At 62.3% G+C, this 56,591-nt stretch carries 54 protein-coding genes and 4 pseudogenes (2 of these 58 cut by a window edge); 17 read left to right on the plus strand and 41 right to left on the minus strand.

The features are described 5' to 3' along the window. From QNO18_RS23605 to QNO18_RS23625, 5 genes and pseudogenes are all read right to left on the minus strand, one after another. Positions 1-1,082 carry the 5' portion of a TrbI/VirB10 family protein gene (locus QNO18_RS23605; RefSeq protein WP_283179912.1) on the minus strand. It extends 61 nt beyond the left edge of the window, so the window shows 1,082 of its 1,143 coding nt (coding positions 1-1,082); it begins with the start codon at positions 1,080-1,082; its stop codon lies off the left edge, out of view. Then, positions 1,079-2,130 (minus strand): annotated as a pseudogene (locus tag QNO18_RS23610) (TrbG/VirB9 family P-type conjugative transfer protein). Before QNO18_RS23610 ends, QNO18_RS23605 begins: the two are co-directional and overlap by 4 nt. Further along, positions 2,127-2,816: a conjugal transfer protein TrbF gene (trbF, locus tag QNO18_RS23615; RefSeq protein WP_283179913.1), complete on the minus strand. Its 690-nt coding sequence runs from the start codon at positions 2,814-2,816 to the stop codon at positions 2,127-2,129. Before trbF (QNO18_RS23615) ends, QNO18_RS23610 begins: the two are co-directional and overlap by 4 nt. Beyond that, on the minus strand, positions 2,813-4,138 hold the full coding sequence (gene trbL, locus QNO18_RS23620; RefSeq protein ID WP_283179914.1) for a P-type conjugative transfer protein TrbL: 1,326 nt from the start codon (positions 4,136-4,138) through the stop codon (positions 2,813-2,815). Before trbL (QNO18_RS23620) ends, trbF (QNO18_RS23615) begins: the two co-directional genes overlap by 4 nt. A gap of 497 nt (positions 4,139-4,635) precedes the next feature. Next, positions 4,636-5,405, minus strand: a pseudogene (locus QNO18_RS23625) (IS5 family transposase). Positions 5,406-6,303: 898 nt separating this feature from the next. On the opposite strand from QNO18_RS23625, the gene QNO18_RS23630 reads away from it, so the two are divergent. Beyond that, positions 6,304-6,768, plus strand: a complete 465-nt coding sequence (locus tag QNO18_RS23630; RefSeq protein ID WP_283179915.1) for an excisionase family DNA-binding protein — start codon at positions 6,304-6,306, stop codon at positions 6,766-6,768. A 47-nt stretch (positions 6,769-6,815) separates the two neighbouring features. Then, complete coding sequence (locus QNO18_RS23635) at positions 6,816-7,319, plus strand: PIN domain-containing protein (RefSeq protein WP_283179916.1); 504 nt, start codon at positions 6,816-6,818, stop codon at positions 7,317-7,319. 170 nt (positions 7,320-7,489) lie between these two features. On the opposite strand, the gene QNO18_RS23640 is transcribed toward QNO18_RS23635, so the two are convergent. Together QNO18_RS23640 and QNO18_RS23645 are read right to left on the minus strand one after the other, a co-directional pair. Continuing rightward, positions 7,490-8,284, minus strand: coding sequence for an HNH endonuclease signature motif containing protein (locus QNO18_RS23640; protein WP_283179917.1), 795 nt, complete (start codon positions 8,282-8,284; stop codon positions 7,490-7,492). Positions 8,285-8,445: 161 nt separating this feature from the next. Next, positions 8,446-8,790: a hypothetical protein gene (locus QNO18_RS23645; protein WP_283179918.1), complete on the minus strand. Its 345-nt coding sequence runs from the start codon at positions 8,788-8,790 to the stop codon at positions 8,446-8,448. A 56-nt stretch (positions 8,791-8,846) separates the two neighbouring features. On the opposite strand from QNO18_RS23645, the gene QNO18_RS23650 reads away from it, so the two are divergent. Then, positions 8,847-9,059 (plus strand): hypothetical protein, encoded by a 213-nt coding sequence (locus QNO18_RS23650; protein ID WP_283179919.1) that lies wholly within the window; start codon positions 8,847-8,849, stop codon positions 9,057-9,059. A gap of 317 nt (positions 9,060-9,376) precedes the next feature. Here QNO18_RS23650 and QNO18_RS23655 read toward each other — a convergent pair whose 3' ends face one another. Together QNO18_RS23655 and QNO18_RS23660 are read right to left on the minus strand one after the other, a co-directional pair. Further along, positions 9,377-10,210 (minus strand): hypothetical protein, encoded by an 834-nt coding sequence (locus tag QNO18_RS23655; protein WP_283179920.1) that lies wholly within the window; start codon positions 10,208-10,210, stop codon positions 9,377-9,379. Positions 10,211-10,772: 562 nt separating this feature from the next. Continuing rightward, positions 10,773-11,923: pseudogene (locus tag QNO18_RS23660) on the minus strand (IS3 family transposase). 202 nt (positions 11,924-12,125) lie between these two features. Here QNO18_RS23660 and QNO18_RS23665 point away from each other — a divergent pair. The 6 genes from QNO18_RS23665 to QNO18_RS23690 all read left to right on the plus strand — a co-directional run bounded on the left by QNO18_RS23665 (position 12,126) and on the right by QNO18_RS23690 (position 23,466). Continuing rightward, positions 12,126-12,818, plus strand: coding sequence for a hypothetical protein (locus QNO18_RS23665; protein ID WP_283179921.1), 693 nt, complete (start codon positions 12,126-12,128; stop codon positions 12,816-12,818). Positions 12,819-12,853: 35 nt separating this feature from the next. Further along, entirely contained in the window at positions 12,854-14,053 is a 1,200-nt protein-coding gene (locus QNO18_RS23670) for an XRE family transcriptional regulator (RefSeq protein ID WP_283179922.1), read from the plus strand. A gap of 227 nt (positions 14,054-14,280) precedes the next feature. Continuing rightward, positions 14,281-14,568 (plus strand): hypothetical protein, encoded by a 288-nt coding sequence (locus QNO18_RS23675; protein WP_283179923.1) that lies wholly within the window; start codon positions 14,281-14,283, stop codon positions 14,566-14,568. Next, the gene (locus tag QNO18_RS23680; protein WP_283179924.1) at positions 14,561-17,035 is read left to right on the plus strand and encodes an AAA family ATPase; all 2,475 of its coding nucleotides are present in this window, start codon (positions 14,561-14,563) and stop codon (positions 17,033-17,035) included. Before QNO18_RS23675 ends, QNO18_RS23680 begins: the two co-directional genes overlap by 8 nt. Before the next feature lie 358 nt (positions 17,036-17,393). Next, positions 17,394-19,445 carry a hypothetical protein gene (locus QNO18_RS23685; protein WP_283179925.1) on the plus strand — a complete coding sequence of 684 codons (2,052 nt, stop codon included), beginning with the start codon at positions 17,394-17,396 and terminating at the stop codon, positions 19,443-19,445. Next, complete coding sequence (locus QNO18_RS23690) at positions 19,432-23,466, plus strand: hypothetical protein (protein WP_283179926.1); 4,035 nt, start codon at positions 19,432-19,434, stop codon at positions 23,464-23,466. The genes QNO18_RS23685 and QNO18_RS23690 overlap by 14 nt, the downstream gene beginning before the upstream one ends. Here QNO18_RS23690 and QNO18_RS23695 read toward each other — a convergent pair. Both QNO18_RS23695 and QNO18_RS23700 read right to left on the minus strand, forming a co-directional pair. Continuing rightward, on the minus strand, positions 23,463-23,696 hold the full coding sequence (locus QNO18_RS23695) for a hypothetical protein (protein ID WP_283179927.1): 234 nt from the start codon (positions 23,694-23,696) through the stop codon (positions 23,463-23,465). The two genes, QNO18_RS23690 and QNO18_RS23695, sit on opposite strands and share 4 nt — an antisense overlap. A gap of 180 nt (positions 23,697-23,876) precedes the next feature. Continuing rightward, the gene (locus QNO18_RS23700) at positions 23,877-24,776 is read right to left on the minus strand and encodes an AraC family transcriptional regulator (protein WP_283179928.1); all 900 of its coding nucleotides are present in this window, start codon (positions 24,774-24,776) and stop codon (positions 23,877-23,879) included. Between the two features lie 175 nt (positions 24,777-24,951). Between QNO18_RS23700 and QNO18_RS23705 the strand changes: the two genes are divergently transcribed. The 8 genes from QNO18_RS23705 (at position 24,952) to QNO18_RS23740 (ending at position 32,659) form a co-directional block, all read left to right on the plus strand. Further along, positions 24,952-25,989, plus strand: a complete 1,038-nt coding sequence (locus QNO18_RS23705) for an aldo/keto reductase (protein WP_283179929.1) — start codon at positions 24,952-24,954, stop codon at positions 25,987-25,989. Positions 25,990-26,105: 116 nt separating this feature from the next. Continuing rightward, a complete protein-coding gene (locus QNO18_RS23710) occupies positions 26,106-26,663 on the plus strand; it encodes a DJ-1/PfpI family protein (RefSeq protein ID WP_283179930.1) in 558 nt (185 codons plus the stop codon). Positions 26,664-26,688: 25 nt separating this feature from the next. Further along, positions 26,689-27,051 carry a ribbon-helix-helix domain-containing protein gene (locus QNO18_RS23715; RefSeq protein ID WP_283179931.1) on the plus strand — a complete coding sequence of 121 codons (363 nt, stop codon included), beginning with the start codon at positions 26,689-26,691 and terminating at the stop codon, positions 27,049-27,051. Between the two features lie 157 nt (positions 27,052-27,208). Continuing rightward, positions 27,209-28,324: a protein adenylyltransferase Fic gene (locus QNO18_RS23720; protein WP_283179932.1), complete on the plus strand. Its 1,116-nt coding sequence runs from the start codon at positions 27,209-27,211 to the stop codon at positions 28,322-28,324. Between the two features lie 36 nt (positions 28,325-28,360). After that, positions 28,361-29,236: a LysR family transcriptional regulator gene (locus tag QNO18_RS23725; protein ID WP_283179933.1), complete on the plus strand. Its 876-nt coding sequence runs from the start codon at positions 28,361-28,363 to the stop codon at positions 29,234-29,236. 74 nt (positions 29,237-29,310) lie between these two features. Beyond that, on the plus strand, positions 29,311-30,546 hold the full coding sequence (locus QNO18_RS23730) for a D-alanyl-D-alanine carboxypeptidase family protein (protein WP_283179934.1): 1,236 nt from the start codon (positions 29,311-29,313) through the stop codon (positions 30,544-30,546). A gap of 14 nt (positions 30,547-30,560) precedes the next feature. Beyond that, positions 30,561-31,676 (plus strand): D-alanyl-D-alanine carboxypeptidase family protein, encoded by a 1,116-nt coding sequence (locus tag QNO18_RS23735; RefSeq protein ID WP_283179935.1) that lies wholly within the window; start codon positions 30,561-30,563, stop codon positions 31,674-31,676. 68 nt (positions 31,677-31,744) lie between these two features. Continuing rightward, positions 31,745-32,659 carry a LysR family transcriptional regulator gene (locus QNO18_RS23740; RefSeq protein WP_283179936.1) on the plus strand — a complete coding sequence of 305 codons (915 nt, stop codon included), beginning with the start codon at positions 31,745-31,747 and terminating at the stop codon, positions 32,657-32,659. Here the strand turns inward: QNO18_RS23740 and QNO18_RS23745 are convergent. From QNO18_RS23745 to QNO18_RS23890, 30 genes and pseudogenes are all read right to left on the minus strand, one after another. Next, entirely contained in the window at positions 32,643-32,879 is a 237-nt protein-coding gene (locus QNO18_RS23745; protein WP_283179937.1) for a DUF2274 domain-containing protein, read from the minus strand. The two genes, QNO18_RS23740 and QNO18_RS23745, sit on opposite strands and share 17 nt — an antisense overlap. A 2-nt stretch (positions 32,880-32,881) precedes the next feature. Beyond that, positions 32,882-34,006, minus strand: a complete 1,125-nt coding sequence (locus QNO18_RS23750; RefSeq protein WP_283179938.1) for a TrbI/VirB10 family protein — start codon at positions 34,004-34,006, stop codon at positions 32,882-32,884. Continuing rightward, positions 34,003-35,031, minus strand: coding sequence for a P-type conjugative transfer protein TrbG (gene trbG / locus QNO18_RS23755; RefSeq protein WP_283179939.1), 1,029 nt, complete (start codon positions 35,029-35,031; stop codon positions 34,003-34,005). Before trbG ends, QNO18_RS23750 begins: the two co-directional genes overlap by 4 nt. Beyond that, on the minus strand, positions 35,028-35,717 hold the full coding sequence (gene trbF / locus QNO18_RS23760) for a conjugal transfer protein TrbF (RefSeq protein WP_283179940.1): 690 nt from the start codon (positions 35,715-35,717) through the stop codon (positions 35,028-35,030). The genes trbG and trbF (QNO18_RS23760) overlap by 4 nt, the downstream gene beginning before the upstream one ends. Then, entirely contained in the window at positions 35,714-37,069 is a 1,356-nt protein-coding gene (trbL, locus tag QNO18_RS23765) for a P-type conjugative transfer protein TrbL (RefSeq protein ID WP_283179941.1), read from the minus strand. The genes trbF (QNO18_RS23760) and trbL (QNO18_RS23765) overlap by 4 nt, the downstream gene beginning before the upstream one ends. Positions 37,070-37,071: 2 nt before the next feature. Further along, a complete protein-coding gene (trbK-alt, locus tag QNO18_RS23770; RefSeq protein ID WP_283179942.1) occupies positions 37,072-37,374 on the minus strand; it encodes a putative entry exclusion protein TrbK-alt in 303 nt (100 codons plus the stop codon). Between the two features lie 17 nt (positions 37,375-37,391). Beyond that, complete coding sequence (gene trbJ, locus QNO18_RS23775) at positions 37,392-38,144, minus strand: P-type conjugative transfer protein TrbJ (protein WP_283179976.1); 753 nt, start codon at positions 38,142-38,144, stop codon at positions 37,392-37,394. A gap of 26 nt (positions 38,145-38,170) precedes the next feature. After that, positions 38,171-40,680: pseudogene (trbE, locus tag QNO18_RS23780) on the minus strand (conjugal transfer protein TrbE). 9 nt (positions 40,681-40,689) lie between these two features. Then, positions 40,690-40,971: a VirB3 family type IV secretion system protein gene (locus QNO18_RS23785; protein WP_036638406.1), complete on the minus strand. Its 282-nt coding sequence runs from the start codon at positions 40,969-40,971 to the stop codon at positions 40,690-40,692. Further along, positions 40,971-41,306, minus strand: coding sequence for a TrbC/VirB2 family protein (locus tag QNO18_RS23790; protein ID WP_283179943.1), 336 nt, complete (start codon positions 41,304-41,306; stop codon positions 40,971-40,973). Before QNO18_RS23790 ends, QNO18_RS23785 begins: the two co-directional genes overlap by 1 nt. Continuing rightward, positions 41,303-42,301 carry a P-type conjugative transfer ATPase TrbB gene (gene trbB / locus QNO18_RS23795; RefSeq protein WP_283179944.1) on the minus strand — a complete coding sequence of 333 codons (999 nt, stop codon included), beginning with the start codon at positions 42,299-42,301 and terminating at the stop codon, positions 41,303-41,305. The genes QNO18_RS23790 and trbB overlap by 4 nt, the downstream gene beginning before the upstream one ends. 225 nt (positions 42,302-42,526) lie before the next feature. Further along, positions 42,527-43,171 (minus strand): LysE family translocator, encoded by a 645-nt coding sequence (locus QNO18_RS23800; RefSeq protein WP_283179945.1) that lies wholly within the window; start codon positions 43,169-43,171, stop codon positions 42,527-42,529. A gap of 88 nt (positions 43,172-43,259) precedes the next feature. Continuing rightward, the gene (locus QNO18_RS23805) at positions 43,260-43,700 is read right to left on the minus strand and encodes a CopG family transcriptional regulator (RefSeq protein ID WP_283179977.1); all 441 of its coding nucleotides are present in this window, start codon (positions 43,698-43,700) and stop codon (positions 43,260-43,262) included. A gap of 4 nt (positions 43,701-43,704) precedes the next feature. After that, positions 43,705-45,690: a conjugal transfer protein TraG gene (locus tag QNO18_RS23810; protein ID WP_283179946.1), complete on the minus strand. Its 1,986-nt coding sequence runs from the start codon at positions 45,688-45,690 to the stop codon at positions 43,705-43,707. Positions 45,691-45,715: 25 nt separating this feature from the next. Beyond that, positions 45,716-47,455 carry a VirD2 family relaxase/mobilization nuclease gene (locus QNO18_RS23815; protein ID WP_283179947.1) on the minus strand — a complete coding sequence of 580 codons (1,740 nt, stop codon included), beginning with the start codon at positions 47,453-47,455 and terminating at the stop codon, positions 45,716-45,718. 243 nt (positions 47,456-47,698) lie between these two features. Next, positions 47,699-48,463, minus strand: coding sequence for a lytic transglycosylase domain-containing protein (locus QNO18_RS23820; RefSeq protein ID WP_283179948.1), 765 nt, complete (start codon positions 48,461-48,463; stop codon positions 47,699-47,701). Positions 48,464-48,465: 2 nt separating this feature from the next. Next, on the minus strand, positions 48,466-48,801 hold the full coding sequence (locus tag QNO18_RS23825; RefSeq protein ID WP_283179949.1) for a DUF736 domain-containing protein: 336 nt from the start codon (positions 48,799-48,801) through the stop codon (positions 48,466-48,468). Positions 48,802-48,868: 67 nt separating this feature from the next. Then, the gene (locus tag QNO18_RS23830; protein ID WP_283179950.1) at positions 48,869-49,414 is read right to left on the minus strand and encodes a S26 family signal peptidase; all 546 of its coding nucleotides are present in this window, start codon (positions 49,412-49,414) and stop codon (positions 48,869-48,871) included. Continuing rightward, a complete protein-coding gene (locus QNO18_RS23835; RefSeq protein WP_283179951.1) occupies positions 49,411-49,896 on the minus strand; it encodes a DUF2840 domain-containing protein in 486 nt (161 codons plus the stop codon). Before QNO18_RS23835 ends, QNO18_RS23830 begins: the two co-directional genes overlap by 4 nt. Further along, complete coding sequence (locus QNO18_RS23840) at positions 49,893-50,147, minus strand: hypothetical protein (protein ID WP_283179952.1); 255 nt, start codon at positions 50,145-50,147, stop codon at positions 49,893-49,895. The genes QNO18_RS23835 and QNO18_RS23840 overlap by 4 nt, the downstream gene beginning before the upstream one ends. Beyond that, positions 50,144-50,797: a ParA family partition ATPase gene (gene parA, locus QNO18_RS23845; RefSeq protein WP_283179953.1), complete on the minus strand. Its 654-nt coding sequence runs from the start codon at positions 50,795-50,797 to the stop codon at positions 50,144-50,146. The genes QNO18_RS23840 and parA overlap by 4 nt, the downstream gene beginning before the upstream one ends. Continuing rightward, positions 50,794-51,969, minus strand: coding sequence for a replication initiator protein A (locus QNO18_RS23850; RefSeq protein WP_283179954.1), 1,176 nt, complete (start codon positions 51,967-51,969; stop codon positions 50,794-50,796). Before QNO18_RS23850 ends, parA begins: the two co-directional genes overlap by 4 nt. 16 nt (positions 51,970-51,985) lie before the next feature. Further along, positions 51,986-52,267, minus strand: a complete 282-nt coding sequence (locus tag QNO18_RS23855) for a helix-turn-helix domain-containing protein (protein ID WP_283179955.1) — start codon at positions 52,265-52,267, stop codon at positions 51,986-51,988. Between the two features lie 140 nt (positions 52,268-52,407). Continuing rightward, entirely contained in the window at positions 52,408-52,911 is a 504-nt protein-coding gene (locus QNO18_RS23860) for a DUF2285 domain-containing protein (RefSeq protein ID WP_283179956.1), read from the minus strand. Continuing rightward, entirely contained in the window at positions 52,880-53,179 is a 300-nt protein-coding gene (locus QNO18_RS23865; RefSeq protein WP_283179957.1) for a DUF6499 domain-containing protein, read from the minus strand. Before QNO18_RS23865 ends, QNO18_RS23860 begins: the two co-directional genes overlap by 32 nt. A 112-nt stretch (positions 53,180-53,291) precedes the next feature. Then, positions 53,292-53,567 (minus strand): DUF2285 domain-containing protein, encoded by a 276-nt coding sequence (locus QNO18_RS23870; protein WP_283179958.1) that lies wholly within the window; start codon positions 53,565-53,567, stop codon positions 53,292-53,294. Positions 53,568-53,664: 97 nt separating this feature from the next. Further along, positions 53,665-53,913, minus strand: coding sequence for a helix-turn-helix transcriptional regulator (locus QNO18_RS23875; RefSeq protein ID WP_283179959.1), 249 nt, complete (start codon positions 53,911-53,913; stop codon positions 53,665-53,667). 309 nt (positions 53,914-54,222) lie between these two features. Continuing rightward, entirely contained in the window at positions 54,223-54,624 is a 402-nt protein-coding gene (locus tag QNO18_RS23880; protein ID WP_172366194.1) for a single-stranded DNA-binding protein, read from the minus strand. Between the two features lie 699 nt (positions 54,625-55,323). After that, on the minus strand, positions 55,324-55,815 hold the full coding sequence (locus QNO18_RS23885; protein WP_349293944.1) for a hypothetical protein: 492 nt from the start codon (positions 55,813-55,815) through the stop codon (positions 55,324-55,326). A gap of 90 nt (positions 55,816-55,905) precedes the next feature. Next, on the minus strand, positions 55,906-56,591 hold the 3' portion of the coding sequence (locus QNO18_RS23890) for a DUF2493 domain-containing protein (RefSeq protein WP_283179960.1). The gene runs 250 nt beyond the window's last position; only the last 686 of its 936 coding nucleotides appear in the window; the start codon falls outside the window, past its right edge; its stop codon occupies positions 55,906-55,908.

The raw sequence follows: 56,591 nt of genomic DNA on the forward strand, positions 1-56,591 counted from the left end.
GGCCGGATGGTGAGGGTTGGCGCCACCTGTATCTGGCGCTGGACGATCTGCTGGCCGACCTCGCTGATCGTGTCCTGGGCACCGTCGCGGATGGCGCGGACAAGGCGGTCCTCGTCATCAGTGGCGAGCTCAGTGCCGATCGCCAGCAGGGTCGCAAGACCGGCGGCCTTGAAGACAGCGCCCCAGTGATAATCGACACCATCCTCCAACCCGGCATAGCCGGCAGCATCGGCGCCGGGCAGACGTTCCAGCACCAGCGAGGATCCGTCGGGGAAGATCAGGCGGTTCCAGACCAGCAGCACCCGGCGCTGGCCGGTGCCGACGCCGGAATCGTATTCGCCGATGATCCGGGTGCCCTGCGGGATCAGCAGCAGGGATCCGGTCGGGCTGTCATAGACGGGTTCGGTGACCTGGGCGGTGATCTGGCCCGGCAGATCGGAGCGGATGCCGGTGATCAGCGCGGCCGGGATCACCGATCCGGCCTGCAGAATCCAGGGCGAGGCCGGGGCCGCAATACGGTCGACCGCCACGGTCTGGCGATCCACCGGCCCGTTCAGGAAAGCGCTCTGCGGATCCTGCGATCCTGTTACCCCCGACAGGTCGAGTCCGGCAAAACCCGGAGAGGCTGTGCCCGCCGCGCCACCGGCGCCAGGCGTGGCAGGGAAGAACACCCGGCTCAGCCGCGCGGCCTCTTCCTCGGCGCGACGACGTTCTTCGTCGGGATCGACCGCAGACGGTGCCGCGATCATCGGCGGGACCACAGGCTGGCCCCGATTTTGCGCATCGAGGATTGGCCCGCCCAGATCGCCGGGCAGCGGCGGGCCGAGGGTCGGGCCGGTATAATCGCGCGGCAGGGCTGCCAGCCCATCGGCGGTGGCGCGGTTCTCGATAGAATAGAGTTCCTCGCCATCTTCTCCGGCCTGTCGGGTCTGCAGCGCATAGATCAGCGCGCCTCCGATCATGACCAGCGCAATGGCGGTGGTCCCCGCCAGCATGCGCCGCGACAGCCGGGTGACCCGGGCCGGCTCGGCGCGCAGCCGCATCGGCGAGGCGGTCTCGGGTGCAGGTTTGCCGCCGCTCATGACGGCACCTTGCCGCCGGCCGGAGTCTCCGGCGGCGTTCCTGCTGCTGCTCCGGCGGCGGCCTCTTTCGGCTCCACCCGCAGGATCCGCACCACCTGCTGGCGCCTGCCGCTGCCGAGACGCAGTTCGGCCGCGCCGAAGAGCCGGTCGACGATCAGGATATTGCGATGGACGCGGCTATTGCTGATCTGCGGCGCGCCGTCGGGGCCGAGCACGAAGATCGGCGGCATCTCGCCCTGCACGATGCCGCGCGGGAAGACGACATAGACGCGCCTGCCATCGTCGAAGACCGAGACCGGTCGCCAGGGCGGACTGGCGCCCTCGATCTGCAAGCCGTAGCGGTAGTTGCGCGCGGTTTCCGAGGGGATCACCGGCGCGGCGGGCGTCACCTGCCGCCTGCTTCCCGGCTGGGCCGGATAGGACCAGGCCACGGCGGGCATGTAGAGTGCCTCCTGCGCCCTGAGTTCGATCAGATAGCTGCGCCGGTCGGTGCTGACACGAGATTGGTCGCGATATCGGCCCGCGTCGGCTTCACAAGGATATGGACCCGGGCCGCAGCGCCGCGGCCGCTCTCGGTATCGCCGATGATCCAGCGTGCGGTGTCGCCGGCAGCGATCGGGCCGGCGCCGGTCAGGCTCTCGCCCGGCTCCAGCGCGATATCGGTGATCTGCCCCGGTGCGGCATAGACCTGATAGAGCGCCCCTTCCGAAAACGGGTAGATCTGGATGGCGTTGTAATAGCCCTCGCGGCGCGGCTCGACCCTTGCGGCGGCATTGGCATTGCCAACCCGCGCCGCGGCGGTGTCGGCGGCAGCCCCGCCGCGTGCGACGGTCCAGCCCGGCGGAGTATGCAGCGGCTTTGGGGCGCCGTCAGCCGCACCGCTCTGCGCGGTCGGCAGTGCCGGAACATCGGCATCATAGCCGAACTCGGGGACTGCCTTCCTTGCGCAACCGGAGATCAGCGCGGTGCCGATCAGCAGGGCCGTGAGGGAAAGAGAGATGGGACGGCGCGCGATGCGGCGGCTCTCGGCAACAGGGGCGGTGGTCATTGGCTCATCTCCCGCGACCAGCTGATGGCGTTGACATAGATGCCGAGGGGATTGGCCCTGAGCGTTGCGGCATCGCGCGGCGTGCGGATCACGATGGTCAGGATCGCGGTCCAGCGCTCGGTGCTGGAAAGCTGGCCGCTCTCGTAATGCTTCTCGGTCCAGGCCACCCGGAAGCTGTCCGGCGAGGCGCGGATGACCGAGGAGACCTCGATGGCGATCTGGGCGCGCCCGACCTTCGCGAAGGGATCGTTCTCGCGGGCATGATCGTTCAGCGCCGCCGCCCCGCGATCCGTGGTCCAGTCATAGGCCCTGAGCCAGTTCTGGCGGACAATGATCGGATCAGCCGGGATGGCGCGGACCTGCTCAATGAAGCGGCCGAGATGCCAGGCGATCTGCGGATCGGAGGGGCGATAGTCGGCCACGGCCGGAGCGACGGTCTGCGCCTGGCCGAGATCGTCGACCTGCACCACCCAGGGCACCACGGTGCCGCGCGCCGATTGCCAGACCAGCGCGGTGGCAAAACCTGCCGAGAGGATCAGCGAGCCAAACGCCATCAGCCGCCAGTTCTTCGCCTGCACCCGGGCGGAGCCGATGCGTTCGTCCCAGACCTGGGCGGCCTTCTGATAGGGGGTCTCGGGGGCGGGTGTCTTGCCGTAATGGGGGGCTGCCCTTTTGAAGATGCTCATCTGCGATCGCTTTCGGAAAGAGAAACGGAAGCTCCGCCGCCCCGGCTGTCCCCGGCGCGGATGGTATGGGCGGCCATCCCGGCGGAGCGGGTGATGCCGGAACCATGCGACAGGTGCTGCGCCCAGCCGGGGGAGGAGGTCCCACCGCCAGACGACCCGGCAGCGCCACCGGGGCCAGAACCAAGGCTGCCTTGCGTGGTGGTGCCGCCGGTGCCGGTGAACCCGGCCTTCACGCCCGAGGCATGGCTGGCGGTGATGCTGGCGGCGGCTCGGCGCAGCGGAGAGAGGGCGGCACCGCCAGCGGCCTTGCCGATCCCGGCCGCCCCGGCAGCGATACCGGCTGCACCAGACTGGCCTGCCGAGTTCAGGGAATAGGCGGCAGAGGCAGCGCCTGCCGTGGCGGCACCACCGCGAACGGCCGCAGCGCCGCCTTTTGCCGCCATCATCGCGCCGCCGCCGGTCGCGATCAGCGTGGCGGCTCCGGCAAGGCCAGTACCGACGGCGGCGCCCGCGCCAAGCTGCGGCCCGCCGGAGACGAGGCCCGAGGCGATGCCGGGGCCGAAGATGCCGAGACCGAGGAGCGAAAGGGCCGCGAGGACGATGGCCATGGCATCATCGACGGTCGGGGCAAGGCCGCCGAAACCTGCGGTGAACTGGCCAAAGAGGGTCGAGCCGATGCCGATGATCACGGCGAGGACCAGCACCTTGATGCCGGAGGAGACGACATTGCCCAGCACTCGCTCGGCCATGAAGGCAGTTTTGCCGAAGAGGCCGAAGGGGATGAGGACGAAGCCCGCCAGCGTGGTGAGCTTGAACTCGATCAGGGTGACGAAGAGTTGCACGGCGAGGATGAAGAAGGCGAGCAGCACCAGCACCCAGGCGAAGAGAAGACAGGCGATCTGGATGAAGTTCTCGAAGAAGGACACGAACCCCATCAGGTCGGAGATCGACTCCAGCAGCGGTCGTCCGGCATCGAGGCCGGTCTGCGCGACGCGGCCGGGGCGCAGAAGATCGGCGGTCGAGAAGCTTGTGCCTGAGGCCATCAGGCCGAGGCCCGCGAAACTGTCGAAGACGATCTGCGCGAGGCTGTTCCAGTTCCCGATCAGGTAAGCGAAGACGCCGACGAAGAGGGTCTTCTTCACCAGCCGGGCAAGGATGTCGTCATCCGCACCCCAGGACCAGAAGAGCGCGGCCAGCGTCACGTCGATCACGATCAGGGTGGAGGCGATGAAGGCGACCTCGCCGCCGAGCAGGCCGAAGCCGGAGTCGATGTAGCTGGTGAAGATGCCGAGAAAGCTGTCGATGACGCCGGTGCCGCCCATGTGCGTTAGGTCCTAGTTGAAGAAAGGAGTGCTTTGACTTTCAAGCTGTTACTGATCTCGCGGGGGTGAGAGACCCCGCACGCCGTGTGACGCAACATGCGGCGATAAGCGGATGGGTGAGGTGAACCGGGTGCTTCCGGGAAGCCGTAAATCAGCAGAACCCATCAAAGCCGGACAGCCGGGGACTTCCGATCCCGCGACTGGTCCGGCCAGCAAGCCTGCCATGGCGAGGGAAACCGAACCGATGGCGGACGCCTCGTCAGACACTGGAACCTGCCAACTCGGAAGTGGGCGGGTCGGCACGCTGTGCAAACGGCGGGCCGGTGGAGCGTCGGTCCGTGCTATGGGTACATGGACCGAGGGCGCGCGGCGTGCCGCACGCCAGCCTCGGTGTGCATTTGCGTTGCGCCGAGGCCGGATTCCACACGGGGTACAGTCGGCGCCTAAAGCAGGCAAGAGATCGGTAGCGGAACCTAGGGTCAGGACTCGTTGTTGTTTCATAGCCAGAAGATGATGGTTGCGGCGAGGGCGATTGCCGAGAGGAACACCTTTGGGCACCTGTCATATCGCGTTGCGACCCGCCGCCAGTCCTTCAGTCTGCCGAACATGATCTCGATCCGATTTCGGCGCTTGTAGCGGCGTTTGTCATATTTGACGGGCTTGGCTCGGGATTTCCTGCCCGGGATGCACGGCTTTATCCCCTTGTCTTTTAAGGCCTCTCGGAACCAGTCTGCATCGTATCCACGGTCTGCAAGCAGCCAGTCAGCGGGTGGCAGGCCGCTCAGCAACGCGGCGGCCCCAGTGTAGTCACTGACCTGGCCTGCGGTCATGAAGAACCGGATCGGGCGTCCCGTCGTGTCAGCCACGGCGTGCAGTTTGCTGTTCATCCCGCCTTTGGTTCGACCGATTGCGCGCCCCCGTCTGTCGTCTGCGCCCCCTTTTTTATCCGCAGGCTGGAGGCCGTGCGGTGCGCCTTCAAATATGTGGCGTCGATCATCACCGTCGTCGGAACCGCCGCCTCTGCCGCCAGGCCATGCATCATGCGGGCGAACACACCCCGGTCGCTCCACCGCTTCCATCGGTTGTAGAGGGTTTTCGCAGGACCGTATTCCCTGGGGGCATCTCGCCACCGTAACCCATTGCGATTTATAAATATAATACCGCTCAAAACGCGACGGTCATCGACACGCGGCTTTCCATGACTCTTCGGAAAAAACGGCTTAAGACGCGCCATCTGCGCATCCGTCAGCCAGTAAAGGTTGCTCATTCATCAGTCTCCTTGCGGAGCCTGAATCAGACTGAAACCCCAACATCAATGGGTCCTGACCCTAGAGACTGGTAAGCGATATTATTGGCTCTTCCGGGAAAGCCTTGATGACACCATTGCAACATCGGGCAATGCAGAATCATCCGTTCTCTTGGCAGCAGGCCTGCTTCCTGATCGAGTTTGTCTCAGCGGCGGTACGGCATATGCGCCCGCCCAATACCCGGAAATCCGTAAGGAGGGCTGCAAGATCGTCAAGAAGCCCGCGCTCCGGTTACGTGCAGAGCGACGACAAGCCATTGATCACGCCAATGTGACCCTGCCGATTTCCCGCTACGGTTTCCGCGCAAGTGCTTCCGATATGCTTCCGGGATGTTTTGGGCTCAAATGCAAAAGACCTCCCGAAGGAGGCCTAATACACTGATATCTATCAGTAATTCTGGTTGCGGGGACCTGCTCAAATCAGAAGTTGCGGACACAAAAAAGCCGCCCGGATGGGGCGGCTGGTGTGCGCGATGGTGCATCGCAATTTGAGATGGTTGCGGGGGCACGCAACCATCTCAAATTGCGGCTTCTCTCAGCATACCGAGCCATCCTTGAGCATTCGGTGCTCGCGAACTCCAGCGGGCTGCTTCGTAGCGCAGCGTAGCATTGGCCTCATCCCCACCAACCCGCCGCAACAGAATAGTATCACTGGTATCTTTCTCAACAATTCACGTTGTCGTCGTCGATGCCTCAGACCGGCTCCCGCCCCAGTCTCAGCGTGGACCGCCCTGTCCCGATACGAAGCCTCGACCTGTTGCATCAACTTGAAGTCTTCACTGCCACTCTGACACTTTCTTCATTTATTGCATTTATTTCATTTGAACCCATACACTGCGGCGGTGAAGGAGTCCTGCCCATGACCATGCTCGCCCATCGACAGCTTCCTCCCTCCGCACAGGATGCCGCGATTGCGCGTGTGTCCGGCCAGGTTCTGTCCCGCTATGCTCGTCAGAAACGTCCCCTGACCTTGCGCGTCACCGATGCCGAACAAGAGCGCCCGCTCGAACTCCCCGCCGGAGCAGTCGCCCTTCTGATGGACATCCTGGAGGCGATGGCCGCCGGGCGCGGCGTCACCCTGATGCCGGAGAATGCAGAACTTACCACGGTGCAAGCCGCCGAAGTGCTGAACGTCTCACGTCCCTTCCTCATCAAGCTGCTGGACGAAGCCGCGATCCCCCACCGCAAGGTCGGCAAGCATCGTCGCATCCGCATGGAAGACGTGATGGCCTACAAAGCAGCCATCGACCGCGAGCGCGAGGCCGTGCTCGACCAGCTTGTCAGTGAGGCACAAGGACAGGATATTGGCTACCATCGTCCATGAGCCGCTACACCGCTCTGCTGGACGCCAACGTCCTCTAGGATCTGCTGTTGCAGTTGGCCGTCACAGACCTGTTCAGGGCGCGCTGGACGGCCGATATCCATCGTGAATGGATCGAGGCGCTGCTGCGCAACGAACCTTCGCGGGATAGGGCAGCTCTGGAACGTACGCGTGACCTGATGGACCGGGCCACGCGAGTCAGCTTGGTCGAGGGATACCATGCCCTCATACCGGCGCTGACCTTGCCCGATCCTGATGACAGGCACGTGCTGGCCGCTGCCATCATTGGACGCTGCGATGTGATCGTGCCCCAAAACCTCGTCGACTTCCCGGTCGAGGCGCTGACGCCCTTCGGCATCGACGTGCAGCACCCTGACGAATTCCTGGTCAATCACCTGCATCTCGCACCCGGCCTGTTCTGCGGTTCCGTCCGCAAGGTGCGCGCCCGGTTGAAGAACCCGCCCTATAGCGTCGAGGACTATTTCGGCACCCTGACGCAAATCGGGCTGGTCGCCACGGCAGCCGAACTTGGCGGGTTTGCAGAACTACTCTGAGGCAACCCGTCACTGACGCAGAGTCATTCGTCAAAACCGGCCCATAGCTGCCGCCCGGCCTCGGCCGACGCTGCGTGGCCGCATCCCCGGAAGCCGACGTTCGACTGGTGCCGCAGCGAAGCCCCGGCCATGATGGACACTCGACGTTGGGCGAACCCGTTGATGCATAATCACCTTTCCATTCGAGATTGCATTCCTTGCGTATACTTGGTGAAGCTTGAGTATGAGGAGTGCCCATTGGATTTGTTCAGCTTGGCGAGGCGCGTCTTGTCGATCCGGGTCTGCAGATAGGTGCAAAGATCGGCGAAAGCCGACATCGGAAGCAGCTTCCACTGCGCTCCGAATTTATGCTCAATGTTCTTGGATATTGCGCCATAGTTGAACTTGGATGCTCGTGTGGGTTCTTTGGAGGCGAACTCGTTGTAGCGGCTGATCAGGTGCTGAATGTAGCGGCTGGCATTCTGATCGGCACCGATTGTACCCGCCGCGGGATGAACGTGAACAGCTTTGCGAGATGTACTTACATTTATCGTTCTGCCCACGATGGCCCCTGGACTATCAACCACGATACTCCCGCTGTTGTTGGTGATCTCAACCACACGTTTCGCGTTCAGCAGCAGCTTGGCAAATATGCCGTCGCTTGCCTGCTCGAGCCGGCCAAATCGCGTTTCCTGAACCGCCTTCATTTCCTCGAGCACCTCGACCGAGTAGATGTCTGGCTCTGTGTCGATAATCTTGTGGTGCCGTCGGCATAGGAGGAGCAGGTTTTCAAAAGCATGTCTCTCCTGTTCTGTCTGGGATGCTCCATATCTCGGACCGCCTTTGCTTTGCGCCCGGACATGGCAGATTTCGCCTGTGATTGTGCCCTCCGCCTCGACAATCGGTGACGGGCAATCGGGAAACGCGCATGCATTTCCCGATAGAGCAAACAATCTGCGAACTGTCTTTTCCGATGGTCCCGACAATTTCCCTCCTGAGCCCCTATGCGCCGGGCCTAGTCATTTACAGTTGTAATATTGCAGCGCTCGTAATGATCTGGGGCATTCCCAGGAATGAAACCCATCACCGCATATCAAGCCGAGGACTGCAACCGGCTGCGTGCCTCTGGATTGCCGAGGGCGTTTTACTACTCGGGGTGACGCCTCGATGAAATCGGGAAATCGGGGTTCTCGGCGTCATACCAGTCTCGGATCGCTCGAGTGATATTGGATAGTGCGAAGCCACGACTGATCCTGAAATCCAGGCATGCAAACTCCTCGGTGATCGTTGCAGCATCCTCGCCCTGAGGGGTGAACTCATAGCGTCCGTCCTCTTCGCCGTATTCGGCATTCGGGTCGTAATCAGTCACCTGCCATCGGCCGATCAGTTCACCGTCTCTGGTGACCACCTCGCCCGCCGCTAAGTTGAGATCGTAGCCGCTGTCTAACCACTCGTCGTGGCCAATGAAATTTATGGGGAATATCAGGTCCATGCACAGCATGATGCAGGCCACTCCGTTTCACGCAAGCAAAATCATGAGGCGATTACATGGTCCTGAACATCGATACACTGACCCTCGGCCGCATGTGGCGGACAAAAGGCGTCACTCTACATGTCCGCGTCTCGCTCAGTTGCGCCATCCGCACCCGCATCGCCTCCTGGCGGATCGGTCTGGTCGGGCGCGTGATCAATACTCTGCGGGATAGAGATCCGGCGCTAAGGGCGCCGAGTGTCATCGGTGAACGGAAGAGTTGCTTTTGACGTGACCCCGGCTGGGCTGGTGCACGACCCTAGTCCCGCACTCAAGCTGCCAGGATCTGAGCCAGGACACCGGCTCCTCCATGCGCGGCGGGGTAACCCGTCCGCCTCGCAAGCGAGCTAGCCATCGTCGAGTTGGGCATGGTCCGATCAGCATTCCCAGCAACGTGCCGTAGCATAACAAACGACCGTTCGATGGTCTCGTTTAAATCGGACCCTAGCCTGGCGAGGTCAGCCCATTTCGATGATGCCGCTCCCAAACAACCACAGAGCCCTAAAGGCAACGACTGCATGCTGCCTGCTAAAATCAAATGGCTGGCTCACGTAGCCCAGTCTGGCAGGATGTCAGTTCGTATCGGATCTCCTCGGAGGTCCGCTCGATAGACCTCGGGAAAGTAGGACATCGCTTCTGAAATGGTCGGGTCTACGACACTGAGCTGGGGATGCCTCAAAGCCTCTCTCATTTTATCCCAGACTGTTGCGCGTATTTGGCCGAATGCACGAGTTCGCGTCAGCATGTCATTGATAATCTGTGCGCGACGCTGACCGTCTTGAGAGTTCAGGTAGGCGTTTAAGAGTCCTGTGATGTTCTCCTGCTTGTTCAAAAAGTTCGTCCACCTGCCATCTGCCTCTGCCCATATCGAGAACATAACTCGCAGAAGTCGGTCGAAATCGCTGTCTCGTTCACCGGTGACAGGATGAATTCTAGCGGACGACCAGCTTCCCTTGGTCCTGATCAGCTCACCGATCAGGCTTTCTCGCCTCAGTGAGGCCTCTTTGAACACCGCAGGTGTTGCCACGTCCTTCAATAGGGGGTGACGGTCTAATCGATATTCAAGATCGTCGAGGCTGATAAGCCTTCGCTCCATCCCAGCGTCGGTCTGCCAGGCCGCCCAAAGGCATAGTGTTTGGCGTTCCAGTGAGGCTGCCACTGCGATTTCGTCGAGAACAAAAAGATTCCCTCCTGCCTCCTGCGCGATGTCAGCGGTAAATGCACGAGTGACACGATCGAAGGTATACCACGGAACTAACCAAATAAGGTGAACGCCCTGGGAGAGATAGTACTTGCTACGGGCCACCACCTCCGTCGCCAAACTCGGTGCGAGCTGCACCTCGACAGCAAATTTCCCTAGACCGTCGAGGTTGAACCTCACATCTGGCCATCTGCCCCTGCCTCCGCCGTTGGGAGGAAGGTAGCCATCGACTACACCGGATCCTAGCTCATATCGAGGATCTAGGCTGATTAGTTCCAACACCTGATTGCACATGCTCTTGTGGAGAGGTGATTCCTGATTCCCGGCGTAGATTGATGCCCTTACATCGTCCGGATTACGGCCCCCATCTTCGCCCCACGGGCAGGACAGACCACCCCCCTTGTAATGGGCAAAGTGTGGGATGCGCTCAGTAGATGTGGCAGCCTTGACATGCGCCGGTTCATTGCATCCAAGGCAAAATGCCAATGGCTCAGGCCTGGCGTGATTGATCCTGGTTCGAATGTCTTGCCAGTCCTGGCTCTGCAGGCCCGCCTGCCTGACCTCGTCGTAAACACCCAGTCCGAGCACGCGCGCTTTTCTAACTGGCATTTCCTTCCCCTCATCACGGCCTTGAGAGACTTCAGCAAAGGAGCTCAGCCTACTGCAAGGCCTACGTAACTATTCGAAGTGCCAAAAGATGTTTTTGCCCCCTTGTCCGGATAACTGAGGTGCCCCTAGTTTCCTAGACACCTGCCTTGTTCAGAATTTGCTGTCTGGCTTCGAGGTCAACGGGCGACAGCATTCCGTTGTTGGTGTGCTTGCGTTTCGGGTTGTAGAACATCTCGATGTCGTCGAACACGTCCTGCCTTGCGGCTTCGCGGGTCAGGTAGGTGCGGCGCCGGATGCGTTCCCGCTTCAAGAGCTGAAAGAAGCTTTCGGCGACGGCATTGTCGTGGCAGTTGCCGCGGCGGCTCATGCTTGCTTCGAGGTTGTGCTGGCCAAGGAACACCTGCCACTCGCGGCTGGTGAACTGCGAACCCTGGTCTGAGTGGATCATCACCTTGGCCTTGGGTTTGCGCCGCCAAACGGCCGCAAGCAAGGCCTGCAAGGCAAGGTCGGTCGTCATGCGAGGTTGAGCCGACCAGCCGACCACACGCCGCGAGAACAGGTCTATGACCACAGAGAGATATTGCCAGCCCTCATACGTCCTGATGGAGGTGATGTCGGTCAAACAGACCCTGTCGGGCGCATCCACCTCGAATTGCCGATCCAGGATGTTGGATGCGACAACAGGAGGCTTGCCGCCATATCGTCCAGGGCGGCGCTTGTAGCCAACTTGGACCATGATGCCTGCCAAGCCAGCCAGCCGCGCAACCTTGTTCTCGGAAACCTGCTCCCCCTGATCCCGAAGGTCGGCGGCGAGCTTGCGATAGCCATAGACCTTGCCGCTCTCGGACCAGGCCTGCCGGATCAGTTCGGTCTGGCGGACATCGTCCCGCGCATGCAGGCTTAACGGTTCCTTAAGCCATGCTTAGAAGCCGCTGAAATGGACCCGCAGCACCCGACACATGGCCCGGACGCCGAACTCGGCCTGATGCGCCCGGATGAAGGCGTACTTCATTGGGACTCGCGCGCGAAGTACGCTGTTGCTTTTTTTAGGATGTCGCGCTCCTCGGTGACCCGGGCAAGCTCGCGCTTCAGCCGCCGGTTCTCGGCTTCATGGTCGACAGCGGCTGACTTCGCCACTGGCTCCCCGAACAGCTTCAGCCACTTGTACAGTGAATGCGAACTCACCCCCAAACGCCGGGCAACCTCGCGAACCGGGTATCCCCGAACCGTGATCTGCTGCACCGCATCTCGCTTGAACTCGTCGCTGTAGTTGCTCGTCCCCATCGCGGCCTCCTAGCCTCAAGGTTAGGCGGCAAAGCGTCTACAAATCTAGGGGCACCTCACAGCGACGCTAGGCACTGGCGATTCAAGCGCGAGCGTCAACCGCGGGTATTTCCGCTGCCGAATTCAACGTCAAGTGAATAGGGATTGCATTCCGCTGGCGAACGTTTATACATAGTTTGTCATAAATACGAAAGTGCGCATCATGTCGCATCCCTCCCTCATTCCGCTTGATCTGCTGACACGCTCAGTTGACCCCGAGCGGTTGCTGCGCTTCTTTCAGGCGCTCGACGAGGAGATGGCAGCGGCGTCCGCTGATGCAGTCCGGACGATTCCTGCGGCGAACGTGCCGTCCGCGAAGCAGGCGCGAGGCACGTTGCGTCGTCATTTCATGGAGCGGGCGGTCCGCACCGCCGGAGCTCGGACGGATGTTGAAGTCGGCACTAGCTGGACTAAGCCCGCAACTTGGAGCTACCCTACGGTCCGAATCGGTGCTTTCACGTTGGTCCTCGGCTTGGTTTTCAGCCGCTATGTCGGCGCACCGCGCCAACTGCGCACGAGGTCCTCTTACGTCGAAAAGTTGTGCGCCCGCAACGCACCTCTCGATCCCCAAGGTACGCTTTTTGAACCAGCGGCGGATGCCGTTCCTACGCTCATCCCCGACGGTGCCTTCGGCGGTCTGATTGTGTCGGAACACAACGCAGCGACGCCAGAGGTTCCCTCGTTCGTCGGTTTCTGGATTCCATCGAACGATCTCAAGCAGCGCTATCACAACTACTCGCTCCAACAGATCATGAAGTATTTGCACGACAAGATCGCGAGCGCGAAGAAGCCTGCCCGCAAGGTCGTACACCGCAAACTGCCGAAACTTAGAAAAAAGCCCGCACCCAAGAAGTGACGGTAGGGAAGGGTTCGTAATGAACGGGATGCATCATGCCCGGCGTTGAGGGATTCGTGCCAGCGCGGCTGCGTATGGCGCGTAGCGCTCGCGCACTTCTACAGAAAGAATTGGCCGAGTTGGTCGAGCGCGCCCATACGACCATCTCTAAGTGGGAGAGCGAGGATCATGATCAAAAACCTGACCCCGCCGTTCTGCCACGTCTCGCGGAGGCCCTTGGGGTCGAAGTGAGCTGGTTCTTCAAGCCGGTCGACCAAGCGAAAGGCGCTGCTTTCTTCCGCTCTATGAAGTCGGAACTGGGCCGTATGCGAGACAAGGCCGAGGCGAAGCTCGGCTTCGTCGAAGCGATCGACAACGCGCTGAGCGAGCACGTCGAATTGCCGCCGGTCGATGTTCCGGACCTGGTCGGTGATCGCGATTTCCGGACGCTGCGGATCGCGGATATCGAACATTATGCGCGCGCCCTGCGCGAGCATTGGTCGCTCGGCGACGAGCCGATAGAGGACCTTCTACTGGTGATTGAGAATGCCGGCATCGTCGTTGCTCAAGACGAGATTGGTTCGGCTAAGCTCGACGGGGTTTCGCGTTGGGCCGAGAGTGGCCGACCCTATATGCTTCTAGCGCGAGATAAGAACGTTGGTGTGCGCCGCCGGTTCGATGCAGCCCACGAACTCGGGCACGTTGTATTGCATCGCTGGGTCAATCCTCACGATCTGGCTGAGCATTTCACGCTCATCGAAGAGCAAGCCATGGCCTTCGCCGGTGCCTTCTTGCTACCCGAGTCTTCATTCGGCGAGGACGTTTACTCATTGTCGCTGGAGGTGCTGCTCAGCATCAAACCCAAGTGGAAAGTCGCTGTAGCCGCAATGATTAAGCGCCTTGCCGCGATGGAACGTATCACTCCCGAGTACGAGCGGCGGCTCTGGCAGTACTACAGCTATCGACGCTGGCGCGGGTTTGAGCCCCTCGACGGGGAGTTGCCGGTTGAGCAGCCTCAGAACCTTGCTGCGTCAATCGAGATGATCCTTGATGAGGGTATAGTCAGTCGCTCCGACCTCATTCGAGAGATCGGGCTAAGTGCCGCAGATATCGCGAACTTGAGCGGGCTTTCGGAGGATTATCTTTCTCCAGCGCCGCAAAACTTGGTGCGACTGAAACCGTCAGTGCGCGTTACTGGCATGCTTCCGGATGGGGATGCTGAAGTTGTGTCGTTGAGTGATCGGCGCAAGCTTTGACTGGCTTCGCTCTAGTCAATTGCCTCGCACGCCAGATGGCGATGCCGCGTGCAGGATAAGGTTGGCAAGCGATGCAAATCGCTAAGCACTGGAGTCCACTTAATCTATATGTGATTAGATGACATCCTGCGGCCCATAGGTGCCAGTCGACCTCATCTTCCCGCTAGGATGCAGAATTGGCATGGTGGTGTCGTGCTTGATTCGCGAGCGAGCGGCAGGGGGAGCGGTTGGACGAGGACGAGAAAGCAGCACCCGAGGACGCGGTGGCGCTCGACATCATTGCGGCCCTTGCCGCTCCGGAAGTAGTTGTGGCGGATACGCCCGAAGCATTTCTGGCCGGCGTCGCCGCTGCGCTTAAGGCCTCCGATGATGTCGATGCCGATCTGGCCGCGATCCTGTCCGATCACTTCCTGACCGTCACTCCCAGCGACAATGTCATAGCCAGTGCTAAGGCGGCGATCCTGCTGCTAGCTGCTGAGCGCGCGGCCCCGGCCGAGGAGCAGACCGATGGCTGATCCGACGCTGCTTCACTCGCTGACACTCGAAGGCTTTCGCGCCTATCTTCAGCCCAAGACCTTCGACTTCAGTAAGAAGCCCAGCCTCGCGATCTTCGCGCCAAACGGCTTAGGCAAGTCGAGCGTGATCGACGCGCTCGAATTCATCTTCTCCGAACATGGCACGCTCGATCGGCTCGGGCAGCGTGCATTGAACAACCAGGCCGGACCGTCCGCGCTCGTGCATAATGGCGCTCAGGCGGCGGGGATCGCGCCAGTAGTCAAATTCACGACCATCACTGGCAAGATCACCATCGATGGGAGCCGATCGGCGGCCGGTAATCCACGTCCGATCCATGCAGCGGCCAGTGCGATGAAGGCCGGATTCTTCGTGGCGCCGATCATCCGCGGCTACACGCTGCGCACTTTCGTAGAGGAGCATAAGGCGGAAACGCGCTACAGCGATGTGGTGCGCTGGCTGCAGCTCTCGCCGCTGGTCGAGGTACAGAAGAACCTGCGGCTTCTGCGCCGTGAGATCAAGGCAGCCGCCGAGAACACGGCTGAACAGGTTCGTCTGGCCGGGCAGCTGCGGGCCGAAACCGACCAGTTAGTGCAGGCTTGGGACAACGCTGCAGTGCTCGCGTTCATCAATGCGAACGTCATTGCGCGGCTTGATCCCGCGCTGACAATGAAGGTGCTCGATGCCGGCGACGCCGGCTATGTCGACATAGGCAAACGTGTCGCAGCCGAGGAGAAAAGCGTCGGCCTCGCTGGGCTGCGACAGGTCCGCAACTCGGTTATCGCGCTGTGGCAGAAGACCGTGCCCGAGGACGGTGGCGACCCCGAATATGCGGGCGCCATCGCCGCCTTCGACGAGGCGCTGTCGGTGCTGGCCGACGCTAAGGACACCGAAGCTGATGAGCGCGACAAGGCGGCGGGCACGGTCTTCCGGTCGGTATGGAAAGAGGCCGAGAAGCTCTTCGCCGACGATGCCGCGGCTCCGAACGAATGTCCGGTCTGTGCGACGGCTATCGGCTATACCGCTGCCGGAAGCGTGCCTGCGATTCGCGATCTTCTGAAGACCCATCTCGACGATCTACAGAGCTACAACGACGCCAAGACCGCGTTGGACGACGCCGATAAAGCCGCCACCAAGGCGCACAACCAGTTGATCGCGCGGCTTCCCGCGATGATCGATCATCTGCCCGACGATGATCCGGATGGCTTTAAGGCAGCACTTATCGAATATCACGCCGGCGTTGCCGCCTGGCCGACCGCCGCGGCGCCCGCGTCCGCCGCGATCACCGCCGAGCTGGAGGGAAGCCTGACCGGTCTAGATCAGGACATTGCCGCAATCGAGGACAAGCAGGGCGAACATACATGGGTTAAGGTCAAAGCTAGCATCGACCGAATGCTGAAACTCCAGACGGATGTGGCGCTGGCGACGCGCACGACCGAGGAGCTCACCGCGCTGCACGAGGCGCTCGGCACGCAGGCCACGCTCGTCTCGGGCAAGATTCGCGAGAAAATTCAGTCGTTGCTCGACACCCTCCAGGCGCCGATGAACGATATCTACAAGGAAATTCAGGGCGACAAGGCCAGGCCGATCCGGCTCGAACTGCCCGGCGAAGACGATACTAACCAACAGCGCATGCAGTTGGTCATCGATTTCGCCGACAATCGACAGGGCGTCGCGCCCGGAGGCTATCTAAGTGACTCCCAGATTCATTCGGTGGCTCTCGCGCTGCGCCTCGCGGCGATCAAGAAGTTCAACGGCGCCGCCCCGGTGATCGCGCTCGACGACGTCGTCACCTCCTATGACGCCGACCATCGCCGCGCGATCGGCGCGCTGCTCGCCAAGATGTTCACCGACTGCCAGATCATTCTCGTCACCCATGACGAGCGGTTCTTCAATCACCTGAAGGATCAGCTCGCGGCGAAGGACTGGCAGTTCACGCGCATCATCGGGCTGGACCCGGCCTATGGCCCGCGCTTCGCCGACCATAAGGTGACCGATGAGATGATCGCCGATCGCTGGGAAAAGGGCGAATCTGCGGCCAACGAGATGCGGCAGGCAGAGGAGGAATGGCTGCTCGGGATCGCGCGCGGCTTCGGCGTCAACCTCCGCATCCGCCAACTCGAGAAAGCCTATTCCTACGAACGATCCGAATTGGCCTCGGCGATCGGCGGCTTCCTCAGCGACATCAAATTGACGCCGGCCGACGTACCTGGCGTCAACAATCGCTTCATCGCCAGCTTGGTGAAGGGCGATATCGAGAATTTCGGTAGCCATTTTCAGGACGCGCCCTATGGCGACGGTTCGATCGGAGACGAGAAGACGCGCTGGGATGAATTCAGAACGTTCCGGAGACAGTTCGAATGCGTGTGTGGCCGCACGAAGTATCAGAGACCATTCGGCCTCAGCAAGCCAATCTGCGCTCACGATAAATGCGAGACACAATTTGAGTTAAAGCCTCTTGTCGTGTGATGAAGGCGAGGTGGGAGCTCTAGCCTGTCGATGAGGGTTAGCCGGGGACTGGCACCCCATTTCTTCACTAGTGGCAAAGCGAGGGTGCGTGGATCGTGCACGGTCAAATCGAAACTGCGGAACGCCGACCACGTCGCGCGCATGGCCCCTGGAGCGATCTCGCGCTTCACACGATCGGTTGGCGCGCCTTTCAGGACCTTTGCTCGCAAGTTTGCGAAGTGGTACTGGGGCGTCCCGTCGAAATATTCCGTGAGGCGCAGGACGGGGGCAGGACGCGGTATTTCTCATCCCCTCGCCAAATGGTGAGCAAGCCATCGGCACGGTTCAGTGCAAGCACACGTCGGATGCCGGCAAAGGGTTGAAGGCCAGCGACCTCTCCGCCGAACTCGGTAACGTCAAAGAACTCGTCAAGGGCGGTCAGGCAAACACATACGTATTCATGACCAACATGAGCGTGGATGCCCCGGTTGCGGCCGCCATACGCGCCAAATTGCGCGAGTTCGGCGTTCGCAAGCCGCATATCCTGGGCCGCCAATACATCGTTCGGGTCATCAGGAGCAGCTCACGCCTGCGCGCCCTCGTCCCGCAGGTCTACGGCCTGGGGGATTTGACCGCGATCGTCGACGAACGGCTCAGCGAGCAAAGCCGCGCGCTGCTTGCTAGCTGGATTCCGAAACTTCGCACCTATGTTCCGACCCAGGCGCATCGCGACGCCGTCAACGCCATCTCGGACCATGGCGTGGTTCTTCTGCTCGGCAATCCTGCGAGCGGCAAATCGGCCATCGGCGCGATAGTTTCGACGATCGCTTCGGAGAAGCCCGACAACACCGTGCTCGCGCTGACCAGTCCTCGTGATTTCGAAGCTAGCTGGAACCCCAACGATCCCGGACGATTCTTCTGGATTGATGATGCCTTTGGATCGAACGTGCTGCGCGACGACTACGTACAGGATTGGGCGTCGGCGTTTGCTAAGTTGCGCGCTGCCATCAAGCACGGCAACCGCTTCCTGCTGACGTCCCGCAAGCATATTTACGAGGCAGCGAGGCGCCGTCTAGGTCAGCGCAATCTAGCGCAATTCGCCGATGGCAGCGCCGTAGTTGATGTCGGAGAACTGGCCTTCGAAGAGAAGGCCCAGATCCTCTACAACCACATCAATTTCGGCGAGCAAAGCCAGAGCTGGCGTTCGAGTGTCAAGCCGCATCTGGCAGCCGTCGCCGCCGTCAACGCGTTCTTACCAGGAATCGCCGAGCGGCTTGGCGACCCGAACTTTACCAAGGGGCTGGCACCGCGCGAAGGTTCGCTCGTTCGATTCATGGAGGAGCCGACTGAGCACCTTATCGACACGGTCAGCGCGCTGGACGAGAGGCTCCAAGCCGCGCTTTACCTCGTTTACGTCCATCAAACCGGTTTCGATCCCAGCGACCATGATGCGGCAGCAGCGCAGGCGGTTGCAGACTTGACCAGTTTCACCCTGACCAAGATCCAAGATTGCTTCGCCGAACTGAAGGGCTCTTTTCTCAAGCTGTCCGGCGCTAAATGGACATTCGCGCATCCGACCATCGCAGATGCTCTGACAGAGATTCTGCGGCAAAAACCTCATATGATGGCCGCACTCATCCGCGGCGCACCAATCGATACGATCCTCGGCAGCTTCACCTGCGAGGGATCGCCGCTCATTCGCGATGCCTTGGTGATTCCGTCCACGCTGAACGAAGCGCTGGTAACGCGTCTCAGCCACACGCCGGACGAAAATCATCAAAACTGGATGCTGTTTCACTTCCTGTCGTACAGGGCGAGCGACGCGGTTTTCACAAAAGCGATCGAGCAGTTTCCAAGGCTACTTAAACGCTATTGCTGGCAGGCGGATCCCATCGCCAACGACCCTCGGTTTCATACCTTCGCTCGGGCTCATCAATTCGGTCTGCTCCCGGATGGCTTGCGGCGCGATGCCGCCAGTAGCCTCGAATCCGCTGCGCTCTCAGACCTCGATATGTCCTTCTTTGCCGAGAGGGCGATGCTCGCGCTCATATCGCCGCTTCGTCTCGTAGGATTAGGCTTGGCACTGCGAACAAATCTGCTGCCGGCCCTTGAGGAGAAGATTGACGAGATCGCCGCGGGTGCCGACTTGGACGAAGAGACCGACAGCCATTTCAAGAAATTGCTCGGCGCGCTCGATTGCATCGAGGAGATTGGTGTAGAGTTGGATGGCGATGCGCTTAGTTTGGTCGACGACGCGCGGGATCAGGTGAAGCGCGCGATCGACGGACTTGGAGAACGTAAACGGGAGCGCGACGAGGAGACTGAAGACGACACAGACTGGAGCCATATCGTCACTCAGAAGAAAGAAGAGCCGCCCTCGCTCGAAGCTGCGACTAAGAAGCGCTCGGTCTTCGACGATGTTGACAAGTGACGATCAGCAGATGGGACGATCGGATGCCGGGCAAAAAACCTCACTTACCGGCGCTGCCGCAGCGCAGGCAGGCTATGACTACCAGGTCGACGTGTCGATCTTGGCGGCATTACGTCTTCTCCTGATCACCAAGGCGGCCAGCCGGCTCATCCTCGAACCCGCTAATGAAGAAGACCTCGAAGCGGACCTGGCGCCGGACGTGCCCGGGCGTGTTGAGCCGAGCGCCGTGGTGGCGGGTGGCTACAAACTCGTCATCCAAGTCAAGCGGCGGAGCGGAGAACCTTGGTCGATCGACGATTTTCGCGCGTTGCTCAAGCATGGCAAGGCGCGGCGGCCCGCGTTTCAGCATCTCGACAATCCGGCAACGCGCTATCTTCTTGTCACCAGCGCCGATGCGAAAGGCGTGGCCCGCGACCTTCTGGTCAACGACTTTGAAGAAGCCTCCGACGGAAACGCCTTTCCAACGACCCTCAAGTCGACACTGAAGAGCAGCCCTGAAGGTAGGGTGGCGATCTGGGGCAGTCTAACCGAAAAGCAGCTCGCGTCCGATCTGCGCGACCTGATGTCCGACTTGCTGCACGTCCCCAAGGCACGACAAAGCGACCTGCTGCTCGATCTCCGCGGAGAAGCGAAGCGGCGAATGCGCGCCTCGACCCCCGGAATTTGGACGCGCCAGGACTTGCTTGGCACGGTGAGAAAATATGGTGGTTTTCTCGCGAGTTCTTCCAGCCTTGAACTCTTCGTTCCACCGTCCAATTTCGACCAGATGACCAAGCTTCTCGAACAGCGCAGCGCGATCATTATCCGTGGCCCATCGGGTACGGGCAAGACGCAGGCAGCCCTCAAGCTGTGCGAGCTCGCCCGGGACCGTGACGGAACACTGGAGATCGTGACAGTAGGACCCGACGACAGTCCGACCAGCACGCGCAAGTTGGTCGATACCGGCCCCACCTTATACTATGTCGAGGACCCTTGGGGTCAGTATAGCCTGCGCGGCGGGTCCGAGGCCTGGACCACGCAATTGCCACGCCTTCTGGAAAAGGCAAGGCCGGACCACTTATATGTAATCACTTCACGCGACGACATGATGCGCAGCGCCGACGTGGGAACCGGGCTCAATCATTGGTCGATCGAGCTCGATGGCGATCAATATAACGACGGTCCGCTCATCGCGATCCACGACAACCGCATGGACCAGTTGCCGTCCGACCTGCAGGCGAAGGCTTTCGCGTTTCGCGCAGATGCGCTGCAGGCGTTCGAGACCCCTCTCGAGATCGATCTCTATTTCAAGGAATTGCAAGAAGGCCCTGCGGAGGGCGAAGCGGACCACATTTTCTTCCGGCGGCTTCGGGAGACCGCGCACCGGGAAGCGGTGCAGAATGAAGTCGGAAAATATCTTTCAAAAATCTGCAGCGCGGGGCTATCCGCCATCGTCTGGGCATTGCTGGCGGCCCGATCACAGTTCGACCGCGCGCACCTGACAGCGCTTCAACGCACGCTCCGCAGGATCGCGCCATCGCTCGGCGACGAACTTGACAAAGTCGTCGACCGTCTGGTGGCAACCCGTCATCTGCGCCAGCCTGCGCGAATTGTGGCATTCGCCCATCCAAGCGTCAAAGAGGGCTTCGAGGCTTTCCTGCTGGCGAATTGGCCGCGTAGTGAGGGTGCGCTCGAAATGCTCATCGCGGCGCTCACAAAGCTTGGCGGTGGCTACAGCGAGTGGGGGCTGGAAACCGCGGCGAGAGCGTTTCAAGTGACCAAGGAGTTTAGCAAGAGGATCGAGGGTCTCGACCCGCCCTTCGACATCGATCCGGAAGCTCAGGCAGCGATCGACACATGGCTGGACGACAGCTTAATCGACGAAAAGTCTGATTTCTCGCCACTGCTCGAATTGTCGATCGATGTGGGATCGAGCGGGTCGGTGCCGAGCGAGGTGGCGCGCTGGCTTCTCTTGGGCGTGCAGCGTGGCGCGTCAGTCTTCCTCGAGAATTGGAAGCCACCTACCTATTCCGACGCCTGGTACAACCGTATCGCAGCGGATCCCTTGACAGCCCAGGTAGCGGCACGCTTCGTGCGTGACGCTCTGCCGTGGGAGCAAGGCGGCTTTAGTCGCGACTTTCCTAAGAAATTGGATCGCATCGCGCCCGACCTTGCGTTTGCATATTGCGAGGCCGCTAGGAAAATGGTCGGCAATGGTTTCGAATCCAACGCCGAAGCCGTGGCAGTCGGGGCCGTCCGCGATCTCGCGGCCTTTGCGCCGGTTATCGAAGCCGCTCTGGATGATCTCTCAAGCATCCAACGCTATTACGCGCAGGACGGAGCCGAGGAATGGCGAGCGATCAAGGATGGCGAGCGCGATTATGCCGTCGAGGAAGGGCATCTGTCCAATCATGAAGGTGACGGTTACACTTCGGGCGTCTTCGTTGACGCCTATATCGCTCAGCTGCGCCACGACGGACGCTGGCAGGACATCGCCGCCCACCCCCGCGTGGACGAGCTGCTCCAAGCCTGGGCGCGTGATATCGCCACATCTTCCGAACGCCCCGAGAGCGTTGAACTTCGCGAACTGATGTGGCGCAGTCAGGACAAGCCGTCTGAGGATCAGACCTGGTGGGCTGTGCGAGATAATTGGTACCCCGAACTTGCAGTCGACCTACGCTCACGCTTAATGGCCGATCCACCTGAAGGCCAGTTGCGGTTGGAACTAGTCAGAACCGCCGTCCTGTGTGCGCCCGACATACTAATCGAGGTGATCAACGCGCTTAGCAAGAGGCCAGCAGCGCAGTTGCGACTGGTCGTCGACGTGTGGGAAGCCCGCGGACGGCTTGAGGTGAAGGGACGTTCCGCCAAGCTCGCGCAGATTTCCGAAAGGATCTCGCCGGATCTTGGCGAGATTTCTGACGCGCTTGGGTTCAGGAAACGCCCCGCGAAGGGTGTAGGCGCCACCGCGCTCGCCCACATTCTCAGCACGATCGGGTGCCTGTCCGTCTCCACGCTGAAATCGCTCTTCCCGATCATCGTCGCGAGCGGTGGCGATGCCACAGAGGCTGTGAAGCGGTGGCTAATCGTTGCCGACGACAATGATGACGCGCACGCCGCGGCTGAGGCAGCCGTAGTGCTTGGCAGTAAGCCTCTCATGGACCTTGCTTTGAATCACAAGCGCGCAGATGCGCGGTGCGTCGCGCTCATCGCGCTCGCAAAGGCACACGACACACCATTGCCGGACGCGCTCCTGAAACTTTCAAACGATCCTGGCAGCCGGGTCCGCCGTGCTTTGGTCGCAGTCCTCAAGAACCGTCCTCATCCTGATCACCTCGCCGCGTTGCGCTCGCTCATTCACGACACCTGGTCGGACAACGACGCATATCATCATGAGCCCGAGTCGCATCCGATTGCCAGGGGAGCGATAGAGGCGCTTGCCCATTATGATGATCTTCCGGAGGATTTGGGACCTGAGCTTATGGCTCTTGCAGACCGCACGCCTGATCGTGGGGTGAGCCAGGACGCCCTCATTGTGGCAGCCAACGCGTTCGGTGCGGATATACGCATGAAGCTATGGGAAATGGCGTTGATGCCTGCATCCCGCTGGATCCGGCTAGATGCACTCGATGCGTTGGCAGATGCTGATTTTGTCGATCAGGAAATCGTGGCGCAGGTAACGGCGCCCTTACTTCTCAAACTCCCGGCTGTCCTCGCCGTGCCGGCCGCTGTCCTGCTCTGCAATCATGCAACTCCGATGCAAACGGTGAGCGTCTTCGAGCGCGTCGCCAGCTCGAACAACCACCGCACCCTCTTGCTGGTCGGTGCGGCAACGCTCGCGCCCAACCATCCAGTGGAAGCCGATCAGATCCTTGATCTGCTAGAACCCGGTCATCCAGCGCGAGACTTGCTGTCGGCAGCAGCTCCCCTCCCAACGTCCGTGCTGGACGGTCTCGGCAAGGTTCGCCTGCGCCGCGCGGTACGTGAGCGGCTAGGTGATCGACTGATTGATCCGCCGGTAACTGGAACGGCCTCCATTTAGCGCAGCGCCATCGTCTCGCGGGCACCGACATTCGCGTGCCGAGGCTGGCCGAGCCGCAACGTCTCGGCAATCCAGCGCTCAACGGGCTCTTTGCGGCATTCGAACAGCCGGGCTGGGGGCCAGACGGGCTGCTCATCGACGGCATCGTCTAACCCGAACGAACGGCGGCTTAGTTTTCGGCAACTGTGCTCAATGCCATCACCAAGTGAAATAAATTTGTTCGGCTTCACCAGACGGCACCTCGGCGGCGTGGCGCAAGCAGATCGAGGCACTCCTTTAACGTACGGCGGTCACGGGAAGCATCCGCAAATTGCACGGCACGCTGTTTGAATGTCCGCTTGTCCAGCTTTGCTGCAAGAGTCACGCTGCATCGCCGTCCGTCAGCTTTCCGCCCAAGTTGCCCACACGCCTCACACATCAACCCGCGGAATGAAGCTGCTGCGGATCTCCTGCCCGTCCCGTGCCGGCGGCGCCCCGAAGAGGCGGCGATACTCGCGACTGAACTGCGACGGGCTTTCATACCCGATGGCATAGCCGATCCGCGCGACATCGGCGGTGTCGGCGAGTAGCAGGCGACGCGCCTCCTGCAGACGTAACTGCTTCTGGTATTGCACCGGCGTCATCGCCGTCACGGCCTTGAAGTGGCGGTGGAATGTGGCGGGACTCATCCCCGCGACATCGGCCAGGTCCCGCACGTTCAACTGACCCGCAAAGCCCTCGCGGATGCAGGCGACGGCCCGACCGATCCGCGCCATATGGCTGCCAGCCAACCCGATCTGGCGAAGCGCGGGCCCCATCGGTCCGTTCAGCAAGAGCCAGGTGATCTCGCGTCGGATCATCGGCGCAAGGATTTCAATGTCACGCGGCCGGGCGCAGAGGGTCAGCAGGCGGCAGAGCGGATCGACAAGCTCCGGATCAAGGCCATGAACCGCCAGCGCCGCCGCGGCGGGCGCCTCCTCTGCTCCCCCCAACTCCAGCAGCAGGTCGGAGATCGTCGCGGGATCCAGCGCGAGACTGAAGGCCAGATAGGGACGTTCCGGCGTCGCACGGGTGATCTCGGCCCGGATCGGCACATCCATCGACGCGATCAGGCATTTCCCCTCATCATAGCGATAGGCCCGATCGCCGAGCATGCTGGTCTTGGCGCCCTGCACCACAACGCACAGCGAGGGGCGGTAGACAGCGTGGATTGGGCCGGTCGGTGCCGTGACCGAGGTCAGCAGCAGGCCATCGACCGGGGTTTCCCGGCCATGCGCGCGCCATTGGCGGTCAATCAGGTCCTTGAGCGGCAAGAGGTCATTGGTTTCCATGCCCTGCAATCTAGTCGACGGCGTGGCAGGACGCATCCCGAATTCCACCCGAATGAGAGGATCGTGCAAGGATATGCGAGGATCCGCGTCGCCGGGTCGCATGGGACAGCGCTATCTTCACGGTGAGCCGGCGGCGTTGCCCCCGGCCCTGCCCCACGCTGCGAAAGGAATTCCCATGCGGTATCGCACTCTCGGCCCGAGCGGCCTTCTGGTCTCCGAACTCTGCCTCGGCACCATGACCTTTGGCGGATCGGATGGCATGTGGGGCCAGATCGGCCAGTTGCAGCAAGATGAGGCAGACACGCTGGTCAGGGCCGCCTTTGACGCCGGGATCAATTTCATCGACACCGCCAATGTCTATGCAGGCGGAGAGAGCGAGCGGATCCTCGGTCAGGCGATCCGCAACCTCGGCATCCCCCGCGACGATATGGTGATCGCGACCAAGGTGCTGGGTCCGATGGGCGAAGGCCCGAACGCCCGCGGCGCTTCGCGCGCGCATATCATGGCACAGGCAAAGGCCAGCCTGTCGCGGTTGCAGATGGATCATATCGACCTCTACCAGATTCACGGCTTCGATCCGGTGACGCCGATGGCCGAGACGCTGGAGGCGCTCGACACGCTCGTGCGGCAGGGCCATGTGCGTTATGTCGGCCTGTCGAACTGGGCGGCCTGGCAGATCGTTAAGGCCATCGGCATTGCAGAGGCGCGGAAGCTGGCCCCGATCCTGTCCTTGCAGGCCTATTACACGCTCGTCGGTCGCGATCTTGAACGCGAGATCGCGCCGATGTTGCGCGCCGAAAGCCTTGGCCTGATGGTCTGGAGTCCGCTGGCGGGTGGCTTCCTCTCGGGAAAATACAGCGGCGGCACTACCGCCAATGACGGCCGGAGAGCGAGCTTCAACTTCCCACCCGTGGATCTGGCGCGCGGCGATGCCGTCATCGAGGTGATGCGCGACATCGCCTCAGCCAAGGACTGCACGGTGGCGCAAATAGCCCTCGCCTGGCTGCTGCACCAGCCGGTGGTCACCAGCGTGATCGTAGGCGCCAAGCGGATCGAGCAGTTGCAGGACAACATCCGCTCAACCGAGGTTTCGTTGTCGACCGAGGATCTGGCCGCGCTCGACAGCGTGACGAAACTGCCGCCTGAGTATCCGGGCTGGATGCTGGAGCGCCAATCGCAATACCGGGCACCCTTCGCCCCGCAAAAAGGCTGATCCCCGCGCAGCTCTCCGCCGCATCCGTGGCGGGGAGCTTGTAGTATTCCGCTAACACCCGCCCCGCCGCCCCCTGCCCTATCCTGCCCGTACCGTCAGCAAAGGGAGGATGCGAGATGGCGAAGATCCTGATGATCACCGGCGACTTCACCGAGGACTATGAAACCATGGTCCCGTTCCAGACGCTGCTGGCCTGTGGCCACAGCGTCGATGCCGTCTGTCCCGGAAAGAAGGCCGGCGATACGGTCAAGACCGCGATCCATGATTTCGAGGGCGACCAAACCTATTCCGAAAAGCCGGGCCACAACTTCGCGCTGAACGCCGATTTCGACACGGTGGATGCGGCCAGCTATGACGCGCTGGTCGTGCCCGGTGGTCGCGCCCCAGAGTATCTGCGCTTGAATGCCGAGGCTCTGGCTAAGGTCCGCCACTTCTTCGATGCGAACAAACCCGTCGCGGCAATCTGCCACGGTGCGCAGCTACTGGCCGCCGCCGGGGTTCTCAAGGGCCGCACCTGCTCAGCCTATCCGGCCTGCGCCTATGAGGTCACCGCCTCGGGTGGCACTTTCGCGGATATTGCGGTGACAGAGGCCGTGACCGATGGCAATCTGGTGACAGCGCCCGCCTGGCCCGCGCATCCCGCCTGGCTGAAACAGTTCATGGCGATCCTCTGACATCAACGGGAAGGGAGGCCCTGCGATGTGCGAGCTTTTCATCAAGGCCGATGCCGAACAATGGCAAAGCCGCACCCATTCGCTCCGCATCGACGGGGTCGCCACCTCGATCCGCATCGAGAACCATTTCTGGGACACATTGACCGAGATCGGTGCGCGCGACGGGATGACCGTCGCGCAGCTGATCACCCGGCTCTGGCATGAGGCGATGGATGCCGATCACGACCTCGGCAATTTCACCTCGTTCCTGCGGGTCTGCTGCAACCGTTACCACGCCCTGATCGCGGCCGGCGATATCTCGGCCAACCTTTCGGTGCCAATCGCGAGCCATCCGGCCCGCGAGATCCTGGCCCGCGAAACCGCCCGCCGGAACCTGAGGGTGAACTGAGGGCGCGCTTGCTGCGACGGCATCAATCGTCAATACGACAGCGAGCGGGTATCCGGGCGCGATATCGCCACTTGCAAAATCCACAACGCGTCGATAAATTTGAAAGAAATCGACACGATACCCACACCTGTCGATAGCATCGACACATGAACCTCACATGTCGATCAAAGCTCAGGTGATCGACATGAACTTCCGCCCAGACCGCCCTTTCAACGACCTCCCCGCGCTTCCGCCGAAGCAGGACATAGAGACCAAGGCAGTCCTGAAGGCCTGTATCGAGGCGCGCGCGGCATTGGCGGAACTGCGGGTGTCCGGCCAGATCATCCCCAATCAAGCCGTGCTCATCAACTCGATCCCGCTGCTTGAAGCCCAGGCAAGTTCGGAGATCGAGAATATCGTCACAACGACCGACCGCCTGTTCCGCTTTGCCAATGACGTCGGCGGCCAGGCCGACCCTGCGACCAAGGAGGCGCTGCGCTACCGCACGGCCCTGCACCGGGGGTTCAGCATGCTGGAGCAGCGCCCGCTCTCGACAGCCATCGCGGTCGAGGTCTGCTGCACAATCAAGGGGGTTGCGCTCGACATCCGCAACACACCCGGCACCGCCCTGATGAACGACACCACCGGCGCAGTGATCTACACCCCGCCCGAGGGCGAAGACTTGCTGCGCGCCAAGCTCGCCAACTGGGAGCGCTACATCCACGAGGCCGAGGAGATCGACCCACTGATCCGGCTGGCTGTGATGCATTATCAGTTTGAGGCGATCCATCCCTTCATCGACGGCAACGGTCGGACCGGGCGCGTGCTGAACCTGCTCTATCTGGTCGACAAGGGGCTGCTGGACATCCCGGTCCTCTACCTCAGCCGGCACATCATCCAGAACAAGGCCCACTACTATCGGTATCTTCTGGAGGTCACCACCCGGGGTGCCTGGGAGCAATGGCTGCTGTTCATACTCGAGGCCGTCCGCGCGACGGCGGAGTGGACAACGGGTCGGATCAGGGCGATCCGCGACCTTCTGGAACAGACGGCTACACAGCTGCGCCAGAGCCAGCCGAAGATCTATTCACGGGAACTGGTCGAGCTGATCTTTGTGAACCCCTATTGCCGGATCAGCGATCTGGTCGACTCCGGGGTCGCCAAACGGCAGACAGCCGCAGTCTACCTCAAAGCGATGGTCACTGAAGGGCTGCTCGAAGAGGTGAAGATCGGGCGCGAGAACCTCTATATCAATCCTGCATTGCTGGCCTTGCTGTCAGAGCCGCAACGGTAATCCGCCCTGGGCAACCGGCAGACAAGGAGTCCGGACGTGAATATCGACTATCTCAAGGACTTCCTGTGTCTCTCCGAGACCATGAACCTGACTGTCGCCGCAGATCTGCGTGGAACAACACAATCCAATTTCAGCAAAAGGCTCAGAAGCCTGGAGATGTGGCTGGATCATGATCTGATTGATCGAACAAGCCGACCAATTGCCCTCACACCATATGGCGAAGCCTTTGTGATAAAGGCAAAGTCAATTCTAGAGGATCTACACGACTTCAAGAGCAACAGGACCCCGTGGGACTCATCGTCTGGCGGCGTCAAGGTTGCAACGCCCCATGCAGCCACCCATTACGCGCTTCCCAACCTGATGCATATTATCCGAGGTGTTTTGCCAAACATATTCCTGCTGCCGCACCTCCAGAACCAGGCCGAAACCGCAGTGATGCTGAGCCGGACCGAATGCGAATTGGCCATCGCCACCAAACACAAAGGCCTCCCCCTGTCGTCGGAACTTGAGGTCTTTCGCTCTGTAGAGTTCGATAATGACCGACTTGTGATGGTGTTCAATCCGTCCAGCACCACGGTGACCGATCAACTGAACCTATTCGTCCCACACAGAAATACCTATCTTGGCAGGATCTGGAGCGAGAACAAGCCAACCAGCATCCTAAACCCAGAGATAGGCGTGGGACTTGTGGCCGAAGTGCGCGCGCACTGCCTTGGTGGTAATGGCATCGGCATCATACCGCAGAGTTTGGTTGAGGCAGACCTCGAGCTTGGCAGGCTTGCACAAATCGATCTGCCTGCTGACCTCACCTACTCCTACCGCCTTTTCTGCGCCCCGAAGGCATCACCAATGGCCCGCCAGGTCTGGGATTTGGTGAAGACCTTACAGCCCATCATTCCCTCAGCAACTTGACCCAGTCGCCCAATGACTTGGACAGTATCTGATTGATACATCTATGCTTCCTGCAAAAATAAGAGGCAGGAATCATGCAGGTCTATATCTCGGCGAGAGCCGGGCGTTCCCGCTTGGGTATGCTCGGCACCGCCACCGCGCTTGCGCGCGCATCCTTCACGGCGGTCGGAATACTCTTCCCCTGCTCTGCAAGCGCTGAAGAGTTTGCAGCCGCAGTCCGTTCAGCCTGGATCTACGATATTCCGACACAGACGGTGATGATGGACCGGGACGCCGATGTGGCGATGCCGCCCGCGTCCATGACGAAACTGATGACACTATACATCCTGTTCGAAGCGCTCGAAGCAGGACGTGTCCAACTCACCGACCGCTTCAATGTCTCGCCCCACGCGGCCAGCCGGGGCGGGTCAACGATGTTCCTGGACACGCGAGACAGACCTACGATCGAAGAACTGATCCGGGGCATCGTCGTCATGTCAGGTAACGATGCAGCTATCGTGGTCGCGGAAGGCCTAGCCGGAACTGAAGCTGCATTCGCCGGTTTGATGAACGCTACCGCCGAGCGGATCGGCATGGAGAACTCCCAATTCATGAATGCGAGTGGCTGGCCAGAGGCCGGCCATGAAATGACCGCAAGGGATTTGGGAACGCTGGCGGTCAGGATTATTGAGGACTTCCCACAGTATTATCACTACTTTTCAGAGTCCGAGTTCCCATTTGATAGCAGGGCACCTGCCAATAGATTCAACAGAAACCCTATACTTCGCCTGAACATAGGCGGTGATGGCCTCAAAACTGGCCATACCGAGGAAGCTGGGTACGGTTTTGTCGGGTCCGCCATACGAGATGATCGTCGCGTCGTCTTTGCCTTCATGGGAGCGGACGATGCCAACGCAAGAGTACAAATTGCCCGGGACATCGTGATCTGGGCATTTGGGCAGTTCAGAGCAAGGCAAGTACTGCGGAGCGGCGATGTTGTCGCCGAAGCCGAGGTTTGGCTTGGAGAGCGAGCAACCGTCCCTCTCACTGTCGAAAGCGACCTGACAATCCTCATCCCGGCAGGGCAATCAGACAACGTCCAGGCAATGTTATCCTATATCGGCCCGATTTCAGCCCCGATTATCGCGGGGCAAGAAATCGGCAACCTTACCGTGTCGCGCGGCACGATGGAGGCATTAAGTGTCCCAGTCGTGGCAGCGGAAGGCATTCAGGTTGGTGGCTTCGATGTTCGGCTATCAGCCGCTGCGACGATACTGATCAATTCAGCAATTCGTCAGGCGTCGAGGTTACTCACCCCGGAGCAAGAATAATAGAGGAAAATGCCATGCAACAAAGACCCTCACTGATTTCATTCGGCATTCTCCCGTTTATTTTCTTCCTGTTTATTTGCGTTGCTTCAACAGCTACTGTCGCCAGAGCAGACAACTATGCTCATCTTGTCATCGACGCAACCACAGGAAACGTTTTGGAAGCGCAGAATGCTGATGCGTTGAGGCACCCTGCATCGCTTACGAAGATGATGACAGTATACATCGTCTTTGAAGCGATTCGTAACGGCCGCCTGACCTGGGATCAACGGATTCGAGTATCTGAAACCGCAGCAAGCCGCATACCGACAAAACTGTACGCTCCCGCTGGATCTACCATAACTGTCCGAGAGGCTGTCCTCGGAATGATTGTCCTTTCGGCAAACGATGCGGCCACCGCTGTAGCAGAAGAATTCTCAGGGAATGAAGCCGCATTCGGAGAACTGATGACGCGACAGGCACGTCAGCTTGGGATGTCGAGCACCGTATTCACGAACGCTTCGGGCCTCCCAAGTCGCGCACAAGTTACAACGGCGCGGGACATGTCCGTTCTCGCCATTGCGCTACAGAGAGATTTTCCAGAATTTTATCAACTATTTTCGCATACAAGTATGACTTTCGCCGGACGGACTCGTTACGGACACAATCGCCTCATGTCCCGATACGAGGGCATGGATGGAATGAAAACAGGGTACACCAATTGGTCAGGTTTCAACATTGTCAGTGCCGTTTCTAACGGCAACCGGCGGGTTATAGGTGTCGTGATGGGCGGCGCAACCGCTCAGTCGCGCGACAACAGAATGGCTGAATTGCTCGACAGGGCCATCCCAAGAGCATCAAACGCGCCCGGCGGACCTACGCTTCCTAGGCAAATTCTGTCGACCGCCGTGCTCGTTTCTCCGCGTCCTCCAACACGACCTCAACGCTTCGGCGCAAGCGATGCAGCCACGCCACTGACAGCCGTTTTTGTATCTTTGCGCCCCCGCGAGCGACCGGAGAACTTAGCTGTGGACCACGCCGTCAGGATCGCATTGCTGAGCGTCTCCGCTGATGAAGACATCCCATTCCAGATTGTTAGTGCCAGTGAAATCGACGCAGCAGTGTCTCAAGCCCTAGCCTCCATCCCAAACTAGCAAAAAGCGCATATTCCACATCGAGAAGAAGGCATCGCGCATATCGGTCCGCAGGAAGGAAGGATGTCATGAAGGAGACCGTGCAGCACCCAGAGATCGAGTTGCGTCACCTCCGGCATTTCGTTGCGGCAGCGGAGCATGGCAGCTTTCGTAAAGCGGGGGTTGCCCTCGGACTGTCACAATCTGCCATCAGCAGGTGTATAGCTGAACTTGAAGACCAGATCGGAGCCTCGTTGTTCCATCGACACACATGGGGTGTTTCACAGACCTTTGCCGGTGAACGCTTCCTCACCACCGCCCGTAAAACTCTCAGGATTGTTGGCGACGGCGCAAATAACATTGCAGCGGCAGGTCGAGGGGAGAACGGGTGTGTGAAAATTGGAATATACTCGTCCATTGCGTCAGGATTTGTCACCGAGCTGCTGCGCCAATACGGTGATAGGCACAGAGACGTGCAAATCGAGATAATCGACGGTGCTGCCGCTGAGCACGCTGCTGCGATCCGGCGCCTGCACCTGGACGTTGCCTTTCTCGCTGGGGAACGTGATTGGTCCGATTGTGAGCGCGTGCAGTTGTGGTCTGAACAGATTTTCGTGGCACTGCCAGGCGATCATTGCCTTGCGATCCGTACGGCACTGGCTTGGCGTGACCTGGCGGATGAGACTTTTGTTGTGAGCGCAATCGCTCCGGGTGACGAAGTCCGCGCACACCTTATGCGCGAACTGAATGGTCTTGGCGGATGTCCCGACATCGAGGTTCAATCCGTCGGATTCGATAACCTTCTTCCCTTGGTTGCGCTTGGTCGAGGTCTAACACTTGTCTGCGAGGCGATGACGGCCACCCGGTTTCCTGGTGTCAGCTACCGCCCGATCGTGGACGAAGTGATACCCTTCTCCGCCGTTTGGTCGGCCAAGAACGACAACCCGGCATTCAGGCGGCTGCTCAGCCTCGCAAAGATGATGGCTGTCAGACCGACACTTTAGTTGCCGGACCCGAACGCCGCGCTTTGGCGAAGCCGCGATCCGTGGCAATGAATCGCTCCAGCATCGGGACGATCAGCCTTACCGGGTCGACCGGAGGAGCGCCGGGATCGGCCAGCAGTCGGCCATAGTCGACAAGGCTCCGATGCAGATCAGCCGGCAATTCCACTGTCAATTTGACGGGCTTGTCGTCAGACAGCCGCCCGAGTTTCAGCTTGGTCATGATCAACCTCCTGCGGGCTCAAAGACAAGATCCCGGGTCACAATAATCCTGACCGAGAAGCCCGGCCGGATGGTCAGGGTCGGCGCGACCTGCAACTGGCGCTGTACGATCTGCTGCCCCGCCTGATTGATCGTGTCCTGCGCCCCATCGCGGATGGCCCGGACCAGCCGGTCCTCGTCGCTGGAGGCGAGTTCGGCCCCCACAGCGAGCAGTGTGGAGAGGCCCGCCGCCCGCATCAGATCCCACCAATGGTAATCGACGCCATCTTCAAGACCCGCATAGCCGCTGGCATCCGCGCCCGGCAGGCGCTCCAAAACGATCGACCGGCCACCGGGAAGGATCAGTCGGTTCCAGACCAGCAGAACCCGCCGCTGACCAAAGGTCACATCGTCATCATACTGCCCGATGATGCGCGTGCCCTGCGGGATGAGGAGCAGGCTGCCGGTGGGGCTGTCATAGACGTTTTCCGTCACCTGCGCGGTGATCTGGCCGGGAAGGTCAGAGCGGATGCCGGTGATCAGGGCTGCCGGGATGACGGCCCCGGCCTGAAGGATATAGGGGGACGCCGGCGGCGCGACACGATCCGGGGAAACGGTCTGGCGATCCACCGGGCCGTTCAGGAAACCCGAGGCACCATCCTGCGGCCCCGCGACACCGCCGAGGTCGAGCCCGCCAAGCCCGGCCAGTGTCGGTCCCGCTCCGGTGCCGGTGCGGGGGCCGGTCTGGAAGAACACATTACTCAGCCGAGCCGCTTCTTCCTCGGCAAGACGGCGTTGCTCCTCGGGATCGACCGTCGGCGTGGTGATGGGCGGTGGAACAACGGGCTGCCCCCGGTTTTGCGCGTCAAGGATTGGGCGCCCGAGATCACCGGGCAGTGCCGGTCCTAGGACAGGGCCGGTATAGTCGCGCGGGAGACCGGCGAGACCATCCGCCGTGGGCCGGTTCTCGGTCGAGTAGAATTCTCCGCCGCCTGGTCCGGCGTCACGGGTTTGAAGCGCGTAGATCAGCGCGCCGCCGATGCAGAGCAGGGCGACAGCGCCGACGCCTGCCAGCATCTTGCGCGACAGGCGGGTGACGCGGGGCGGATCGGCGCGCAACCGCATGGGGGCGGCAGGTTTCTCGCTCATGTCGGCGATCCTCCCGCCGTTGGCGCAGAAGTTACCGCTTCAGCCTGCGTCGGTTCCAAGCGGATGATCCTGACGACCTGCTGGCGGTCGCCGCTGCCAAGGCGCAGCTCGGCCGCCCCAAACAGCCGGTCCACGATCAGGACGTTCTGATGGATCCGTGAATTGACGATCTGCGGCTCGCCATCACTGCCCAGGACGAAGAGCGGTGGCATCTCGCCCTGAACGATCCCGCGCGGGAAGACGACATAGACGCGGCGGCCATCATCAAAAACGGCAACCGGACGCCATGGCGGGCTCGCGCCGGGAAGCTGCAGACCGTAGCGATAATTGCGGGCGGACTCCGCGGGGATAGTGGGTGCAGTCGGCACGCTCGGACGCTGGCCCGGCGGAGGTGCGGGATAGGACCAGGCCACGGCAGGCATGTAGAGCGCCTCGCGGGCGCGCAGCTCAATCATATAGATGCGCCGGTCGGTGGTGATGACGAGGTTGGTGGAAATGTCCGGCCGCGTCGGCTTGACGAGGATCTGGACCCGCCGGTTCGCACCGCTGCCGCTTTCGGTGTCGCCAATGACCCAGCGTGCAGTATCGCCCGCCGCAATCGGCCCGGCTCCGGTCAGACTTTCGCCCGGCTCCAGCGCAATAGTGGTGATCTGCCCGACTGCAGCATAGACCTGATAGAGTGCGCCCTCGCTCCAGGGGTAGATCTGGATCGCGTTGTAATAGCCTTCCCGACGCGGCTCGATTCGGGCAGCGGCATTGGCGTTCTCGACCCTACCATCCGGCGTGCCGGCGGCTGTGCCACCGCGTGCGACTGTCCATGCGGGCGGGACATGCAGTGGCCGGGGCCGCGTATCTGCCACCGCCGTCGTCGTAGTTGCCACTGGCGGCACGTCATCGTCATAGGTGAACTGCGGCACCTGGTTCCTGGCACATCCCGCCAGCACGGAGACGGAGAGCAGCAAAGCCGCAACAACGGGTTTACGGAAAGCCGGGACTGCGGCTTTGCAGGATACCAGAGGGGTCATTGGCTCATCTCCCGCGACCATGAAATTGCGTTGACGTAGATCCCGAGCGGATTGGCACGCAGACGCTCGGCGTCCCGCGGGGTCTGGATCACGACGGTCAGGATCGCGGTCCAGCGCTCGGTCGTGGATAGCTGGCCGCTCTCGAAATGCCGCTCGGTCCAGGCGACGCGGAAACTGTCCGGCGAGGCCCGGATGACCGAGGAAACCTCGACCGCCACCTGCTGGCGACCAACGCGGGTGAAGGGATCATTGGTGCGGGCATGTTCGTTGAGCGCCGCCGCACCACGATCCGTGGTGAATTCATAAGCGCGCAGCCAGTTCTGACGCACGATGATGGCGTCCGCCGGGATCGCCCGAACCTGCTCGATGAAGCGACCGAGATGGAAGGCAATTTGCGGATCGGTCGGCCGGTAATCGGCAGTGGCAGGCGCGACGGTCTGGGCTTGGCCGAGAGTGTCGACCTGAACCACCCAGGGCACCACGGTTCCTCGCGCCGATTGCCAGACCAGCGCCGAGGCAAAACCGGCCGAGAGGATCAGGCAGCCGAAGGCCATATAGCGCCAGTTGCGGGCCTGAACCCGGGCCGAGCCGATGCGCTCATCCCAGACCTGTGCGGCATTTTGATAGGGTGTCTCTGGTTGCGGCACCTTGCCGAAATGGGTGGATGGACGTTTGAAGATGTTCATATGCGGTCACTTTCGGAAAGGCTGATCGAGGAACCGCCGCCACGGCTGTCGCCGGACCGGACGGCATGGGCGGCGACCCTGACGCCCTGGCTCACGGTGCGGCTGCGCTGCATGCGCTGTGCCCAGGCGGGTGGGCTTCCGGCTGGGGCTGCTGCATCGAGTGCGGATGGTGCGCCTCCGACAGTTCCCATCGAGGTGGTGCCTCCTGTGGCGGCGAAGCCGCCCCGCGCCCCTCCCGCATGGCTGGATTTGACGCTCTCAGTGGTACGGGCGGCGGCACGTTTCAGGGGCGATACGGCAGCAGATGCGCCGGCGCGGGCAACGCCACCGAGACCGGCGGCCACGCCCGCGCCGCCGGTCGCGCCCATAGAGCCCAGGGTATAGGCAGAGGATGCGGCACCTGCGGCAGATGCCCCACCACGCGCCAGGGCCGCTCCACCGGAAAGGGCAGCGCCGCCGCCACGGGCGGCCAGCATGGTCGCGCCGCCCGCGGCAACGGCAGCTCCGCCAACCGCGAGGCCGGTCCCAACGGCAGCACCGGCGCTGAGCTGGGGACCACCCGAGACAAGGCCGGAGGCGATGCCGGGACCGAAGATCCCGAGACCGAGAAGGGAAAGAGCAGCCAGCACGATGGCCATGGCGTCGTCGATGGTCGGTGTCGCACCACCGAACCCGGCGGTGAACTGGCCGAACAGGGTCGAGCCGATGCCGATGATCACGGCGAGGACCAGCACCTTGATGCCGCTGGAGACGACATTGCCCAGCACGCGCTCGGCCATGAAGGCGGTTTTGCCGAAGAGGCCGAAGGGGATCAGGACGAAGCCTGCGAGCGTGGTCAGCTTGAACTCGATCAGGGTGACGAAGAGCTGCACGGCGAGAATGAAGAAGGCGAGGATCACCAGCGCCCAGGCGAAGAACAGGCAGAGGATCTGCACCAGATTCTCAAAGACGGCGATCCAGCCCATCAGGTCGGAGATGGAGTCGAGCAGCGGCCTACCCGCATCCAGGCCGATCTGGGCGACACGGCCCGGCCGCAGCAGATCCGCTGCCGAGAACCCGGTGCCCGAGGCCATGAGGCCGAGACCGGCGAAGCTCTCGAAGACGATCCGGGCGAGATTGTTCCAGTTTGAGATGATATAGGCGAAGACCCCGACGAAGATGGTTTTCTTCACGAGGCGGGCGAGGATGTCGTCATCGGCACCCCAGGCCCAGAACAGGGCCGCAAGCGTCACGTCGATGACGATCAGCGTCGTGGCGATGAAGGCGACCTCGCCACCCAGCAGACCGAAGCCGGAGTCGATATATCTGGTGAAGATGCCGAGAAAGCTGTCGATAACGCCGGTTCCGCCCATGATTACTGCCCTCCGGTCGGGCCAGCGTCAGGTTGGGCGGATGCCGACGGTGCAGGTATCCGGCCCAGAAAGCGGTCACGGTTCCCGGCCCAGAGGCGCAAGCATTCCACATCATCGGCCGCCGCCTCTCCCATTTCCTGGCAGCGTCGCAGCTCAAGGCGAAGCGGATCTGCCGGTGCCTGAAGCGCCGGAGCGGCAGGTGCTGGCGTGGACACATCCTCGCGCGTCATCTCGATGACCGCCGCAGTGATCGCGATGGCGACAAACACCACTGCGGCGATCCGGGCCAGCACCTTCCCTTCCATGATCTGCCCTCCGGGTATCAGTTGAACATGCGGGCATTGCCGGGCTGGTAGCCCGCGCCCGGTGTCAGGAAGCGTTCGCGCTGGATGCGGCCTTGCTCGGCGGCGGTCGCGCGTTCGGCCTCGGTCAGCGTCTCGGCGCGGCCATTGGCCGAGATCACCGCAATCAGGTCAGAAAGCTGCTGAGATTGAAGTGCGAGCAGCTGATTGCCGGCCTGCGTCGCTTGCAGCGCGCCGGTGGCGCCCTGGCTTTCGCCGACCAGCGCGGCCATCTCGGCGCGATTGCTGTCGATATTGCCAACGACGCCGGCCTGGACCCGCATGGCATCCTGCAAGCCGCCCACGGTGTTTTCCCAACGGCTGCGCGCATCCGTGATCATCTGAGTATCGGTCGCGGTCAGAGACAGATTGCCGTAGTCCTGCTGGAACATCTGGTCGATGGTCTGCACGTCGAAGGCGATGTTCTGGGCCTGGCTCAGAAGCTGCTGGGTGCGGCTCACGTTCTGTTGCAACACCTGGAGCGAGCTGTAGGGCAGGCTCGTGAGATTGCGGGCCTGGTTGATCAGCATCTGCGCCTCGTTCTGGAGCGAGGTGATCTGATTGTTGATCTGCTCCAGCGTGCGCGCCGCCGTCAGCAGGTTCTCAGCATGGTTGGTCGGGTCGTAGACGATCCGCCCCAAGCCCCCGAAGAAGGCATGAGCCGGCGTCGTGAACACCGGGGTGAGGGCCATCGGTGCCGCAAGCGTCAGGGCGAATGCGGTTGCGCTGGCCATGCGCAGGAAGGGCCGCGTCTTGCAGGTCATGGGGTGATCTCCTCTTCGTCCAGGGTGAAGTTGACCCCGTCATCAAGGATCGGGCCGGGGGGCGTCTCCTCGGGGTCATCCGCGAGGTTGGTGAGGTTCGGGATCAGATCGGCCGCCCAATCGACACCACGCGCGCGCAGCCAGGCGTCGAGAAAGCCCTCGCGTCCATGGGCCGCGAGGATCTCGGCGATCATCGTCTGATCCGATTTGGAGGAGGCCGCGCAGAGCGCGAGGCCAACCTCGGAAAGGTCGAGGTCGAACAGCCGGTTGCCGCGGCGCGACTGGCAATAATAGTCCCGCTTGGGTGTCGCCCGCGCCAGGATCTCGATCTGGCGGTCGTTCAACCCGAACCTGCGATAGATATCGGTGATCTGCGGCTCGATGGCGCGCTCATTGGGCAGCAGAAGCCGGGTCGGGCAGGACTCGATAATCGTCGGGGCGATAGGGCTGCCGTCGATGTCCGACAGGCTCTGGGTCGCGAAGATGACGCTGGCGTTCTTTTTGCGCAGCGTTTTCAGCCACTCGCGGAGCTGACCCGCGAAGCCGTCATCATCAAGCGCCAGCCAGCCCTCGTCGATGATCAGCAGTGTCGGCCGGCCATCGAGCCGGTCGCCGATGCGATGGAACAGATAGGAGAGGACCGCCGGCGCCGCGCCGGTGCCAACCAGCCCCTCGATCTCGAACGCCTGGACATCGGCGGTGCCGAGATGTTCGGCCTCGGCATCGAGCAGCCTTCCATAAGGCCCGCCGACACAATAGGCGCGCAGGGCCTGCTTCAGGTCATTGGATTGCAGCAAAACGGCGAGGCCGGTGATGGTGCGTTCCCCGATGGGGGCAGAGGCAAGCGAGGTCAGCGCAGTCCAGAGATGTTCCTTCACCTCGGGCGTGATCTGGATGTTCTCGCGCATCAGGATCGCGACGATCCAGTCTGCGGCCCAGGCCCGTTCGGCGGTCTCGTGGATCCGGGCCAGTGGTTGCAGCGAGACCGAGGCTTCGGCCGCATCTGTCAGCTCGCCGCCGAGATCGTGCCAGTCTCCGGCCATCGCGAGGGCCGAGGCGCGGATTGAGCCCCGAAATCGAAGGCGAAGATCTGGCTGCGCGCGTAGCGGCGGAACTGCAGCGCCATAAGCGCCAGCAGTACCGATTTGCCCGCGCCGGTCGGGCCGACAACGAGGGTATGGCCGACATCCCCGACATGGAGGGAAAACCGGAACGGCGTCGAACCTTCCGTGCGGCCATAAAGAAGCGGAGGCCCGTTGAAGTGTTCGTCCCGTTCCGCCCCCGCCCATACCGCGCTGGAAGGCACCATATGGGCAAGGTTGAGCGTCGAGACCGGCGGTTGCCGGACATTGGCATAGGCGTGCCCCGGCAGGCTGCCGAGCCAGGCGTCCACCGCATTGACGGTCTCGACCATGACGCTGAAATCGCGGGACTGGACGATCTTCTCGACCAGCCGCAGTTTTTCGTCGGCGCGGCGGGCATCCTCATCCCAGACGGTGATGGTGGCCGTCACATAGGCAATGCCCGCGAGGTCCGCGCCGAGCTCCTGCAGCGCCATATCGGCATCGGCAGCCTTGTTCGCCGCATCGGTATCGACCAGCGCGGACTGCTCGTTGGTCATCACCTCCTTGAGGATCGCCGCGATGGACTTGCGCTTGGCGAACCATTGCCGGCGGATCTTCGTCAGCATCTTCGTTGCGTCGGTTTTGTCCATCAGGATGGCACGGGTCGACCAGCGGTAGGGAAAGGCGAGCCGGTTCATCTCGTCGAGCAGGCCGGGCGTGGTCGTCCCCGGAAACCCGGTGATGGTGAGAATCCGCAGGTGCTGGTTGCCCAGACGCGGTTCCAGCCCGCCGGTCAGCGGCTGATCGGCCAACAGCGCATCGAGATAGACCGGGGTTTCCGGCACCCGGACACGATGCCGGTTTGTCGAGATGGTGGAATGAAGGTAGGTCAGCGTACCCGCGTCATCGAGCCAACGGCATTCCGGCATGAAGCCATCAAGCAGCGCCAGCACGCGGTCGGTGCGGTCGATGAAGCCGCGCACCTGTTCCCAGGGGTTCACACCCGAGGTCTCGCGCCCTTCGTAGAGCCAGGATTCCGATCGGGCGGAATCCTCGGCAGGCGGGAGCCAGAGGAAGGTCAGGAAATACCCCGAAACGAAATGACTGCCTTCCTCCTCGAAGTCGGCCCTCCGTTCGGCATCCACCAGCGCGGAGGCCGGGTCGGGGAACCGGCTTGTCGGATAGATCCCGGCCTCCGACCGCTGTGCTTCCACGAAGATGGCCCAACCTGAGCCTAGGCGGCGGAAAGCATTGTTCAGCCGCCCGGACACGGCGACCAGTTCGGCCGCCACGGCGGAATCAAGATCCGGGCCACGAAACTTCGCGGTCCGCTGGAATGAGCCGTCCTTGTTGAGGACAGCACCCTCCCCGACCAGCGCCACCCAAGGCAGGTAGTCGGCGAGGCGGGACGCGGTGCGGCGGTATTCTGCAAGATTCATCATATGGAGGACTCACACCGAAAGATGGCCGGGGATGCGCAGATGGCGGCGCGCCACCTCAACGAAGAGCGGATCGCGCTTGGCGGCCCAGACGGCAGCGATATGGCCAACCGCCCAGATCAGGATGCCGACGAGCCAGAGCTGAAGGCCGAGGCCGACCGCGCCGGCCAGCGTGCCATTCAGGATGGCAACGGAGCGCGGCGCGCCACCGAGCAGGATCGGTTCGGTCAGGGCGCGGTGAACCGGGACGCTGAATCCCGGCACCGCGTCCAGGGCCTCGAAGCTCACGGCCATCAGATCAGCGCCCCGCCGCCAAAGCTGAAGAAGCTGAGGAAGAAGGAACTGGCCGCGAAGGCGATGGAGATGCCGAAAACGATCTGGATCAGCCGCCGGAAACCGCCGCCGGTGTCGCCAAAGGCCAGCGTCAGGCCGGTGACGATGATGATGATCACCGCGACGATCTTGGCGACCGGGCCTTCGACCGATTGCAGGATCGACTGCAACGGGGCCTCCCAGGGCATGGAGGAACCCGCGGCAAAGGCCGGGGAGGTCATCAGGCTCGCCCAGGCGAAGGCGAAGGCGGCGGCGGTTGCGACATGCTGGCGGATATGGAAGGCGCGACGGATCATTGAGGGTCTCCTGAGTTGGGAGTGGTGGTGGGATCGGAAAAGGCGGGGGAAATCCGGTAGTCGCCGTCAGGGCCAAGACCCTCGACCGAGGCGAGTTCTGCAAGTCGGCGGGCTGATCCGCGACCGGAGAGAACGACCACAAGGTCGATGGTCTCCGCGATCAGGGCACGCGGCACGGTGACGACGGCTTCCTGGATGAGTTGTTCGAGGCGTCGCAACGCGCCAATGCCGGACCCGGCGTGAATGGTGCCGATCCCACCGGGATGCCCCGTGCCCCAGGCTTTGAGGAGATCGAGGGCCTCGGCCCCCCTCACCTCGCCGACAGGGATACGATCCGGGCGCAGACGGAGAGAGGCCCGCACCAGTTCGGACAGGGACGCGACCCCGTCTTTGGTGCGCATTGCCACAAGGTTCGGCGCGGCGCATTGCAGCTCGCGGGTGTCCTCAATGATGACCACGCGATCCTGGGTCTTCGCGACCTCGGCGAGCAGTGCATTGGTCAGCGTGGTCTTGCCGGTCGAGGTGCCACCGGCCACCAGGATATTGGCGCGCGACGTGACCGCGCAGCGCAGGGCTGCCGCATGTCCAGCAGACATGATGCCGGCGGCGACATAGTCATTGAGCGTGAAGACGGCGACTGCGGGTTTACGGATCGCGAAGGCGGGCGCGGCCACGACGGGCGGCAACAGGCCCTCGAAGCGCTCGCCGGTTTCCGGCAGCTCAGCAGAGACACGCGGGCTGCGGGCATGGACCTCCACCCCGACATGATGGGCCACCAGCCGCACGATACGTTCGCCATCGGCAGGCGACAGTACCTCCCCGGTGTCGGTCAGCCCCTCCGACAATCGGTCCACCCAGATACGACCATCCGGGTTCAGCATGACTTCGACCACAGCAGGGTCTTGCAGCAGGGTTAAGATGGCAGGCCCGAGCGCCGACCGGAGCATCCGCGCGCCGCGCTCCACCACTGCCTGTTTGTGAATGTTGCCTGCCATCTCGTCCCCGTTCCACCGGGGAGGCTGGAGACACTCCCCGGATGGGGATGACTAAAAGAGAGCCAAAAGACAGGGTTTCAACAAGTTTCGGAAGGCGTAGTAGCGTGGCGTGCAAATACAGGAAAACGGCGGTGGGCACCGAAAGGCACTTCGCTGCTGGTCGCCCGAATTCGGCTTATGACTTGGCCAATGATGAAAGCTACACGGACAACGCAGTCATGGGCTTCAGGTTTTCACGATGGCATCCTGAGGTCGATCCATCAAAACAAGGCGCAAACCCACCACAATGAGTAGGCTGCCAGCGCTCCGCTCCAGCCAGTGCTGCAATCGCCGCGATTGTTGAAGGAACTGCCCGATGGAGCCGGCAAAAAGCGCAATTCCGCCCTCGATCAACAGGGCGACGATGCGCATAAGTATACCTAAAAAAATAAACTGCACCATCACTGAACCGTACTCGGGGCGGACGAATTGCGGTAGGAAAGCCAAGAGAAATACATGGCTCTTGGGATTGACGAGACTGGCGATGAAACCCTCCCTGATGGCGGCCCACGCCGAGACATAATTCGCCAGGGTAGTTTCCCCGCGACCCGCGTGCCGGATCATGCAGATCCCGCGCCAAATGAGATATGCGCCGCCGCAATACCGCAGCACGTCAAAGAGCATGGGATTCCTGGCAATGACGCCTGCAAGGCCGAATGCCAGCAATGGCACCTGCACGAAGCCCGCTAGAAAGAAGCCCAAGGCCGTTAACATGGCCGCTTTACGACCCTGCGAGATACCCCGTCCCATGATGAGAAAAAGGTCGGGGCCGGGGGTAACCGTCAGAACAACCACCGCAGATACGAACAGAGAAAGGGTGACAAAATCCACGTGACTGAGCCCCAAAAAGCGAAGAATATGGCGTATTCTGTCAGAGTTCCCGGCTGACGGCTATGGGCTACAACCTACCGATCCGTCATTATGCCTTGCCTGCTCGGTCTGATTCCTGAACATCCTCCGCCACCTCATGCTGGAGCGTCGCCCCCTGCGCCAGCCTGCGCCCGAGGGCGGTGATGAACGCCTCATACCGCTCGCCCACCTTTGCGCGGGCAGCCTTCGCTGCGGGCTCTGGCAATGCCGGCGTTGTCGCAAGCCAGAAGCGGATAAACACCGCCATGGTCTCAACCGAGATCCCGACATCACGTTCGACGCGGGCAAGACGGCGATCAATCTGGTCGAGGCGTTTGGCGATGACAGCCTCCCGCCGCTCGGCATCGTCGGGCGACAAGAAGGATGCGATGGCGGCTTCCGCTATCGTAGACTGCGACCGATCCCGGCGCGCGGCAAAATCCGCCAGGGCCTTTTCGACCTCCGGGTCGAGATAGACGGTGAACTTCCGCTTCTTCGGACGGATGGCCATGACGTTAGAGTTCCATGCCATCGTTGGGGTTCATCGAGACCTGACGGGCGATACTCTGGACATGATGGACCATGCGCCGATTCTGGACCGCCTCCTCGTCTACGTCATCGCTGAGACCGGCCTCGAACTCGTTTTCGATGGGCTTTTTCTTCTCGACCGGCTTCACGCGGTTGAGTTCCGGTTGCAGCCTGCGCTCTGATTCTGTCGGGTCTTCGTCCTCTGCGTCCCCTGCCCCAGCGTCCTGTGCGCCATCCGGTCGCGCGGGAATCGGGAGCGAGGTCCAGTCATCGTGCCGTGGGCCCGCCGGGTTAGTGATGACTGGTGGCGGCAAAAGCCGTTCGCGAAACCGCGCATCCTCGAAATACCGCGCCTTCTTCGCCTTGATCGGTGGGATGCCCGCGACCATGACGATCTCTTCGTTCGGCGGAAGCTGCATGATCTCGCCCGGCGTCAGCAACTGGCGGGCAGTTTCCGACCGTGACACCATCAGATGGCCGAGCCAGGGCGACAGCCGGTGCCCTGCATAGTTCTTCATCGCCTTCATCTCGGTCGCGGTCCCGAGCGCGTCGGACACCCGCTTGGCGGTGCGCTCGTCGTTGGTCGCGAAGCTCACGCGGACATGGCAGTTGTCGAGGATCGAGTTGTTCGGCCCATAGGCTTTCTCGATCTGGTTCAGCGATTGCGCGATCAAGAAGCTCTTCAGGCCATAGCCTGCCATGAAGGCCAGGGCCGTCTCGAAGAAGTCCAGCCGCCCGAGCGCCGGAAACTCGTCGAGCATCAGGAGCAGCCGATGCCGCCCGGCATTGGCCTGCAGATCTTCGGTCAGACGCCGACCGACCTGATTGAGCAGCAGGCGCATCAGAGGCTTGGTGCGATTGATGTCGGAGGGCGGCACGACGAGGTAGAGAGTGGTCGGCACTTCGCCGCTGACAATATCGCTGATCCGCCAGTCGCATCGGCGCGTGACCTCTGCCACCACCGGATCGCGGTAGAGGCCAAGGAACGACATGGCGGTCGACAACACGCCGGATCTTTCGTTCTCGGACTTGTTCCTCAGCTCGCGCGCGGCGCTGGCGACAACCGGATGCGGTCCCGCCTCGCCGAGATGCGGGGTCTTCATCATCGCCCGGAGCGTAGAATCCACCGGACGTTTCGGGTCGGACAGGAATTTCGCGACGCCCGCCAGCGTCTTGTCGGGTTCGGCATAGAGGACATGCAGGATCGCACCGACCAGAAGCGAATGGGAGGTCTTTTCCCAATGGTTGCGCTTGTCGAGGCTGCCTTCGGGATCAACAAGGATATCAGCGATGTTCTGGACGTCCCGCACCTCCCATTCGCCGCGGCGCACCTCAAGGAGCGGGTTGTAGGCCGAGGATTTCGGGTTGGTCGGATCGAAGAGCAGCACGCGGCCATGGCGCGCCCGGAAACCCGAGGTCAGCTGCCAGTTCTCGCCCTTGATGTCATGGACGATGGCGGAGCCGGGCCAGGTCAGAAGTGACGGCACCACCAGACCAACGCCCTTGCCGGATCGGGTCGGCGCGAAACACAACACATGCTCCGGCCCGTCATGGCGCAGATAGTCCTGGTCGTAACGGCCCAGCACGACACCATCGGGATCGAGCAGCCCCGCCGCCTTGATCTCGGGCCGTTCCGCCCATCGCGCCGAACCATAGGTTGCGACGTTCTTTGCTTCCCGCGCCCGCCAGACCGACATGCCGATCGCGACGGCGATGGCAATGAAGCCACCCGATGCCGCGATGAGGCCGCCCTTGGTGAAGATCGCCAGCGCATAGGCTTCATAGAAATACCACCACCAGAAGATTGCCGGCGGATAATAGACCGGCGTTCCGAAGAGCTCGAACCAGGGCGGGCCGAGTTGCGGCTGATAGCCGAGACTCCAGGCGACATATTGCGTCGCGCCCCAGGTGGTCGCGAGGATGATCAGGAAGACGATGGAAATCTGTCCCCAGAGGATCTTTGTGGCGGACATAGGCGGTGTTCCTTTCCGGGTGCTGTCAGAGGCCGAGGCCGCGCTTGCGACCTAAGTCCCAATCGACCCCGCCATCGTCGCGGGCGACGCCGGAGACGTGGCGGCCGATCTGTTTGTCGAGGGAAGGTGACCAAGGCACGAGTTGGAAGCCGAGGCCGTCATCGATCATCGCGAAACGGCCCGAGGCGAGCGCGAAGCGTTGGCGATAGGAACCAGCGACATATTCCCCACTGCCAGCGCGATTGAACGGCATGCCGGTCTCGGTCGCGAGCTTCTCGCCGAGGGCATCGACCTCGCGCTGGCGCAGGGTGGTGAGCAGACGACGAGCGAAGACGACCCGCCCGCCCTGCCGCTCGGCAAAGCCCTCGCCTATAAGGTTTTCGGCGCGGTCATCCATGGCCTGACGAACCTCGGCACCGAAGCCACTGTCGGAAAGCGCAATCGGATCGCGGGCGATGGCCTGCCGGTCGAGCCAGGTCGCGCCCGAAGCCCCCAACTGCGCACCGAGATCGAGATCGGAACGAACTGCGAGCGCCACGCGGCGCGTCCCTTGGGCATCTTCCCAAGCGCGCAGTTCGACGATGGAACCCGGAGGACTGTCGCCGGCAGCTTCCAGATGCGAGAGCCTGATGTGATGGCTGCGCCCGTCCACGCCGTCGACCACCGCGTAGGCGGTGCCCTTCAACTCGTCATCGAGGCCCCGCTCGACCAGACGGCCGATGACCGGCACGTCGAGGCTTTCGCCGGCAAGGACATAGCTGCCGGAACCGCGCTCGATCCCGCGTTCGGTCAGGGCGCGGTGCATGCGCTTGATGATATCGCCGCGCTCCCCCAGCTCGCGCAGAACCGTCTCGGCCTCGGGCCGGATCACCCATTGCGCCGGGCCGATCTGATCGGCGACCCCAAGGACTTCGAGGGTGCGGAGCCGGCCGACCTTTACCGTATGGAGCTCGTCCTGCGGTCGGTCGGCATGGGGCGCGAGATCCACGACACCGGATTTGCCGGCATCACGGAGAAGCTGGCGGTCGAGCTGGGTCCAACGCTCGGCTTCGACCTGACGTTCCAGATTGCGGTGAATCTCGATGTCGGTGCGCGGGCCGAGTTCATGTGTGACGAGATCCTGAGCGCGGGCGCGCATCCCCTCCTTGATGTAGTCCCGCGAGATCACCAGGTCCTGGCCGTCATCCATGCGGCCGCGCAGGATGATATGGGTATGGGGGTTGTCGGTGTTCCAGTGATCGACCGCGACCCAGTCGAGCCTGGTGCCGAGATCCTTCTCCATTTGCGCCATCAACTGGCGGGCATGCTCGCGCAGGTCGATCATCTCGACCGCATCCTCGGGCGAGACGATGAAGCGGAAATGGTGACGATCATCCTTGCAGCGTTCCGCGAACACACGGGCGTCCATGTCATCCCCCTCGGGGCCGAAGAGATGCGCCTTCTCCCCATCACGGGTCACGCCGTCCCGGCCAAGATAGTTCAGATGGGCCGCGAGGGGTGCAGAGCGCGCCGTATGGCGGACGACGCGGGTCTTGATCACGACATTGCGCGACCGCCCGGTCAGCATCCGATTGGCCTGAATGCTGGCGCGCTGTCCCCGGCCAAAGCGCGAGCGGTTGCCAGAGGTGACCTTGCCCGAGCGGGAGACCCGCCCACCGGCTTTTTGCGCGGCCGCCAGCGCCTGGGAGATAAAGGGACGCGCCTGCTGCGCCCGCGTCGAGCGGATGCGCCCCGGACGGATACGGAACTCGCTTTCATCGGCCATGGATCAGCCCCGCACAGTGCAAAACAGAAAAGGAGATCAGGGGGATAGCTGCGAAGCGCACGGTGCGCGCCAGCGCTGCACGGTGCGAAACGCGCCAGAAATCCCTGCAAAAACAACCACCCGACCGTCGCGCACCGTGCGCCTTTTTATCTCGCCATCCTTCGGTCGTGGTGCCCGCCGCGACCCTCTGCGCCCTCCATGACACGCCAGCGCCCGATGGGATGCGATATGTGCCCAACTGGCTCATGGCTGCGGTCCATCGGCTGCGCGCTGCACGAAGAGTCCCTCCGCCCGCAAGGCAGTAAGGGCTTGCGGTGCCGCCGGGAGGAGCGAAGAGGCATGGTCCGGCATGCGGTCGGGGCCGTCGGGATCGGCAGCGGAAGTACCGATATGCTGCGCCGCGAAGATCGCCGCCTCGCGCCAGTCGCGCGGCAGTGCGCCAGCCGATCCACCGCCCAAAGGGTCTTCACCAAGCAGGATCGGCGTCAGCACCGCGACATAGCTGCGGGTTTCCGCCGGAAGCGGGCGCGCTGCCGAGAGGTATTCGTCATAACGCCCGGGGCCGGCATTATAGGCCGCAAGCATCGCCGCGACATTGCCGTAGCGATCCCACATCTCGCGCAGATAGGCCGCGCCCGCGAGGATGTTGTCGCGCGCATCATAGGGATCGGTGCCGAGGCCATGACGGATGCGCAGTTCCGCCCAGGTCGCGGGCATGACCTGCATCAGGCCCATCGCTCCGGCGGAGGAAAGCGCGCCCGGATCGCCTGCGCTTTCGACGCGCATCACCGCGATGATCCAGGCTGCCGGGATGTCGAAACGCTGCGCGGCCTCGGCGATATGCGCGCCCTGCGGATGCGCTACGATGGCAGGATGCGGTGGATCGGTCTGCGCCAATCCCTGCGGTATCGCGGTGGTTGCCGTCAGCAGGCTGGAAAGAAAGCAGAGGAGGATGCGACGGCGCGCACCGCATCTCCCGGTGGCCTGACGGATGCAGGACATGATCATGGTCACTCCTGCTCGTCGCGCTTCTTCGCGCGCGTCCAGCGCAGGTTCCAGTCGCGGCCTTCTTCATCCGACTGGAACAGCCGGGCACGGATCGGCTGCGGGAACACCGGATCGTCGAGCACGACAGAGATATAAGGACCCGCGCTTTCGCCGGTATGTTTCCAGCCCGCGCCGACTTCCGGCCCGTCTTCATCGCGAAGATGAATACGATAGGCCGGTGCCTTCTCGGTGTCGGGGTTGTCGGTCGGAACAAAGGTCAGCTCAACATCGAGCGAGAGGGTGCGGACCTGCCCGGAATAGCCGGAAGCAGTACGCGTAAACTGGCCGATCTGTGCCATTGGAGGCTCCTTTCAAACGCGGTGGAGAAGGTCGGGACGGCGCTACCGCCCCGTTCCGGACGCGCCGTCACCGCATCGGCGCGCGCCAGACAAAGCGGCCATCGCCCTCTTCGTCGGTGTAAAGCGGGGTAGCCCGTCCGATCACCGCCGAGGCGGGCAACGGGCCGAAATAGCGACCGTCGAAGCTGTCACCAACATCCCGGTTCATCAGGAAGACCTCGCCCTCGGCGATGATGCGGCAGCCCTGCCAGACCGGCAGGTCGCGGCCGAAGCTGTCGCGATTACGCGCCTCGCCGAGCGGCACTCCGTCGACGGTGATGGTCCGGGCTTCGCGGCACAGCTGCTGCCCCGGCAGGCCAAAGACGCGCTTCAGAAGCGGCACGTCGCGGGCGACGTAACCGCGTTCGACCATGAAGGATGCAATGGGTTCGGGTGGCATGACGGCGACCAGATCGGGCACTTCGATCCGCTCCGCGGGCGCGACGGTGTAGAAGCCGATAGGCACGCTGGCCGAGGCGTTCCAGACCAGCCGTGGCGCGGTCGGAACGAGTCCGGCGATGGCGATCCCGAGGCCAGCGGTCGCCGTTACGATGACATAGCGAATGCGGGTCATGGGGCGATCTCCCGCCGCCGAAGCCATACGCGATGGCGCTCGGCGGTGTAGGGTCGCGGCGCTTCGCCCGCGCTCATCCAGTGCCCAACGTGCAGCCAGTGATCGGGAACAACCTCGGCTAGATCGATGCTACCGGCCTCGATCCCGTCGATGTGGCGAAGCACGGCCTCGACCTTCGGCCAGCCGTCAATCTTCAGGAGAATCTCGCCGCCGGGATGGACGCAGGGCAGCGTTTGACAGGGTGCGCCCGGTGCCACCGCGCGCAGGATGTGGAGGCGCGACATGATCGTCCCGAAGTCATTCGCCGCCCAGCGAACGAAGGCGAAGATCGTGCCAGGACGGAAGAAGACATGGCGACGATTGTTGTCGAGGATCTGCGAGCCGGCCTCCTGGCCGAACCGGATCCAGTATTCTGTCTGGCCTTCGATCCAGGTCAGCTCCACCCGGGTCAGATCGGCGGTGTGCGCGTCGATGGGGATCATGGGCGCTCCCCCGCTCCATCGGGAAACTCGCGCGCCAACAGGTCACGCAGCATCTCCGAGACAGTGATGCCGCGCCCGAACGCCGCTATTTTGATCCGCCCCCGCAGTTCGGGCGTGATGTCCACAGTGAGCCGGGCAGAGTAAGCCGTCGCGGTTCCATCGCGCTCGGGCCGCGCATCACCGGCCATGATCCAGCCATCGGGATCGGCTGGGCGGGTCGCGAAACCACGCTTGTCAGACCCTCCGGTCATGTCGATGCCCTCCCGATGGCCAAGCGCAGGATCTCGGCGGCGAGTGCGGCGATCTCGCGCGCAGCAGGCGACTGGTCGTCGATTTCGCGTGCCAGCCTCCCGGCCTGCGCGGCGTCGGCAAAGACGACGCGCTGGCCGATGGTGCTGGCGAGCATCGGTGGATCGTGGTCCGCCAGCATCTCGGCCGTTTCACGGGCGATGACGGTGCGCGCGCCGCAGCGGTTGAGCACGAACCGGGCCGCAAGTTGGGGCCGGTAGATGCGGGCCTCCGCCAGGAGGGCGAGCATCTCGGCAGAGGCCCATCCGTCGAGGGGTGACGGCTGCACCGGGATCAGCACGAGATCTGCGGCTAGCAGCGCCGACCGCATAAGAGCGGCGACACGCGGTGGCCCGTCGATAACGATATGATCGACGTCACGGGCCAGATCAGGGGCTTCACGGTGCAGCGTGTCGCGCGCCAGGCCGATAGTGCCGAAGGCACGAGGATGGCCTTCCCGTGCGCGTTGCTGCGACCAGTCGAGGGCAGAGCCTTGCGGATCGGCATCGATCAGGGTGACGCGCTGGCCATCCCGCGCCAGTTCACCGGCAAGGTGCAGCGCCAGCGTGGTCTTGCCGACGCCACCCTTCTGGTTGAGGAGCGCGATGATCATCGGTCCCCTCCCGGCAGATCGAGGGGCAGCGGTGGCGTGTTGGGATCGTCAAAGCGCAATTCATTGCCCGGATCCGCTGCCGGTTTGCGGGCCGATTCCGGCTTCGATGCGCCCTTCTTTGCAGAAATTCTGAGGCTTCTGGCGGTGTCGCGGATGAGCTTTTCCACATCGCCCGCGCGCCCTTCAATGTTAGACTCTTTGTTAGACTCTAAGTTAAGGGCGCGATTTTGCGTGTGACCACGGTGGGTTAACCCCGGTTTCGGTTCCCCATAGCACGTGACCCCGGTTCCTGATGGCACGTCCCTCTGGGTTCCTGATGGCACGACGGCATTCACAGGTTTTCCACAAGACGGAGCGGGTTCGAAAGCCAGGAGAACGCGACCGCCGATTTCGGCTTCCAGAAACAGGGTGTATCCAGGCAGCGGCTGCCGTCGAATGATGTCGCGCAGCTCGAAGGAAAAGCGCTTGAACGGCGAGAGGCTGCCCGACTTCTGATGCAGATGCCGGAGATCGAACCGCCAGCCGGCCTTCTGGCGGCCACCATGCTTGCGCACGATGCGGTAGAGCCAACGCTCCAGGCCCCCGGTCAGGTCGAAATAGGCCGGGTCGATGGTCAGCACGAGCGCATCGTCCAGAACGGCCTGATAGAACCAGTCCGGCACGATCATCTCGATTCCGTCGGGGCGACCATCACGCCCGCTGCGCTCCTTCCATTCGTTGATCCAGGAAAAGCGATGACGTCGGCCTTCCACCGGCTGGCGGATCGTGGTGCTGACCGTGGTGGACTGGAGGCGGTCGAGCGCCGCTCTCAAGCGCTGATAGTCGCGCATCGAAGTGCCGCGACCGATGAAGCGCAAGATTTCATAGGGGGTCGCGGCCATGAGCCGCGATGTTCGCAATCCGGCATCGCGCGCCTCGACAATCTGGCTCGCCGCCCAGATCAGGATATCGGCGTCCCAGATCGTGGCCATGCCATGATCGGGAACCGCTTCGACCCGTATGGTCACATTGCCAGCGGCAAAGTCGATCGGCGCGATGCGTCGGGATTTGGCGAGGGAGAAGAACGGATAGGCCATGAGATCCTGTGCGTCTCTGGGCGCGAAATCGCCGGGCAGCGCCCTGAAGAGGTCGAGTTGCCCGCGCTCGGAAGGGGGCCCGCGTCGCGCTGCCATGGAAACCAGCGGGGGCTCAGCGCGCGAAGCTTCGGGCCTGATGCCCGGGCAGCTGCGGATGACGCTTGGCGGGCAGTACCGAGCCGCGCGGATCCGAGGTGGAAGTCACCGCCCCGCGTTCGGTCCAGGCTTCCAGATCGTCGATGGCATAGACGACGCGCCCGCCAAGCTTGCGATAGGCCGGACCGGTCCCGTAGGTGCGGTGCTTTTCAAGGGTCCGCGCCGAAAGGCTCAGGAACTTGGCGGCATCCTTGGTGCGCAGAAAGCGCGGCGGCAAAAGGATGGGATCTTGCGGCATAGGACATACCTCCGTGGGGTTGGGGACGGTCGCTGCGGATCGGCGACGGGCAACGATCACGGTGGCGAACAAGACGCGGCGATATGCAGGGCGAAGTTGGGGGGTATCGAAATCGCCCACCGCCCACGCTGGAACCTGCGCTAGCGTGGGCGGCGATGACGCAGCAGCATTCGATATCCGCCCGCAATCATAGAGCGGGCATCACGCAGCAACGCCTTGATGGTGTGGCGGGCCGAGGAGGCCTGCCATTCATCCCTGTCAAACGGACCGGAATGCAGGATGACCTGCGCGATTTCCTGTTGGGTGGCACCTGCGCGGTGACCGTCGAAGGCCCGCAGCATGCGCCGCAACCTTGCGCGCTGCTGCCGGGTCATTCGAGTGTCAGGAGGGATCGCGCGCCCGTGCAGGGCAGCGAGAAGCCGCTCCACTGCCTCGATCCGGTCAAAACCGTCGAGACTTAGGGGAATGATCGCAACGGCAACCCTGTCGTCCCCACTGGCGCCGTCCAGGATCTGGAGGGCCTGCCCATTGCCGAGTGCGAAGCGGAACGCAACATCGATACTGTCTGGTGCGACGTCCCCACGCCTGATCAGCGGCGTGGTGCCAGAAGTGTCACCGAGCTCCGCCGGGCTGTCGGCAAGCACGACGACACTGGTGTCTGCCTGCGGATGCCAGAGGACCGGCGCTTCTGGAGGCGGCAGCAGAGGATCGACCGGGAAATCGCAACCCCCACCGCTGCCGAATACGTTCGGTCAGCAGGTCGGGGTCTCCTCGCGCAGCGGCTGCGGCTTCAAAATCGGCATCGTACTCATCATTCCGGCGCAACCATTCCCATGCCATATCGGATGCCGTCAAAGCATCCAGATGGTCGTAGTCAGCCGAAGAGCGCCATGTCGAGGCGTCCGGGATCATCGCAACCTCCCGAGTGTTTTACTGGGAATTTGGGATGTTCAGCATTCCCGGGAAGGTTGAACTCGGGAAGTCAGCTTCAGGTTGACAGGTGATGCGTGGCGCGCATCACGGGTCAGGTCTTGCGCTGGCTTTCAGCGACCAGCTGGCGATAGCCCTCTTCCGTCATCCACCGCGCGCGCGCCAGATGGGAATCATGAACCGAGCGGCAGTGCACAGGGCTCTGTTCCGGATCCAGTCCGAACAGGATCTGCACAGCTTCACGCCAGTCAGCGCCATCACGCTCCGCATCAAGCAGGCGCATATAAAGCTTCATGTGGTCCCGGTCATAGGCCGTGAGCCCGTCGCTGGCCGGTGGCTCGTCCAGAAACTCCTGAAGGACCTTCCCCATCACGTTCTCATCACCGCTGGTAACGCATTTGTTAACCGCCTCCGTAGAGAGATAGCCATTCTTTTTAACGAGATCCGTCGTCGCCACGATGGTGACGCTACGGTCTTGTGCCGCGGCTTTCGTGAAGCAACAACACGCCCTCGCCCTTGTCGGTTGCCAGAAAAACGATCCCCGCCGCCTCAAGAGCCCGGCGCACCTCATCGCGCGTAGACTCGAACACCTCGAGTCCGTTTTCGGATTCAAGGCGCTTGAGCGCGGTCAGTGATACTCTGGCCTTATCGGCGAGCGTCTCCTGCGTCCAACCCAGGAGTGCACGCGCGGCCCGTGATTGGCGAGCGGTGATCATACATGATCACCTCCCATCCGGACCTGCACGCGCTCCAGGACTACGACTATAATAGTCGCTTTATGCTGTAGAGCAAATCAGAAACAGCCTCAGAAGCATGGCTTTCATGGATTCTCGACTGGGCACGCGGCAACTGATTCGGTTGCAACAAATTGAGGTGCAGGCCCAGGATTCACGAGCAAGATCGGCGCACCAGTCCAGGGCCGGTGACGGCTCCGGCCGGCACCTCTCGCGCTGAGGTGTCGATGGCATCCTGCGCGAGCATAGGAAAACCCGGCGGCTTGTGCCGCCGGGCTCCGGGCGTCCCGCTCAGAACGGGATGTCATCGTCGTCGATGAACTTGCCGTCGTCGGTCTCGGTCTGCTTCGCCCGGCTCAGGAAATCGACCGTCTCGGCGATGATCTCACAGCCGTAGCGGTCAACGCCGGCCGCATCGGTCCATTTCGTGTAGTGGATGCGGCCGCGCACCAGAAGCTTCATGCCCTTTTCGCAATGCTCCTGGACCGTCTTGCCGAGGCCGTTGAAGCAGGTGATGCGGTGCCATTCGGTGTCCTGCACCCGATAGCCGTTCTCGTCGCGAACCACACGGCCTTCTGCGTAGCGGGGACGCGAGGTGGCCAGAGTGAAGCGGGTGATGCCGGTGCCGCCTTGGGTGGTGATGGTTTCGGGGGCTTGGCCGATGTTGCCGGCGAGGATGACGATGTTCTGCATTGTAAGTCTCCGTTGCTTCTCGGAGGGACCATCCCTCCGACGAGACCCGGCCAAGGCCGTCGGGAGAGACCCGCAACTGCCGTCCTCGCGGCAGCTTGCCCCCAAGGCCCGGAGTGGTGCGGGCAGGCGCGCTCCGCGCGCCAACACGGTCCGGAGCCGCGGGGGTTGCTGGTGGAAACCGAACGGGCTTAGGGGATCAGTCAGGCGGAGGGAATGGTGCTTCCGTGTGCCCTTCGGAGACGCAGAGCAGAACTGGCATCCTGCACGGGTATCAGCATCGGCTCCCTGAAACTGGCACCAGAGAGGACAGGCAAGTCACAGCCCGCACTCTGGCCACCCCTGCCCTCCCAGCCGGAAGGTCTTGTGGTTCAAGACGAGGACACCAAGGCTATCGGATGCGGGTACGGACCCGCCCAGTCCTACCTGCGCAGGCCGAGGCGCGGGCCAACAGCATTGCAGAAAGGAGCCATGAGGATAGCGCGGCCTGCGTGACGAAACAGCATGGAGCGATTGGCCGATTTCGACCGCCGGCTGAACGGGGACCCTGCCGACGACGATTTCCCATGACGCGCGAAGATGGCCGGGAACGGAGAACGGCAGGCCCACGATGGCCATCGTGTCCCGTTACACTGAGGGTGCCCGGATCCCGGCGGCACAAGCCGCTGGGTTCTCCTGAGAGCGCCGTGCCCAGCCAAAGCCTCAGCGCGAAAACACCGACTCGCCGAGAGCGTTCAGATGAACGATAGCCGAGATGCCGACGATGAGCCCGCCGATGCCGCCGAGCAGATTGAGGACGATGCCGGAATCTATGGCGTTCTTCGTGATGCCATAGACCAGCGCATAGCCTGCGATGGTGGCTGGCACGGCGAAGAGAGCAAGGGCGATCAGCCGCAGCGCGGGATTCCTGGCAAAGCCGAGAACCATGATCACCACTGCAACCGACAGCAAAGCGGCACCGAGGGCAGCAAGGCCGGACATCAGGATACCCGCTCCCGCGCCCCAGGCAAATTGTGCGGCAGAGACGGCGGCCATCACAGGCAGCGCATAGATCGCAAGATTCCAAGCGATTACACAGGCAGCAATAGTCAGCGCGAAGGCAAGAAAGATCAGTGTCATGGAGACCTCCAGCGAACGATTGTGGGGAGCACGACAGGCTGCCGGGAGCGATGCTCGGCCTGCGACTATTTTCATTCACCGGTTCTGCAAGGATTGCTTATCTGACCGTGAAACCGGCCTTCCGTCAAGTAGCGGCGGCTGGACCAGCCGCCTATGGGCGGCGCTTTACGCGCCGCCGTCGAACTTCATGACCGGGATGCCGAGCTTGCGGGCCTTGTCCGCAAGGTTTTCCTGAATCCCTGAACCGGGGAAGACCATGACACCGATGGGCAGGGTGTCTAGCATGGCGTCGTTGCGTTTGAAGGGCGCGGCCTTGGCGTGCTTCGTCCAGTCGGGCTTGAAGGCGACCTGCGGAACCTTCCGGTTGTCTGCCCAGCAGGAGGCGATCAGCTCGGCGCCCTTGGGCGAACCGCCGTGGAGCAATACCATGTCTGGATGCTTCTCACGGACCTGATCGAGCCGCGCCCAGATCAGGCGATGGTCGTTGAAATCCGCGCCGCCCGTGACGGCGACTTTGGGACCGGCGGGCAGCAGCACTTCGTTCTCGGCCCTACGTTTCGCGGCAAGGAAGTCGCGGCTGTCGATCATTGCCGAGGTGAGGTTGCGATGGTTGACCATCGAGCCGGACCGAGGCCGCCAGGCGCTGCCGGTGTGGTGCTCGAAGGCGTCAGCGGAAAGGTCGCGAAACAGCTCCATTGTGTTCCGCCGTTCGATCAGGGTCTGTCCCTCCGCCGTGAGGCGTTCGAGTTCAACGCTCTTGACCTCACTGCCATCCTGTTCCCGCTGGAGGCGGCGCTGCGCCTGCTCGTTGTCGTCCAGATTGCGCTCCACCCGGTCGTTGGCGCGGTGGA

Source organism: Gemmobacter sp. 24YEA27, assembly GCF_030052995.1.
Classification (GTDB): Bacteria; Pseudomonadota; Alphaproteobacteria; order Rhodobacterales; family Rhodobacteraceae; genus Pseudogemmobacter.

What these genes read in the sequence shown, in the direction of transcription:
- trbF (WP_283179913.1), bottom strand. Translation starts at nt 2,816, where the DNA reads ATGAGCATCTTCAAAAGGGCAGCCCCCCATTACGGCAAGACACCCGCC.
- trbL (WP_283179914.1), bottom strand. Translation starts at nt 4,138, where the DNA reads ATGGGCGGCACCGGCGTCATCGACAGCTTTCTCGGCATCTTCACCAGC.
- QNO18_RS23630 (WP_283179915.1), top strand. Translation starts at nt 6,304, where the DNA reads ATGACCATGCTCGCCCATCGACAGCTTCCTCCCTCCGCACAGGATGCC.
- QNO18_RS23645 (WP_283179918.1), bottom strand. Translation starts at nt 8,790, where the DNA reads ATGGACCTGATATTCCCCATAAATTTCATTGGCCACGACGAGTGGTTA.
- QNO18_RS23650 (WP_283179919.1), top strand. Translation starts at nt 8,847, where the DNA reads ATGGTCCTGAACATCGATACACTGACCCTCGGCCGCATGTGGCGGACA.
- QNO18_RS23665 (WP_283179921.1), top strand. Translation starts at nt 12,126, where the DNA reads ATGTCGCATCCCTCCCTCATTCCGCTTGATCTGCTGACACGCTCAGTT.
- QNO18_RS23670 (WP_283179922.1), top strand. Translation starts at nt 12,854, where the DNA reads ATGCCCGGCGTTGAGGGATTCGTGCCAGCGCGGCTGCGTATGGCGCGT.
- QNO18_RS23680 (WP_283179924.1), top strand. Translation starts at nt 14,561, where the DNA reads ATGGCTGATCCGACGCTGCTTCACTCGCTGACACTCGAAGGCTTTCGC.
- QNO18_RS23690 (WP_283179926.1), top strand. Translation starts at nt 19,432, where the DNA reads ATGTTGACAAGTGACGATCAGCAGATGGGACGATCGGATGCCGGGCAA.
- QNO18_RS23700 (WP_283179928.1), bottom strand. Translation starts at nt 24,776, where the DNA reads ATGGAAACCAATGACCTCTTGCCGCTCAAGGACCTGATTGACCGCCAA.
- QNO18_RS23705 (WP_283179929.1), top strand. Translation starts at nt 24,952, where the DNA reads ATGCGGTATCGCACTCTCGGCCCGAGCGGCCTTCTGGTCTCCGAACTC.
- QNO18_RS23710 (WP_283179930.1), top strand. Translation starts at nt 26,106, where the DNA reads ATGGCGAAGATCCTGATGATCACCGGCGACTTCACCGAGGACTATGAA.
- QNO18_RS23715 (WP_283179931.1), top strand. Translation starts at nt 26,689, where the DNA reads ATGTGCGAGCTTTTCATCAAGGCCGATGCCGAACAATGGCAAAGCCGC.
- QNO18_RS23720 (WP_283179932.1), top strand. Translation starts at nt 27,209, where the DNA reads ATGTCGATCAAAGCTCAGGTGATCGACATGAACTTCCGCCCAGACCGC.
- QNO18_RS23730 (WP_283179934.1), top strand. Translation starts at nt 29,311, where the DNA reads ATGCAGGTCTATATCTCGGCGAGAGCCGGGCGTTCCCGCTTGGGTATG.
- QNO18_RS23735 (WP_283179935.1), top strand. Translation starts at nt 30,561, where the DNA reads ATGCAACAAAGACCCTCACTGATTTCATTCGGCATTCTCCCGTTTATT.
- QNO18_RS23740 (WP_283179936.1), top strand. Translation starts at nt 31,745, where the DNA reads ATGAAGGAGACCGTGCAGCACCCAGAGATCGAGTTGCGTCACCTCCGG.
- QNO18_RS23745 (WP_283179937.1), bottom strand. Translation starts at nt 32,879, where the DNA reads ATGACCAAGCTGAAACTCGGGCGGCTGTCTGACGACAAGCCCGTCAAA.
- QNO18_RS23750 (WP_283179938.1), bottom strand. Translation starts at nt 34,006, where the DNA reads ATGAGCGAGAAACCTGCCGCCCCCATGCGGTTGCGCGCCGATCCGCCC.
- trbG (WP_283179939.1), bottom strand. Translation starts at nt 35,031, where the DNA reads ATGACCCCTCTGGTATCCTGCAAAGCCGCAGTCCCGGCTTTCCGTAAA.
- trbF (WP_283179940.1), bottom strand. Translation starts at nt 35,717, where the DNA reads ATGAACATCTTCAAACGTCCATCCACCCATTTCGGCAAGGTGCCGCAA.
- trbL (WP_283179941.1), bottom strand. Translation starts at nt 37,069, where the DNA reads ATGGGCGGAACCGGCGTTATCGACAGCTTTCTCGGCATCTTCACCAGA.
- trbK-alt (WP_283179942.1), bottom strand. Translation starts at nt 37,374, where the DNA reads ATGGAAGGGAAGGTGCTGGCCCGGATCGCCGCAGTGGTGTTTGTCGCC.
- trbJ (WP_283179976.1), bottom strand. Translation starts at nt 38,144, where the DNA reads ATGGCCAGCGCAACCGCATTCGCCCTGACGCTTGCGGCACCGATGGCC.
- QNO18_RS23785 (WP_036638406.1), bottom strand. Translation starts at nt 40,971, where the DNA reads ATGGCCGTGAGCTTCGAGGCCCTGGACGCGGTGCCGGGATTCAGCGTC.
- QNO18_RS23790 (WP_283179943.1), bottom strand. Translation starts at nt 41,306, where the DNA reads ATGATCCGTCGCGCCTTCCATATCCGCCAGCATGTCGCAACCGCCGCC.
- trbB (WP_283179944.1), bottom strand. Translation starts at nt 42,301, where the DNA reads ATGGCAGGCAACATTCACAAACAGGCAGTGGTGGAGCGCGGCGCGCGG.
- QNO18_RS23805 (WP_283179977.1), bottom strand. Translation starts at nt 43,700, where the DNA reads ATGGCCATCCGTCCGAAGAAGCGGAAGTTCACCGTCTATCTCGACCCG.
- QNO18_RS23810 (WP_283179946.1), bottom strand. Translation starts at nt 45,690, where the DNA reads ATGTCCGCCACAAAGATCCTCTGGGGACAGATTTCCATCGTCTTCCTG.
- QNO18_RS23815 (WP_283179947.1), bottom strand. Translation starts at nt 47,455, where the DNA reads ATGGCCGATGAAAGCGAGTTCCGTATCCGTCCGGGGCGCATCCGCTCG.
- QNO18_RS23820 (WP_283179948.1), bottom strand. Translation starts at nt 48,463, where the DNA reads ATGATCATGTCCTGCATCCGTCAGGCCACCGGGAGATGCGGTGCGCGC.
- QNO18_RS23825 (WP_283179949.1), bottom strand. Translation starts at nt 48,801, where the DNA reads ATGGCACAGATCGGCCAGTTTACGCGTACTGCTTCCGGCTATTCCGGG.
- QNO18_RS23830 (WP_283179950.1), bottom strand. Translation starts at nt 49,414, where the DNA reads ATGACCCGCATTCGCTATGTCATCGTAACGGCGACCGCTGGCCTCGGG.
- QNO18_RS23835 (WP_283179951.1), bottom strand. Translation starts at nt 49,896, where the DNA reads ATGATCCCCATCGACGCGCACACCGCCGATCTGACCCGGGTGGAGCTG.
- QNO18_RS23840 (WP_283179952.1), bottom strand. Translation starts at nt 50,147, where the DNA reads ATGACCGGAGGGTCTGACAAGCGTGGTTTCGCGACCCGCCCAGCCGAT.
- parA (WP_283179953.1), bottom strand. Translation starts at nt 50,797, where the DNA reads ATGATCATCGCGCTCCTCAACCAGAAGGGTGGCGTCGGCAAGACCACG.
- QNO18_RS23850 (WP_283179954.1), bottom strand. Translation starts at nt 51,969, where the DNA reads ATGGCAGCGCGACGCGGGCCCCCTTCCGAGCGCGGGCAACTCGACCTC.
- QNO18_RS23855 (WP_283179955.1), bottom strand. Translation starts at nt 52,267, where the DNA reads ATGCCGCAAGATCCCATCCTTTTGCCGCCGCGCTTTCTGCGCACCAAG.
- QNO18_RS23865 (WP_283179957.1), bottom strand. Translation starts at nt 53,179, where the DNA reads ATGATCCCGGACGCCTCGACATGGCGCTCTTCGGCTGACTACGACCAT.
- QNO18_RS23870 (WP_283179958.1), bottom strand. Translation starts at nt 53,567, where the DNA reads ATGGGGAAGGTCCTTCAGGAGTTTCTGGACGAGCCACCGGCCAGCGAC.
- QNO18_RS23875 (WP_283179959.1), bottom strand. Translation starts at nt 53,913, where the DNA reads ATGATCACCGCTCGCCAATCACGGGCCGCGCGTGCACTCCTGGGTTGG.
- QNO18_RS23880 (WP_172366194.1), bottom strand. Translation starts at nt 54,624, where the DNA reads ATGCAGAACATCGTCATCCTCGCCGGCAACATCGGCCAAGCCCCCGAA.
- QNO18_RS23885 (WP_349293944.1), bottom strand. Translation starts at nt 55,815, where the DNA reads ATGAAAATAGTCGCAGGCCGAGCATCGCTCCCGGCAGCCTGTCGTGCT.